Annotated in this window: 47 protein-coding genes and 1 pseudogene (2 of these 48 cut by a window edge); 32 read left to right on the forward strand and 16 right to left on the reverse strand. The window is 40.6% G+C overall.

Features of this window, described 5'->3' with window-relative positions:
* The 4 genes and pseudogenes from FJ709_RS08720 to FJ709_RS08735 all read right to left on the reverse strand — a co-directional run.
* Window positions 1–108: the start of a methionine synthase gene (locus FJ709_RS08720; protein ID WP_226415528.1), read on the reverse strand. The gene continues 945 nt to the left of window position 1, outside the view; the window shows 108 of its 1,053 coding nt (coding positions 1–108); it begins with the start codon at window positions 106–108; its stop codon lies off the left edge, out of view.
* An 81-nt stretch (window positions 109–189) separates the two neighbouring features.
* Window positions 190–1,164: a DUF1852 domain-containing protein gene (locus tag FJ709_RS08725; protein ID WP_226415530.1), complete on the reverse strand. Its 975-nt coding sequence runs from the start codon at window positions 1,162–1,164 to the stop codon at window positions 190–192.
* A gap of 520 nt (window positions 1,165–1,684) precedes the next feature.
* Window positions 1,685–1,918: pseudogene (gene aspA / locus FJ709_RS19675) on the reverse strand (aspartate ammonia-lyase); the annotation flags it as partial.
* Window positions 1,919–2,127: 209 nt separating this feature from the next.
* A complete protein-coding gene (locus FJ709_RS08735) occupies window positions 2,128–3,039 on the reverse strand; it encodes a LysR family transcriptional regulator (protein ID WP_226415532.1) in 912 nt (303 codons plus the stop codon).
* Between the two features lie 287 nt (window positions 3,040–3,326).
* On the opposite strand from FJ709_RS08735, the gene FJ709_RS08740 reads away from it, so the two are divergent.
* The 18 genes from FJ709_RS08740 (at window position 3,327) to FJ709_RS08825 (ending at window position 24,672) form a co-directional block, all read left to right on the forward strand.
* Window positions 3,327–4,061: a histidine phosphatase family protein gene (locus FJ709_RS08740; protein ID WP_226415534.1), complete on the forward strand. Its 735-nt coding sequence runs from the start codon at window positions 3,327–3,329 to the stop codon at window positions 4,059–4,061.
* 190 nt (window positions 4,062–4,251) lie between these two features.
* Window positions 4,252–5,022, forward strand: coding sequence for an SDR family oxidoreductase (locus FJ709_RS08745; protein ID WP_124014821.1), 771 nt, complete (start codon window positions 4,252–4,254; stop codon window positions 5,020–5,022).
* Between the two features lie 100 nt (window positions 5,023–5,122).
* A complete protein-coding gene (locus FJ709_RS08750) occupies window positions 5,123–6,247 on the forward strand; it encodes an NADH:flavin oxidoreductase (RefSeq protein ID WP_226415536.1) in 1,125 nt (374 codons plus the stop codon).
* Between the two features lie 74 nt (window positions 6,248–6,321).
* A complete protein-coding gene (locus FJ709_RS08755) occupies window positions 6,322–7,533 on the forward strand; it encodes an acyl-CoA dehydrogenase family protein (protein WP_226415538.1) in 1,212 nt (403 codons plus the stop codon).
* A 96-nt stretch (window positions 7,534–7,629) separates the two neighbouring features.
* A complete protein-coding gene (locus FJ709_RS08760) occupies window positions 7,630–8,670 on the forward strand; it encodes a phosphotransferase family protein (protein ID WP_226415540.1) in 1,041 nt (346 codons plus the stop codon).
* A 62-nt stretch (window positions 8,671–8,732) separates the two neighbouring features.
* Window positions 8,733–9,494, forward strand: coding sequence for an SDR family NAD(P)-dependent oxidoreductase (locus FJ709_RS08765; protein ID WP_226415543.1), 762 nt, complete (start codon window positions 8,733–8,735; stop codon window positions 9,492–9,494).
* 121 nt (window positions 9,495–9,615) lie between these two features.
* The gene (locus FJ709_RS08770) at window positions 9,616–11,421 is read left to right on the forward strand and encodes an acyl-CoA dehydrogenase (RefSeq protein WP_226415545.1); all 1,806 of its coding nucleotides are present in this window, start codon (window positions 9,616–9,618) and stop codon (window positions 11,419–11,421) included.
* A 306-nt stretch (window positions 11,422–11,727) separates the two neighbouring features.
* Window positions 11,728–12,189: a MaoC family dehydratase gene (locus FJ709_RS08775; protein WP_226415546.1), complete on the forward strand. Its 462-nt coding sequence runs from the start codon at window positions 11,728–11,730 to the stop codon at window positions 12,187–12,189.
* An 84-nt stretch (window positions 12,190–12,273) separates the two neighbouring features.
* Window positions 12,274–13,206 (forward strand): SDR family NAD(P)-dependent oxidoreductase, encoded by a 933-nt coding sequence (locus FJ709_RS08780; RefSeq protein ID WP_226415548.1) that lies wholly within the window; start codon window positions 12,274–12,276, stop codon window positions 13,204–13,206.
* Between the two features lie 29 nt (window positions 13,207–13,235).
* Window positions 13,236–14,417, forward strand: a complete 1,182-nt coding sequence (locus tag FJ709_RS08785; RefSeq protein ID WP_226415550.1) for an acetyl-CoA C-acyltransferase — start codon at window positions 13,236–13,238, stop codon at window positions 14,415–14,417.
* 217 nt (window positions 14,418–14,634) lie between these two features.
* The gene (locus tag FJ709_RS08790) at window positions 14,635–16,299 is read left to right on the forward strand and encodes an AMP-binding protein (RefSeq protein WP_226415552.1); all 1,665 of its coding nucleotides are present in this window, start codon (window positions 14,635–14,637) and stop codon (window positions 16,297–16,299) included.
* 177 nt (window positions 16,300–16,476) lie between these two features.
* Window positions 16,477–17,541: a patatin-like phospholipase family protein gene (locus tag FJ709_RS08795; RefSeq protein ID WP_226415553.1), complete on the forward strand. Its 1,065-nt coding sequence runs from the start codon at window positions 16,477–16,479 to the stop codon at window positions 17,539–17,541.
* Between the two features lie 66 nt (window positions 17,542–17,607).
* A complete protein-coding gene (locus tag FJ709_RS08800) occupies window positions 17,608–18,606 on the forward strand; it encodes an NADP-dependent oxidoreductase (protein ID WP_226415555.1) in 999 nt (332 codons plus the stop codon).
* 83 nt (window positions 18,607–18,689) lie between these two features.
* Window positions 18,690–19,310 carry a hypothetical protein gene (locus FJ709_RS08805; protein ID WP_226415557.1) on the forward strand — a complete coding sequence of 207 codons (621 nt, stop codon included), beginning with the start codon at window positions 18,690–18,692 and terminating at the stop codon, window positions 19,308–19,310.
* A 45-nt stretch (window positions 19,311–19,355) separates the two neighbouring features.
* A complete protein-coding gene (locus FJ709_RS08810) occupies window positions 19,356–21,485 on the forward strand; it encodes a molybdopterin-dependent oxidoreductase (RefSeq protein WP_226415559.1) in 2,130 nt (709 codons plus the stop codon).
* Window positions 21,486–21,607: 122 nt separating this feature from the next.
* Complete coding sequence (locus FJ709_RS08815) at window positions 21,608–22,441, forward strand: AAA family ATPase (RefSeq protein ID WP_226415561.1); 834 nt, start codon at window positions 21,608–21,610, stop codon at window positions 22,439–22,441.
* Window positions 22,442–22,448: 7 nt separating this feature from the next.
* Window positions 22,449–23,621 (forward strand): vWA domain-containing protein, encoded by a 1,173-nt coding sequence (locus FJ709_RS08820; RefSeq protein ID WP_226415562.1) that lies wholly within the window; start codon window positions 22,449–22,451, stop codon window positions 23,619–23,621.
* A 265-nt stretch (window positions 23,622–23,886) separates the two neighbouring features.
* On the forward strand, window positions 23,887–24,672 hold the full coding sequence (locus FJ709_RS08825; RefSeq protein WP_226415563.1) for an SGNH/GDSL hydrolase family protein: 786 nt from the start codon (window positions 23,887–23,889) through the stop codon (window positions 24,670–24,672).
* 128 nt (window positions 24,673–24,800) lie between these two features.
* On the opposite strand, the gene FJ709_RS08830 is transcribed toward FJ709_RS08825, so the two are convergent.
* The 8 genes from FJ709_RS08830 to FJ709_RS08865 form a co-directional block, all read right to left on the reverse strand.
* Window positions 24,801–25,586 (reverse strand): alpha/beta fold hydrolase, encoded by a 786-nt coding sequence (locus FJ709_RS08830; protein WP_226415564.1) that lies wholly within the window; start codon window positions 25,584–25,586, stop codon window positions 24,801–24,803.
* Window positions 25,587–25,673: 87 nt separating this feature from the next.
* A complete protein-coding gene (locus FJ709_RS08835; RefSeq protein WP_226415565.1) occupies window positions 25,674–26,528 on the reverse strand; it encodes a crotonase/enoyl-CoA hydratase family protein in 855 nt (284 codons plus the stop codon).
* A gap of 10 nt (window positions 26,529–26,538) precedes the next feature.
* The gene (locus FJ709_RS08840) at window positions 26,539–27,231 is read right to left on the reverse strand and encodes a crotonase/enoyl-CoA hydratase family protein (RefSeq protein ID WP_226415566.1); all 693 of its coding nucleotides are present in this window, start codon (window positions 27,229–27,231) and stop codon (window positions 26,539–26,541) included.
* A gap of 135 nt (window positions 27,232–27,366) precedes the next feature.
* A complete protein-coding gene (locus FJ709_RS08845; RefSeq protein WP_226415567.1) occupies window positions 27,367–28,278 on the reverse strand; it encodes a bile acid:sodium symporter family protein in 912 nt (303 codons plus the stop codon).
* A gap of 86 nt (window positions 28,279–28,364) precedes the next feature.
* Window positions 28,365–28,553 carry a hypothetical protein gene (locus FJ709_RS08850; RefSeq protein ID WP_226415568.1) on the reverse strand — a complete coding sequence of 63 codons (189 nt, stop codon included), beginning with the start codon at window positions 28,551–28,553 and terminating at the stop codon, window positions 28,365–28,367.
* Window positions 28,550–28,810, reverse strand: coding sequence for a hypothetical protein (locus FJ709_RS08855; protein ID WP_226415569.1), 261 nt, complete (start codon window positions 28,808–28,810; stop codon window positions 28,550–28,552). The genes FJ709_RS08850 and FJ709_RS08855 overlap by 4 nt, the downstream gene beginning before the upstream one ends.
* Before the next feature lie 79 nt (window positions 28,811–28,889).
* On the reverse strand, window positions 28,890–29,552 hold the full coding sequence (locus FJ709_RS08860) for a nitroreductase family protein (protein ID WP_226415570.1): 663 nt from the start codon (window positions 29,550–29,552) through the stop codon (window positions 28,890–28,892).
* A 141-nt stretch (window positions 29,553–29,693) separates the two neighbouring features.
* A complete protein-coding gene (locus tag FJ709_RS08865; protein WP_226415571.1) occupies window positions 29,694–32,144 on the reverse strand; it encodes a TonB-dependent receptor in 2,451 nt (816 codons plus the stop codon).
* A gap of 619 nt (window positions 32,145–32,763) precedes the next feature.
* Here FJ709_RS08865 and FJ709_RS08870 point away from each other — a divergent pair.
* The 5 genes from FJ709_RS08870 (at window position 32,764) to FJ709_RS08890 (ending at window position 42,062) form a co-directional block, all read left to right on the forward strand.
* Window positions 32,764–34,560 (forward strand): acyl-CoA dehydrogenase C-terminal domain-containing protein, encoded by a 1,797-nt coding sequence (locus tag FJ709_RS08870; RefSeq protein WP_226415572.1) that lies wholly within the window; start codon window positions 32,764–32,766, stop codon window positions 34,558–34,560.
* Between the two features lie 276 nt (window positions 34,561–34,836).
* A complete protein-coding gene (locus tag FJ709_RS08875; protein WP_319002914.1) occupies window positions 34,837–35,085 on the forward strand; it encodes a sensor histidine kinase in 249 nt (82 codons plus the stop codon).
* A gap of 596 nt (window positions 35,086–35,681) precedes the next feature.
* Complete coding sequence (locus FJ709_RS08880; protein ID WP_226415573.1) at window positions 35,682–36,569, forward strand: SPFH domain-containing protein; 888 nt, start codon at window positions 35,682–35,684, stop codon at window positions 36,567–36,569.
* A 572-nt stretch (window positions 36,570–37,141) separates the two neighbouring features.
* On the forward strand, window positions 37,142–40,564 hold the full coding sequence (locus FJ709_RS08885; protein ID WP_226415575.1) for an EAL domain-containing protein: 3,423 nt from the start codon (window positions 37,142–37,144) through the stop codon (window positions 40,562–40,564).
* A gap of 532 nt (window positions 40,565–41,096) precedes the next feature.
* Complete coding sequence (locus FJ709_RS08890) at window positions 41,097–42,062, forward strand: Gfo/Idh/MocA family protein (protein WP_226415577.1); 966 nt, start codon at window positions 41,097–41,099, stop codon at window positions 42,060–42,062.
* Window positions 42,063–42,117: 55 nt separating this feature from the next.
* Here FJ709_RS08890 and FJ709_RS08895 read toward each other — a convergent pair whose 3' ends face one another.
* Window positions 42,118–42,909 (reverse strand): hypothetical protein, encoded by a 792-nt coding sequence (locus FJ709_RS08895; RefSeq protein WP_226415578.1) that lies wholly within the window; start codon window positions 42,907–42,909, stop codon window positions 42,118–42,120.
* A 422-nt stretch (window positions 42,910–43,331) separates the two neighbouring features.
* On the opposite strand from FJ709_RS08895, the gene FJ709_RS08900 reads away from it, so the two are divergent.
* The 4 genes from FJ709_RS08900 (at window position 43,332) to FJ709_RS08915 (ending at window position 46,473) form a co-directional block, all read left to right on the forward strand.
* Window positions 43,332–44,312: a permease gene (locus FJ709_RS08900; RefSeq protein ID WP_226415579.1), complete on the forward strand. Its 981-nt coding sequence runs from the start codon at window positions 43,332–43,334 to the stop codon at window positions 44,310–44,312.
* A 10-nt stretch (window positions 44,313–44,322) separates the two neighbouring features.
* Entirely contained in the window at window positions 44,323–44,559 is a 237-nt protein-coding gene (locus tag FJ709_RS08905; RefSeq protein ID WP_226415580.1) for a thioredoxin family protein, read from the forward strand.
* Window positions 44,560–44,780: 221 nt separating this feature from the next.
* Window positions 44,781–45,707: an alpha/beta fold hydrolase gene (locus FJ709_RS08910; protein WP_226415581.1), complete on the forward strand. Its 927-nt coding sequence runs from the start codon at window positions 44,781–44,783 to the stop codon at window positions 45,705–45,707.
* Window positions 45,708–45,786: 79 nt separating this feature from the next.
* Complete coding sequence (locus FJ709_RS08915) at window positions 45,787–46,473, forward strand: pseudouridine synthase (protein ID WP_226415582.1); 687 nt, start codon at window positions 45,787–45,789, stop codon at window positions 46,471–46,473.
* 127 nt (window positions 46,474–46,600) lie between these two features.
* On the opposite strand, the gene FJ709_RS08920 is transcribed toward FJ709_RS08915, so the two are convergent.
* Together FJ709_RS08920 and FJ709_RS08925 are read right to left on the reverse strand one after the other, a co-directional pair.
* Complete coding sequence (locus FJ709_RS08920; RefSeq protein ID WP_226415583.1) at window positions 46,601–48,841, reverse strand: peptidase U32 family protein; 2,241 nt, start codon at window positions 48,839–48,841, stop codon at window positions 46,601–46,603.
* 284 nt (window positions 48,842–49,125) lie between these two features.
* A complete protein-coding gene (locus FJ709_RS08925) occupies window positions 49,126–50,715 on the reverse strand; it encodes an ABC-F family ATPase (protein WP_226415584.1) in 1,590 nt (529 codons plus the stop codon).
* Window positions 50,716–51,096: 381 nt separating this feature from the next.
* Here FJ709_RS08925 and FJ709_RS08930 point away from each other — a divergent pair, with 381 nt between their 5' ends.
* Window positions 51,097–51,678 carry a GNAT family N-acetyltransferase gene (locus tag FJ709_RS08930; RefSeq protein ID WP_226415585.1) on the forward strand — a complete coding sequence of 194 codons (582 nt, stop codon included), beginning with the start codon at window positions 51,097–51,099 and terminating at the stop codon, window positions 51,676–51,678.
* A 60-nt stretch (window positions 51,679–51,738) separates the two neighbouring features.
* On the forward strand, window positions 51,739–51,981 hold the full coding sequence (locus FJ709_RS08935; protein WP_226415586.1) for a DUF3624 domain-containing protein: 243 nt from the start codon (window positions 51,739–51,741) through the stop codon (window positions 51,979–51,981).
* Between the two features lie 155 nt (window positions 51,982–52,136).
* Here the strand turns inward: FJ709_RS08935 and FJ709_RS08940 are convergent, their stop codons facing one another.
* Window positions 52,137–52,640 (reverse strand): DUF2062 domain-containing protein, encoded by a 504-nt coding sequence (locus tag FJ709_RS08940; RefSeq protein WP_226415587.1) that lies wholly within the window; start codon window positions 52,638–52,640, stop codon window positions 52,137–52,139.
* A gap of 31 nt (window positions 52,641–52,671) precedes the next feature.
* Here FJ709_RS08940 and FJ709_RS08945 point away from each other — a divergent pair, with 31 nt between their 5' ends.
* The 3 genes in view from FJ709_RS08945 to lpxK are tightly spaced (at most 36 nt apart) and all read left to right on the forward strand, a layout consistent with a single transcriptional unit that may run on beyond the window.
* The gene (locus FJ709_RS08945; RefSeq protein ID WP_226415588.1) at window positions 52,672–55,344 is read left to right on the forward strand and encodes a DNA internalization-related competence protein ComEC/Rec2; all 2,673 of its coding nucleotides are present in this window, start codon (window positions 52,672–52,674) and stop codon (window positions 55,342–55,344) included.
* A 36-nt stretch (window positions 55,345–55,380) separates the two neighbouring features.
* A complete protein-coding gene (gene msbA / locus FJ709_RS08950) occupies window positions 55,381–57,183 on the forward strand; it encodes a lipid A export permease/ATP-binding protein MsbA (RefSeq protein ID WP_226415589.1) in 1,803 nt (600 codons plus the stop codon).
* 12 nt (window positions 57,184–57,195) lie between these two features.
* A protein-coding gene (gene lpxK / locus FJ709_RS08955) for a tetraacyldisaccharide 4'-kinase (protein ID WP_226415591.1) crosses the window boundary here: on the forward strand, window positions 57,196–57,671 show its 5' portion. 568 nt of this gene lie beyond the right edge of the window; the window shows 476 of its 1,044 coding nt (coding positions 1–476); it begins with the start codon at window positions 57,196–57,198; the stop codon falls past the right edge of the window.

The following is a 57,671-nucleotide window of genomic DNA, read 5'->3' on the forward strand; positions in this document are numbered from 1 at the left end:
TAATTTCCAAGGTGACCAAAGTGTTTCAGGCTCAGCAAGCCATAAAGGTTTAGGCAAACTGCCAGCAGTGGAAGTGGGTAACAGCATTTGTTTAAGTAATGTTTTCATAATATTGATGCCATAAATTTGGGTTGATTTTTAACGTAACGATTGTAGTTATAGATTGAACGTAATGATTAAACAGAGCGATTAAACATAATTAGCTGACCATTGCTCAAGTACCTTTTGGTATGGTTTGATGAAGTGTTCTGCAGCAAATTTTCCCTGTTGATTAGCTAGTTGGCTACGTTCGGCCCGATCATAAACAATTTGCGTCAGTGAGTGATCCAGATTTTTCAAATTAGGTTGATAGCATTTTCCTGCTACGGCATTGGCATTATAAATCTCAGGTCGATAGATTTTTTGAAAGGTGCCCATTGTGCTAATGGTGCTTATCAGCTCAAGATGAGTGTAATCATTGAGTAAATCACCGAAGAAATAGAAAGCCAGCGGCGCTACACTATTTGGCGGCATAAAATAGCGAACCTGTAAGCCCATTTTTTGGAAGTATTGTTCAGTTAATGACGATTCATTCGGCTGGTATTCAACCCCTAATACTGGGTGTTGGTTTTCAGTGCGATGATAGGTCTTGTTATCCGAAACACTGAGACAGATAACCGGTGGCTTAGTAAAATGTTGCTTATAGGTAGTTGAATTAACGAAATACTTAAATAGCTTTCCATGCAGCTCGCCAAAGTTTTCTGGGATGCTAAATTGGGCCTGATCCTTATTATGATCAGGCAGTAACACGCTAAAGTCATAGTCGCGAACATAAGAAGAAAAGTTATTGCCGACTATGCCTTCAATACGCCTATTGGTTTTGCTATCAACAATATTGGTTTTCAAAATTTCAATTGAAGGGAAGGCTTGACCACTGCCTGAAATGTCCATATTAACGGAAATAATTTCAAGTTCTACTGTATAGCGATCGCCTTTCGGATTATCCCAATGGGCTAAGGCATTAAAACTATTATCAATCATCTTCAACGCGTTGCGTAAATTGGCCTGACGATAGCTGCCTCTGGCTAAGTTAGCAAAGTTGGTAGTGATACGGGTTTTGTCTGATGGATGATAATTTTCATCGAGACAAATGCTTTTAATCGTAAAGGTAAAGTCTTTATTCATGGTGATCTAGTATCCAATTTATAATTTAAAACCTGAATTTATTTTGTACTCTTTGTGGACATTTCGAATGGGGTTTTATGATTTTTACAGTCAGCAAACAGCTCATTCTTTCTTCATTTTTTGTCTAATGACCTAATTAAGAATCAAAGTTCATATTGTCCTGAGTGAATAGAAGAGTAGGTTTTATACGTGGATCGATACATGATTAAAAGCGCATTTATTTCACACATACCATGAGTAGTATTCATGTACTTGCTGTTTAAATATTTTCGATCACAAGTTGGATGTAAGTGATATTAATTAGTTTGTTGAGAATGTAATTGCTATTAAAATTTAAACTAACAAATTGATTGTTATGATAAGTTATATTATTTATTTATGATTAGTTATTATGTAATGCCCGCTAACATACCAAGTCGCGGTTTAAGCTGGTATGGTGTGTTGTGTTTAAATTCGGTTCGCGCAAAGATGGCCTTTACTCTTGGCGCTGTTTGTCTGTTATGGCTTAGTAGGCATGGATTAGTAAAGCGATACTAGACAGAAACTTGTCAGCAATAACTGGCAGCATGACTTTTAATTGAAAATTACCCGACTGAGCTGTGATGATGATAGTTCATTACCGATCACTTCAGCGGCAATCTTGGCAAGCGCTTGAGGGATAACGTGATTAACTTTACCTGGTATTATCGATGATCCTGGCTGCAACGCCATTAAGCTAACTTTTTTGTAATTCGGCAATAGGGCTAGAATTAATCAATCATAAAGCATTGTTAATGTTAGTTTTTTATTGATGGTCAGGCTAGGGTGACAATGATAATGGTATAGCGATATCCCCGGGAATATGGCTTTTTTCTATGTTGACATGGTCATCACTTAAGCCCGCGGAACGATGCGGACTGAAGGCTTTATTTACCACAATTGGATTATCGTTGTAGTTGTTTGTTCACCCATTATTGATTTCGATTAAGGTGTGATTCTTGTATTTGTTGCCGCAATAATCATTTTGTTTCTGAGCCATTTATTCGCTGGCTCTTTGTCGACATTAACATGCCAGTATAAATGCACCCCAATATCGGGTAATTCAACTGGCATGGGGTAAATGGCGATATCAAGCATTTGACCGTACATGGCAGCGGCCGTTTTCGGTAATGTCAGTAACATGTCATTATTTAAGATCACTCTACACGCTGATAACGCATGCTGACACCGCAGAGATATTTTTCGATGTAAACCGATACGTGACAGTTCAAAATCTTCCAAACTAGGCCCGGTTGAGCGAGATGACACCAATACATGCTCTAGACATAAATAAGTATCTAAATCGAGTGCGTCTGAAATAGCAGGATGATTCTTACGCGCAATAACAACCAGTTGATCTAACTCTAATTGCGTATGCATAATATTGTTGCTGACAGGGATCAAGGTATCAATGGCTAAATCAATGTCGCCGCTGGCCAGTTTGTTTTCAAGTTCTGTGCGTCTGACTCGCTTATTACTGCTTAAATTGATTGCTGGCGACTCTAACGACAAGCTTTGTTGTAATATGGGTAAATAGTAAGGTTCTAAGGAACCATGCAAGGATAATGAAAAGCTTTTGCGTGAGGTTAATGGTTCAAACTGTCTAGATTGCACTAGGCACACTTGTAATTGATGTAAGGCTTCGCGCACATCATCTATTACATTCTTCGCCACCGGAGTCGGGCGCATTTCATTACCTTGCCTGATAAATAAAGCATCATCAAAATGAGTGCGTAATTTACCCAGCGAGTGGCTCACTGCTGGCTGGGATAGATTCAATACCGATGCCGCTTTAGTGATATTCCCTTCGCAATATATTGCATCAAACACCACAAACAAATTCAAATCAATTTTCATATTTCATCCAGTGATCCCTTACTGTGCATTAACACCACCTAAGATGGCATACTATTTAAATTATAAATAGTAGGGTATTAGAACTATTCATTTGTTCAATTTAGATGTTGGCATTAGCATAGTCAAGTAGATTCGATACAGTGCGAAATGCATACAAAATGACCGTTATGACAAGCAAATAAACGATATGACACAGCAGATTAAACGGCTGGTATTACACTCAAGTTACCAACGATTCATTGTTTACCTATTGAGTCATCAATCTTTTACTCAGTCAGAGACACTAAATGGCAGCAATTTATTTGATTCGACATGGGCAAGCCTCTTTTGGCAGCACTGATTACGATCAATTATCAAACAAAGGTAGCCAGCAGGCGAGATTGTTGGGCGAGTATTGGCGTTCAAGGAGGGTCCCGAGTCATTGCTATTGCGGCGACTTGCTGCGTCATGGCCAAACGTTAACTCACTTTGTTAATGGATACCAAGGTGAGACCACACCTATAGTTATCCACTCTGGTTTTAACGAGTTTGATCATGTCGAGATTTTGCAGCAATACAATCCCCTGTGGCATAACTTTGCCAAAATGAATGAAGCGTTAAATCAACTGGATGAGCCCAATAAGGCACTGCAGAAAGAATTCTATCAAGCACTTAAACGCTGGATTTCAGGCAATAACAATCATGAGTACAAAGAGAGTTGGCCGCAGTTTCAGGCACGCTGTATTCGCGCATTGCAAGATATTATTCAACAGCAATTAAGTCATAAACGCCAGTTACGTGCGGTGAACCATGAACCTAAACCGTCTAAAGACATTTTAGTGTTCACCTCAGGCGGTACCATTTCAGTGATCATCCAGCACATATTAAAATTAAACGATCAGCAAACATTAGCAATTAATCAACAAACCAGAAATACCAGCGTGACCAAATTGCTGTTTTCAGAAAATATGCTGAGCGTGGATTATTTTAATAACTATAGCCATCTAGAGCAGGCTGGTGATGAGTGGATCACCTACAAGTAAACTCGAGTGCCATTACACGTTTAAAAATAAGATTCAAATGGAGTAACGTAAACATTGACTGACGCTATCAACAGCCGGTGTTTACTCGCTCAGTTCAGCGAGCAAAACCAATATAACAATTTTACCCGAATACAATTAATTCGAAGCTATTAACTCGAAAATGATTAACCCAAAATAATAAGGAAATAACATGAACAAGGGCGATTTATTTGATTTAACAGGGAAAGTTGCTTTAGTCACCGGAGCCAGTCGTGGTATTGGCGAAAGTGTTGCTAAAGTATTAGCCCAGTATGGTGCTCATGTGATTGTATCAAGCCGAAAACTTGAAGCCTGCCAAACCGTGGTAGATGAAATTGTTGCCGCAGGCGGCAGTGCACAAGCCATTGCCTGTCATATTGGCGAGTTAGATCAAATTGACTCAATTTTTGCTGCAATCAAACAGCAACATGGCAAGCTGGATATTTTAGTCAATAATGCGGCGGCAAATCCTTATTTTGGTCACATTATTGATACTGATTTAATTGCCTTTCAAAAGACGGTTGATGTGAATATTCGGGGGTATTTCTTTATGTCGACTAAGGGCGCGCAATTAATGAAAGACAGTGGCGGTGGCGCTATTGTCAATGTTGCGTCAGTTAATGGCGTGATCCCGGGCGATTACCAAGGTATCTACTCTATTACTAAAGCGGCAGTGATTTCAATGACGCAAGCTTTTGCTAAAGAATGTGCCCAATTTAATATCCGCGTAAACGCATTATTACCCGGTGGTACCGACACTAAATTCGCTTCTGCTTTAGTTGATAATCCAGCCATTCTTAAGCAAATGATGCATCACGTACCGATGAAGCGCGTGGCACAACCTGATGAAATGGCCGGCACTGTATTATATTTAGTCTCTAATGCATCAAGCTATACCACAGGTACAGCGATTAATGTTGATGGTGGTTATTTGATTGGTTAACTGCTTAATACTCAAGCTGGCTCCAATAGCAAATGCTTAAGCCATCTGAATAAGATAAACAACATAAAAATAAAGCATCAATTAACGCTAGGAAGCAAACATGAATAGCGACAAAAACACCAGTGTAAATAGATTATTTGAACCCTTTGTCACAGCATCATTGTCACTTAAAAATAAGACCGTGATGGCGCCAATGACTCGAGCATTTTCGCCTAATTATATCCCTAATGATGAGGTAGCTGCATATTACCGTAGACGCGCCGAAGGCGATGTAGGCCTGATTATCACCGAAGGGACATTTATCTCCCATGAAGGGGCTAATGGGTACGAGAATGTGCCAGCTATTTATGGTGACCAAGCATTAGCTGGTTGGAAGCATGTTGTTGATGAAGTGCATGCCGCTGGCGGCAAAATTGCACCCCAACTTTGGCATGTGGGTTCGGTAAGAAAGTCAGGTATAGGTCCACAAAAAGAGTCACCAGCTTATAGTCCTTCTGGTTTGTATAAGCCTGGTGCTGCAAATGGCGTTGCCATGACCCAAGACGATATAGACGCCGTTGTTGCATCATTTGCTCAAGCCGCGCTTGATGCTAAAAACATCGGTTTTGATGCCATCGAGGTGCATGGTGCTCATGGCTACTTAGTCGATCAGTTTTTCTGGGAAGGGACCAATAAACGCACCGATAAATACGGTGGCTCATTAGAAAATCGCACCCGTTTTGGTGTTGAAATCGTTAATGCCATCCGCGCTGCTGTGGGTGATGACTTTACCATTATCTTCCGTTTTTCGCAGTGGAAACAACAAGATTATAACGCCAAGTTGTGCCAAACACCTGAAGAACTTGATACATTTTTAGGTTTATTAAGTGATGCTGGCGTTGATATTTTCCATGCCAGTACTCGTCGTTTTTGGGTTGCAGAATTTGCTGGTTCAGATCTTGGGCTTGCTGGTTGGACTAAAAAATTAACTAACAAGCCGGTGATTACTGTGGGTAATGTCGGCCTAGATGCTGATTTTATCGGTGAGGGTAATGCTGATTTGTCGGGTACTTCAAATCCAACCGGTATTGATGAGTTATTAGTGCGCTTAAACAATGATGAATTTGATTTAGTTGCCATTGGGCGGGCGCTTTTAGTTGATCCTCAGTGGGTTAAAAAAATCCAGCACAACGCTATTGATGAGATTAAACCGTTTAATAAGAAGTCATTAATGTCGTTAAGTTAATCGCTTGAGTCAGTGGGTCGACGCTCATTACCACAACGATTAACGCAGTTATTACCGGGTAAAAGGATACAGTAATGAATTTTGAATACAGCGAAAAAGTTCAAGGATTAATCAAGCGAGTCAACGACTTTATGGATTTACATGTATTTCCTGTCGAAGAAGAAATGCATAAGCAAGTTCAGCTCGAACCATGGTCAACGCCGCCGTTAATGGAACAACTTAAAGCCAAAGCCAAAGCTGAAGGTTTATGGAATTTGTTTCTACCGGTTGCCTACGGTAAATACAGTGCTGGATTAACCAATTTAGAATATGCCCCGTTGGCCGAAATTATGGGCAAAGTCATGTGGGCGTCAGAAGTATTCAACTGCGCGGCACCCGATACCGGCAACATGGAAGTACTGGCCAAATATGGTAATGATGCACAAAAGAAACAATGGTTAGAGCCCTTACTGGACGGAAAAATACGCTCCGCTTTTGCGATGACAGAACCTGAAGTCGCCTCAAGCGATGCCACTAATATTGAACTGAGCATAGTGCGTGATGGCAATGAATACGTGATTAATGGCCGCAAATTTTACATTAGCGGCGCATGTCGCAAACAGTGTGAAATCATGATCGTGATGGGTAAAACAGATGCTGAAAATAGCAACCGTTATATTCAGCAATCTCAAGTGCTTGTGCCGATGAACACCCCTGGTGTCACCATGGTAAGACCGATGAAAGTGTTCGGCTATGATGATTCACCAGAAGGCCATGCTGAGGTAACGTTTACCAATGTGCGTGTGCCGCTGGAAAATATTATAGCTGGCGAAGGCAAAGGTTTTGAAATTGCCCAAGGACGTCTTGGCCCTGGGCGCATTCATCACTGCATGCGTTCAATCGGTATTGCTCAGCGCGCGCTTGATTTAATGTGCAAACGCGTTGGCGAGCGTATTGTATTTGGTCAACCCATGATCAAACAGCAGTCGGTTCGCGAAGATATAGCCAAATCAGCCTGCCAAATTGAACAAGCTCGTTTAATGACCTTAAAAGCAGCCCAGAAAATGGATGCTGAAGGCAATAAAGCAGCTAAAGAATTGATCGCTATGATTAAAATTGTTGCCCCAAGTATGTCTCTTGATGTGATCGACCGCGCGATTCAATGCCATGGCGCAGTAGGTGTCAGTCAAGATACTTTCTTAGCGCATGCCTGGGCTGGCCAGAGAACGTTGCGTTTAGCGGATGGCCCAGATCAAGTTCATATGATGCAGCTGGGTCGTGATTTAGTAAAAAAGATAGCTGGGTAAATAAATGTTTAGGGTGAAACGCAACAAGCGTTTCAAGGCGTAATCGTACTTTTTCTCAGCCAAGCTAAATCCATCAAACAACGAGAGTATTGCTAAATGTCACAAGTATTCCCCATTGATAATGAACAACTTAGCGCTTATTTAGAGCAGCATGTCGCCGACTTTACAGGGCCAATCACCTTAGAAAAATTTTCAGGTGGTCAATCCAATCCCACTTACAAAGTGACCTCGCCAACAGGTGTGTATGTGTTGCGTCGTCAACCGCCTGGCAAATTATTAAAATCAGCCCATGCAGTCGATCGTGAATATCGGGTATTACATGCGCTAAAAGACAGTGATGTACCAGTGGCAAAAGTATTTCATCTGTGTCAAGACAGCAGCGTTATTGGTTCAATGTTTTATATTATGCAATTTTGCGATGGCACTGTGTATTGGAGTGCATCATTAGCCGAAATAGACAGTAATGATCGACGCTCAGCTATGTATGACGCGATGAATAAAGTCTTGGTAGCGCTGCACAGTGTCGATGTTGATGCCGTCGGGTTAGTTGATTATGGTAAAGCGGGCAATTACTTTGAACGTCAACTCGGTCGTTGGACATCACAATATCGTGCCACAGAATTACACAATATTGCTGCGATGGATGTATTAATTGACTGGCTTAAAGATAATCTACCCAGTGATGATGGTCGTGTTTGCTTAGTACACGGTGACTTTCGCTTAGACAACATGATGTTTGCCAAAGATTCACCAGAGATTATTGCTTTACTGGATTGGGAGTTATCGACCTTAGGCCATCCCTTTGCTGATTTAGCATACCAATGTATGCAACTGCGTATGCCAGCAGGTATGGGCAGCATTGATGGTTTAAAAGATATCGACCGCGCCAGCTTAGGGATTCCGTCTGAAGAGGAATATGTCGCGCAATATTGTCAACGCATGGGTTTTGAACAGATTGAGCACTGGGGTTTTTATCTGGCTTTCAGTTTCTTCCGCTTAGCAGCGATCGCACAAGGTGTCGCGAAGCGAGCTACGGAAGGTAATGCCTCCAATGAACACGCTAATAAAGTGGGATCGTTTGTTGAGCCTCTAGCCAAAATGGCCTTAGACGTCATTGCTTGTGAGGCTAAACAATAACATCAGATCAGCCATATGATAAAACAACATCAAAAAGACCCTCAATTACAGGAGTGACTTGCATGGATCCATTATTAGACTTTACCGGCAAGGTTGCCGTTATCACCGGCGCCGCTCAAGGCTTTGGTCAGTTACTGGCACAAGAATTAGCCAAACGCGGCGCTAAGTTAGTGATTAGCGACATTAATGAAGCAGGTGTACGTAAGGTGGCGGATGATATTGCCTCTCGCGGCGCCGAGGTTATTGCTATGCAATGTGATGTGTCCAAAGAGGCGTCATGCAAAGCCATGGTTGATAGTGCGATTGAGCATTTTGGTCGAGTCGATATTGGGGTTAATAATGCCGGTATTGCCCATGAGTTTATGCCGCTTCATCTTATAGATGAAGCGATTATGGACAGCCAATTTGCGGTTAATGTTAAAGGTGTACAATTTGGTATGCGCCATCAGATACAGCAAATGCTAAAACAAGGCGAGGGCGTCATTCTCAATGTCAGTTCGATGGCTGGTCTTGGCGGCGCAGCCAGAGGCAGCGCGTATTCAATGGCTAAACATGCGGTAATTGGCTTAACCAAAACTGGCGCGGTTGAATACGGTCGTAACAATATTCGCATCAATGCAATATGCCCATTCTTTACCCTTACGCCTATGGTGACGAATTTTGCTGATGAAGAAAAACAAAAGAAAATGGCCCTCGGCGCGCCAATGAACCGTTTAGGTGAGCCGAAAGAGATCGTTGCCGTGATGCTGATGATGTTATCTCCTGCCAATACCTATATGACAGGCCAATGTATTGCGGTCGACGGTGGCGTATCAGCCTATTAAGTTGCGCTTTGCAGTCAGTATCATTGACGCGGTTGCTCGTGCAGTTAGCGTAAACATATGCTGAGTCGTTCGCTACGTCATTTACACGTTCTAGAAGAAAACACAATAAGAAGAGAATATTATGCCTGCGACGTTAATGAATCAACGTGACCTAGAATTCATGCTGTATGAACTGTTTGATAGTGAAGCATTAACCAGCAGAGATCGCTATCAAGATCATGATCGCCAAACGTTTAATGAGGTGGTCAATACTGCCAAAACAATTGCAGAAAAATATTTTCTTCCAATTCGTCAAAAGCTCGATACCCATCAGCCTACTTTTGATGGCAAAAAAGTACACATTATCCCAGAACTTAAAACCGCCATCGACGCAGTAAACGAGTCGGGCATTGGCGCTGCAACAGCAGATTATGAGTTAGGTGGTATGCAACTGCCGCCAATAATTGCCAGTGCAGCAGGGGCGTATCTCAGTGTTGCCGGTGGTGTTGGCATGGGGTACAACATGTTGACCACGGCGAATGCCAATTTACTGCAAGCCCATGGCAATGCTGAGTTGATTGAAACCTGGGTTAAACCTATGCGTGAAGGCCGATTTATGGGCACCATGGCCATGACAGAGCCCGGTAGTGGATCTGCTTTAGGTGATTTAATTACCAAAGCGGTAAAAGCCGATGATGGTACATATCGGATTACGGGCAATAAAATCTATATTTCCGGTGGCGATCACGATTTAAGCGACAACATCGTTCATTTAGTATTGGCTCGAATTCAAGGAGCACCTAAAGGTGTTAAAGGCATTTCGTTATTTGTGGTACCTAAGTTTTTACTCAATGACGATGGCAGCATTGGTGCAGACAATGACGTAGCTCTGGCAGGTTTGTTTCATAAAATGGGTGGTCGTGCGCAAACGTCAACAGCACTGAGTTTTGGTGAAAAACAAGGCTCCATTGGCTATTTAGTCGGTGAAGAACATTGTGGCTTAAAGTATATGTTTCACATGATGAACGAAGCCCGCATTATGGTTGGCACCAGTGGCGCAGTTTTGGCGGTAGCGGGATATCAATATTCAGTCGATTACGCCAAAAACCGCCCCCAAGGTCGATTACCCTCGTGTAAAGATCCACAATCACCTATGGTGAATATTATTGAGCATGCTGATGTAAAACGCATGCTGTTAGCCCAAAAAGCCTATGCGGAAGGTGCGATGGCTTTAGTGCTATATGGCACTCAATTAAGTGATGATGAACGTACTGCTGTCACAGCCGAGCAACGCCAATATGCCCATATATTGTTGGATTTTTTAACCCCTATTATTAAAACCTGGCCGTCAGAATATGGCCCCAAAGCTAATTCACTGGCGATTCAAGTGATGGGCGGTCACGGTTATATTAACGAGCATCCGGTTGAAATGTTCTATCGTGATAATCGCTTAAACCCCATTCATGAAGGTACCACTGGGATTCAATCATTAGATTTGATCACCCGCAAAGTACCGATGAATAACTTACAAGGTTATAAGGCGACCTTAGCTGAAATGGTCATCACCATTGATGAGGCAAAACACTATCCGAGTTTACAAGAGTTTTCTAGCCAATTAACCCAAGCAGTTGATACCTTAAGTACCACAACCGAAGCAGTGTTAGCGGCAATGTCGACTAAGAATATTGATCTCGCTCTGGCCAATTCGGTTAAATATTTAGATTTGTTTGGTCATGTTATTATTGCCTGGTTGTGGCTCAAGCAAAGTATTGTCGCCACTAAAGCGATAGCTGAACAACCGCATCAAGCTGATATGGATTTTTATCAAGGTAAATTGCTAGCGTGTCAGTATTTTTATCGCTTTGAATTACCTGAAATTAACGTTTGGTCAAACCTACTCATTACCACAGATAGCACTTGCTTTGATATGAAGCCTGATTGGTTCTGATTCAATGTGAATTAAACCGGCTTAAAATGCGGTTAGGCTTATTGGTCTAATCTAGTTTTAGGTAAGCGTTATAAAATCTATTTTAATCAAAACATTACCGCCAAATGCAGTAATGTTTTTTTGTTTTTAACGCTATCAAGATATTTGTTTCTGTTAGCAGCCTACCAAACGCCAAGCTATTCATATTGTGAATAACTTAGTATCAAAACTATTCATTTGTTTAATTTACCTAGCGCAACTAGCATGAGATATCGCTTAAATTTCATTCATGGATAGTACCGCGAAAGTATCAGAGGAAAGGGAATAATGCCGACAAAAATTAATCGTAATGATATTGCCAACTATATTGGCTACCAAGCAGCCGCTACAGACTGGCACCAAATCACTCAGGATCAAATTAATCAATTTGCCGATTGCACTCTCGACCATCAATTTATTCACGTCGATGAAGAAAAAGCGAAATCCACTCCTTTTGGCGCCACCATTGCCCACGGTTTTTTATCGTTATCTATGTTGTCTCATTTTGCTGAAGAATTTAGCCTGCTTATTGATGGCTTCTATATGGGACTCAATGCCGGTTTCGATAAAGTCAGATTTTTGCAACCCGTTACCGTCAATAGCCGCATTAGGGCACATGCGAAAATCCTTTCTATTGAAGAAAAAAAGCCGGGGCAATTTCGCTTATCGACCGAAGTGACCATTGAAATTGAAGACGTTGATACACCGGCATTAGTTGCTGAGTGGATATCAGTACAAATGGTTAACTAATATTGGTTAAGTGATGATCGTTAATTCATCATGCTGGCACAGAAAAAATAATAACAAATAAAAATAAACAGTTAAGGTAATAACATGACTATCAGTTTTGCAGGAAAAGTGGCTATTGTTACTGGGGCCGGTAATGGATTAGGCCGTTCACATGCGTTGGAATTAGCCAGACGCGGCGCCAAAGTCGTTGTTAATGATTTAGGCGGCGCACGTGATGGCAGCGGTGCATCTTCTGCAGCGTCACAAGAAGTAGTGCAGTTAATTGAAGCAATGGGCGGTGAGGCGATTAGCCATGGCGCTAACGTTGCCCATTTTGATCAAGTACAAGACATGGTGCAACAAACCATGGATAAATGGGGTCGTATCGATATTTTAATTAACAATGCCGGTATTTTACGTGATAAGTCGTTTTCAAAGATGACCTTAGATGACTTTAAACTGGTTATGGACGTGCATGTGATGGGCTCGGTTAACTGCACTAAAGCCGTATGGGACATCATGAAGCAGCAAAATTACGGTCGTATCGTGATGACGACGTCATCGAGTGGTATGTACGGTAACTTTGGTCAAGCCAATTATGGCGCGGCTAAAATGGCGCTGATTGGCCTAATGAATACCTTGGTGCTGGAAGGTGCGAAAAATAATATCCATATCAATGCGCTGGCACCAACGGCTGGCACACGTATGACCGAAGATTTAATGCCTGAAGAAATCGTTAAAGCTTTTGCATCAGAAGCGGTCACCGCAGGCATGCTGACTTTGTGTGACGATGACGCGCCTAATCGATTCATTTTATGTGCTGGCGCAGGTGGTTATTCAAGCGCGAGTATCTTTGAAACTGATGGCTGCTTTATTCCTACCGCGAAACAAAGCCCTGAAACTGTGCGTGAACACTGGGATCAACTCACCGATCAACACAATCAAAAAGCCTTAGTGTCGGGTTCGCAACAAGGTGAGAAGTTTGTGATGAAAGCCATGGCGTTTATGAAATCTCAGGCTCTAGGGTTAATTGATTAGCAGCACACATCATTAAAAAAGGATTTGTCATGAGAGAAGCCGTCATTGTTTCAGCCGCCAGAACACCAATTGGTAAAGCTTATCGCGGCGCCTTTAACGATTTATCTGCACCCACTTTAGCCGCTATTGCGGTTAATGCCGCGGTAGAAAGAGCTGGAATCGATCCTAATGAAATTGAAGACTGTATTTTTGGCGCCGCCTTAACCCAAGGTAACCAAGGCATGAACTTTGGTCGTCAAGTGGCCATGGCAGCGCAATTACCGGTGTCGGTGCCGGGCATGACGGTTGATCGCCAATGTTCATCAGGACTCATGTCTATTGCAATAGCCGCCAATCATATTGTTTGTGATGGTGCCCAAGTTGTGGTTGCCGGAGGTTGTGACTCTATCAGCTTGGTACAAAACGATAAGATGAACATGCATCGCGCGGTAGATCCTAACGTAAAAGCCTATCGTCCAGCGATTTATATGCCGATGCTCGATACGGCTGAAGTGGTGGCTAAGCGATATAATATTTCACGTGAGGCACAAGATGCCTATGCATTATCATCTCAGCAACGCACCGCAATAGCACAGTCAAAAGGCCGATTTGATGCTGAAATAGTCCCGGTCAGTTGCACTATGCTGATAATGGATAAAGTCAGCGGTGAAATCAGTAAACAACAAGTGACCTTAACTCAAGATGAAGGCAATCGCCCATCGACAAATTTAAAAAGTCTAGCTGGCTTAAAAGCGGTTAAAGAAAATGGATCGATTACCGGTGGCAATGCATCACAACTATCAGACGGTGCTGCAGCCGTTGTGGTGATGGAACGTAAACTAGCCGAGCAACGAGGTTTGACGCCATTAGGCGCGTATCGAGGCATGGTGGTGAGCGGATGTGAGCCAGATGAAATGGGCATAGGTCCTATTTATGCAATTCCTAAACTGCTTGAGCGAAATGGCCTTAGCATAGACGACATTGGTTTATGGGAGATCAATGAAGCGTTTGCCGTTCAGGTCATTTATTGTGCTGAACAGCTCGGTATTCCCGCCGATCGTTTAAATGTCGACGGCGGCGCAATATCAATCGGTCATCCTTATGGTATGAGTGGCACACGTATGGTGATGCACGCCTTAATTGAAGGTAAACGCCGCGGTATTAAATATGTGGTTGTCAGTATGTGTATTGGCGGTGGTCAAGGCGCGGCTGGGTTATTTGAACTGTTATAACATTACTCTTAAAAGACCAACAACCCCTTGTTAATGGTTCGTTAAGTTTAAATTTAAGATTGGTGTGTAGATTTAAGGTAAGTGTCCAGTTTAATGACGCTAATGACATGATGCAAAATAATAATAAACATAGATAGCGGCTCGGGTATTAGGTTCTGTTGCATATTTGAAATGGACTTTGCAGCTGCTAATAACATTACATTTTGGGGACAATATTATGGAAAAGATTTGGCTTGAAAAGAGTTATCCGCCCGGGGTTGAGTTTGAAATCGATCCTGATAAATATAATTCTTTGGCAGATTTATTTTTAAAATATACCACGTTATATGCCGATAATACTGCATTTGTGAATATGGATGTCAGTATTACTTATCAGCAACTGGCAAAGCAAGCGACTGACTTTGCTGCCTATCTACAGCAAGATTTGCGGTTAGTCAAAGGTGACAAATTTGCCATCATGATCCCCAATACACTGCAATATCCTATCGCGCTATTTGGTGCGCTGATTGCTGGACTTACTATTGTAAACGTTAATCCTTTGTATACCGCCCGCGAATTAGAACATCAATTAAAAGACTCGGGTGCTAAAGGGATCCTTATCCTCGAAAATTTCGCCCATGTATTGCAAGCCGTGATCGATAAAACCGATATTAAGCATGTGGTCACTACTGGCGTTGGTGATCGATTAGGGCCCATAAAAGGCGCATTGGTTAACGGCGTGATTAAACATGTGAAAAAAATGGTTCCTGCGTTTGATTTACCTACTGCAGTTAAATTTAATGATGCGATGTCCAAAGGCAGTAAACTTAACTTTATACCTGTTGAGGTTATTGGTTCTGATTTGGCATTTTTACAATATACCGGCGGCACTACAGGCCCATCAAAAGGCGCTATGCTGACTCATCGCAACATGGTTGCTAATCTAGAACAATCAAATGCTGTGACTAAAAATATCTTTGAAGTGGGTAAAGAGATCATTGTCACCGCATTACCGCTTTATCATATTTATGCGTTGACCTCTAATTGCTTAGCCTTTTTACCATTTGGTGGCACCAATCTATTAATTACCAATCCACGTGACATGGCGGGATTTGTTAAAGAGTTAGCTAAATATCGCTTTACCATTATTACTGGCGTCAACACGCTTTTTAACGGTTTGTTACATACCCCTGGGTTTGACAAGCTTGATTTCAGCGCTTTAAAAATGGGCTTTGGCGGCGGCATGTCAGTGCAACGTCCTGTGGCTGAACATTGGGAAAAAGTCACTAAAAGTCGTCTGTTAGAAGGCTACGGGTTAACTGAATGTGCGCCTTTAGTGACTATGAGCCCTTATAATCAAAAAAGTTATAATGGATCGATTGGTTTGCCTGCATCATCAACAGATATTCGCTTGGTTGGGGCAGATGGTGAAGAAGTGGCATTAGGTGAGCCAGGGGAAATGTGGGTTAAAGGCCCTCAAGTGATGAAAGGTTACTACAATCGTCAAAAAGCGACTGATGAGGTGCTCATTGATGGCTGGTTAGCCACCGGTGATATTGCCACCATGGATGAAAATGGTTTCTTTAAAATTGTTGATCGTAAAAAAGACATGATCATTGTCTCTGGCTTCAATGTGTTTCCAAATGAGATTGAAGAAGTACTAGTAATGCATGATGGCATACTTGAAGCCGCTGCAGTAGGGACCTCATGTGATATTACCGGCGAGCGAGTTAAAGTGTACATAGTGCGCAAAGATCCCAACCTTACCGAGCAAGATGTGTTTGATCATTGTCATAAAATGCTGACCAACTATAAGCGCCCTAAGGTAATTGAATTTATGAATGAATTACCGAAAAGTAACGTCGGTAAAGTGTTACGTAAAGACCTTCGTAACAGGGCATAAGCTTGGTTGAAACGGATCTCTCGTGGCTATAGCGTTAAGCTTATAGCTTTCATCAAGCGCTAAGTATTTTAATCCAGCATTAGTGCGAAGTTATATTCATCAATAATTGGTCACTTAGTATTAGTCACTAAAATCACTGTCGGCATTGATTGCCGACAGGTTAACCATAAGAATGTTATGTTAGAAATTTATGCCGGTGAAACGGCCTTAACAAAAATCCATCAAGATGGATTTTCTCCAGCGTTATTTAGCTCTTTTCTTGGTGCAAGTGGTAGGCCTAAATGGTTTACTTTACTGGGATTAGACAAGTATATCTTTGGTGAATTTTTTAATGGCAGACAACAGCCGTTAAATGTCATTGGTTCAAGTGCTGGAGCATTTCGCGCCGCATGTTTTGCGCAAAGTGATCCCGTCGCAGCAATAGAGCGATTAGCTAAACATTACAGTGAAACTGTGTATTCAGATGACACTAAACCTCAAGCCGCCGAAATTACCGCTAAAGCGGTAGCGTTACTTGATGAGTTATTCGGCGATACGGGCGCAACTGAAATCATTAATAATAGTGTTTTTAAAGCCCATTTTATTGTGGCTAAATGTCATGGATTGGTGGCGTCTGAAAACAAACTAAAACAAGGTGTCGGGTTACTCAGTAGCTTAATGAGAAACGCGTTAAGTCGGCCATTACTCAAAAGCCAGTATGAGCGTTACATTTTTCAGCATCATCAAAGTGATTTATCCATTTTTGATCCTGACCATATCCCCACCACTTCAGTGCCATTTAGCCTACAAAATATCAAAACGGCATTGTTGGCATCTGGCTCAATTCCTATGGTGATGCAAGGCATAAAGAATATTGCAGATTGTCCTCCTGGCATGTATCGTGATGGTGGCATTATTGATTATCATTTTGATTTTAAGATTAAAAATGAAGGTCTAACTCTTTATCCTCATTTTAGTTCCACCTTAAAAGCAGGTTGGTTTGACAAAAACTTATCTAGAAAAGTTAGGCTAGATCATTACGACAACACGGTATTATTGTGTCCATCAGCAGAATTTATTGATTCATTGCCTTATCATAAAATCCCTGATCGCAAAGACTTTATCGAAATGAAACCTGCTCAACGGATCCAATATTGGCAGCAGGTTTTTGTTGAAAGTGAAAAACTTACTCAGCACTTTAAACACTTTTATCAAACGCAAAATATCAACAGTATCAAAAGCATCAAGCAACTCATCCTGTGACAAGGTTAATCCATCATTTTTAGATATCGATTATTGATATTCACTCACATATAAAGGGAATCAAATATGAGCACCTATACCGCCATTAACTTAGTCGCCCGACCTCAAGGTGGCCCAATTGGCCCAGAATTATTTGAAATTGTCGAAAAGCCAATGCCAGCAGTGGCACAAGGGCAGTTTTTAGTTAAGCAACATCATATGTCACTTGATCCGGCCATGTTTGGCTGGATGAGCCCAGATACCGAAAGTTATATACCTCCTGTCACCTTGGGCGAGGTTATGCGCAGTTCTGGCATAGGTGAAGTTGTCGAAAGTCATCATCCTGACTTTACGGTTGGCGACCGAGTGATGGGGATGATGGGTTGGCAAGAATATTTTCTAAGTAATGGTGCAGGTTTACATAAAGTGACTGCGCCATTACCTGATGAAGCTATTTTATCGGTATTTGCTTTACCAGGATTAACGGCTACACAAGGACTTTTCAACGTAGGAAAACCACAAAAAGGTGAAACCATCGTAGTGTCTGGTGCAGCGGGTTCTGTAGGGTCGATAGTGGGTCAACTGGCTAAAGCTGATGGCTTAAGAGTCATTGGTATAGTCGGCAGTGATGAAAAAGCGGATTGGATTATTAATGAGCTAGGTTTCGATGGTGCGATTAATTACAAAACCGATGATTTAGCCGCAAAGCTGGCTGAATTAACCCCTGATGGCGTTGATGTATATTTTGAAAACACTGGTGGTCCTATCCAGCATCACGTGTTTGCCAAAATGAATGCACATGGGCGTATTGTGGTGTGTGGCATGATTGCTGATTATCCCAAAGCGGTACCAGATTTAGGTCCAAGCTGGGTGCAGATAATTAAAAAACGGCTGATTATCCAAGGTTTTACTATGCCAGATCATTTTGGTGATGTACCTGCGTTACTCGAAAAATTAACACCTTATGTCATGAAAGGGCAGATTAAACATCGCGCTCATGTATTAATCGGACTTGAGTCAGCCATCACTGGCTTAAACTTGTTTTTCACTGGTCAAAACAAAGGCAAGCTAATCGTTAAATTATAAAATCATCCTTCAATCAATTTCACGGCCACTCAACATGTATGGTGGCGGAAGCCATTACCACCATGCTGTCAAAGGGATTTACTATGAACAAGCGTAATAAACGCAATGTTATTACTATCAGTTTTACACTATTAACGGCTTCAGCATTTTCAATTAACGCTGCAAACATAGCCAGTAATATTGATGAAAATAGCTTTAATTGCATCAGAGATATGACACCTGTTCGCCATTTTTATGTCGATAATCTCCTTGGTAATACACAAGGTACTTTAGCCGTTGCTAATAATCCTGAAGGAGCCGTCTATCCTGAAGGATCTGTGGTGCAGTTAGTACCCACTGAAGTGATGGTTAAACGGGAAGCTGGCACTTTTCCTGCCACTGGTGACTGGGAGTTTTTTGAATTAGAAGTCGACGAACAAGGCTCAACTATCGTTAAACGAGGATTCACTGATGTGAATAACCGTTTTGGCGGTAACTGTTTTACTTGCCATTTACCTGCACGTGAAAAGTGGGATTTTGTTTGTGAATCAGATCATGGTTGCGAGCCTATCCCGATAGATCACAGTATGACAGGTGCATTGCAGCGTTCGGACCCGCGTTGTGGTGAACCAGAACTGCAAGATGGCGATACATTTGCCTTGTTTAAACTTAACTCTATGGTTGTGCTTGGCAGTGCCAAGAAATGGTTTGAAGATTTATTTTAATCTTTAAATAACCTTGTGTTCACCCATCCAAGTCAGGCGATATATATGAGCGATATAAATACCCATTATAGAAATTGCAATATTTGTGAAGCCATGTGTGGCTTGGAAATTGTTTATCAAGACAAACAAATCATATCGATTAAAGGTGACCAACTTGATCCCTTTAGCCAAGGTTATAATTGCCCTAAATCACTTGCTTTAGAAGATTTTTATACTGATAAAGATCGCTTGAAAACGCCGATAAAACGAACGGCTTCTGGTTGGCAAGCTATTAGCTGGGATGACGCCTTTAGCGAGGTAGTCGCTAAATTTAAGAGCATTCAACAGCAATATGGGAAAAATTCGTTAGCAGTTTATCTCGGCAATCCCAATGCCCATAGTTTGGGTAATGCGCTATTCCTCAAGCCTTTTTTGAAGTCACTTGGCACAATAAATCGTTTTAGTTCAGCCTCTGCTGACCAATTGCCTCATCATGTCGCGGCTAATTTCATGTTCGGCGCTGGCATGTTAATCCCGGTCCCCGACATCGATAGAACTGACTTTATGTTGATCATAGGGGCTAATCCTGTGGTATCCAATGGCAGTATGATGACAGCGCCCAATGTTATTGGCCGTATGAAGGCTATTCAACAGCGTGGCGGAAAAATTGTGGTGGTTGACCCTCGCAGAACCCGTACCGCTAAAATTGCCGACCAACATTTGTTTATTCGCCCAGAAAAAGATGCCTTATTACTGCTCGCCTTGATCCATTGTGTGTTTGAGCGTAACAAGGTTAATTTAGGTCATTTAGAACACTTAATAGAGGGGCTTGATGATGTTGCTAAACTTGCCAAAACCTATTCACCCGATGTGGTTGCAAGCATAGTCGGCATTGATGCCAGTACCATTTGCACGCTAGCCGATGATATGTTGCTAGCAGATTCAGCTGTGTGTTACAGCCGCATGGGAGCATCTACACAAACATTTGGTGGCTTATGTTTATGGCTTACCAATGTACTCAATATAATCACAGGCAATTTTGACCGCGCCGGTGGTGCCATGTTCCCACAACCGGCTTTTGATTTACTGCGTAACCATCAAGTAGGCCATAAAAGTTCCTTTGGCCAGCATCAAACCCGAGTACGTAAACTACCATTTTTTAATGGTGAATTTCCGGTTGCATCCTTGGCAGAAGAAATACAAACACCGGGAGAAGGGCAGATTAAAAGCTTAATAACCGTTGCTGGAAATCCGGTATTGTCTGCCCCCAGTGGTCATCAATTAGCCCAAGCCTTCGCAGGCTTAGATTATATGGTTTCGGTCGATATTTACCTCAATGAAACCACTAAATATGCCGACATTATTTTACCGGGCACCACGGGCGTTGAGAATTCACACTTTGATATTTTCTTTAACTCATTCTCGGTTAGAAACACAGTTAAATACTCAGCGCCATTGTTTGAAAAACAAGTCGATCAACGTAGCGACTGGCAAATACTCAAAGAAATTTCTACGCGAATGCTTAATATTGCAGCAGACGATCCAATGCAAAAAATCACTCCTGAAATCATTTTGGATATGGAACTCAAACAAGGCCCCTATGGCGATCAAGGCATGAGTTTACAAAGGTTAATCGATAACCCTCACGGTATCGATATCGGCCCATTAATGCCGTGTTTAGCAGAACGAATTAAAACCGCAAACGGCAAAATCGATCTGTTTCCGCAAGTATTTAGTGATGATTTGCCCCGATTGAAATCTGTAATGACACAAGTTTCGCGCGATCTTGCTTATCCATTTGAGTTAATTGGGCGTCGACTCGTTAAAAGCCATAATACCTGGACCCAAAATTCAGCACGGCTCATAAAAGGTAAAAATCCTTGTACTTTAGAAATGAATCCACAAGATGCATGCCGGCTGGGTATTGAACAAGGCCAGCTAGTGAAAGTCAGTTCGGCTGTGGGCCAAATTGATATTGAAGTGGTCCTCACCGATGATATTCAACCTGGTGTGGTGACTATACCCCAAGGCTGGGGACATAATCAGCAGGGCACGAACATGTCGGTTGCAGCCACTCAGCCGGGCGTGAGCATTAATGATTTAACAGATGCCAGTCGAGTTGATATGCTCACTGGGAATGCAGCATTTAATGGTACGCCAGTTGCTATCACTCTAGTGTTAAAAGATAGTCGCTAAGTACAAAGTGTCCTAACTAAGCCAGCGGGCTTTTGTTACAATCAATAAAAACCGATATCAATTAATATTTTGCTACTGGTAAATGTTATTCGCGCCAAACGAAATCAATGAAAAGGTAGAGCATGTTTAAAAGTACACCGAATTATATTGCATCCAGCGACCTAACGATGGCGGTAAATGCGGCCATTTTATTAGAGAAGCCATTATTAATCAAAGGCGAGCCTGGAACCGGTAAAACCCAGTTAGCCGAAGAGTTAGCTAAATCACTTAATTGTAAGCTGTACCAATGGCACATCAAATCGACCACTAAAGCGCAACAAGGGCTTTACGAATACGATGCCGTATCGCGCTTACGCGACAGTCAGTTAGGTGATGTCCGCGTGCATGATATTGGCAACTATATCGTAAAAGGTAAGTTGTGGCAGGCGTTTGAAGAACAGCAAAGACCGATATTGTTGATTGATGAAATCGATAAAGCCGATATTGAGTTTCCAAATGATTTACTGCAAGAACTCGATAAAATGGAGTTCTATGTCTACGAAACTCAGCAAGTGATTAAGGCTAAACAACGCCCCATCATTATCATCACCTCAAATAATGAAAAAGAGTTACCTGATGCGTTTTTAAGGCGCTGTTTTTTCCATTACATTAAGTTTCCTACTAAAGCTGAAATGGAAAAAATTATCGATGTACATCATCCTGATGTTAAGCAAGCGTTATTAACACAAGCACTAGAGGTGTTTTTTGATTTACGTGAGGTCAATGGCATTAACAAAAAACCGTCAACATCAGAATTAATTGATTGGCTTAAGCTACTGATCTCATATGACATTTCGCAAGATATCTTACTCGATAATAAATCAGATATTATTCCCTTGTTTGGCGCGTTGTTAAAAAATGAGCAAGACGTTTCACTGATTGAAAAATTGGCCTTTATGAGTCGCAGAAACAGGTGATCTAACAGTGTTTGTTGATTTTTTTCTTACCCTAAAAAAACACAAGGTGCCATGTAGCTTACGCGAGCTATTAGATCTTATTGCCTTGCTCAAAAAAGGGCTGATTTTTGCCAACGTAGAAGATTTTTATAACCTTGCCAAAATCGTCATGGTTAAAGATGAGATACACTACGACAGATATGACAAAGCTTTTGCTGAGTACTTTAAAGGCATAGAAAGTATTGATATTTTCGATAATATCTTGCCGGAAGATTGGCTCAGAAAAGAATTCGAAAAACACCTTAGCCAAGAAGAAAAGAATCAACTCAAATCACTTGGTGGCCTTGAAGCATTAATGAAGGCGTTGAAAGAGCGTCTGGAAGAACAAAAAAAGCGTCATGCAGGTGGTAATAAATGGGTCGGTACGGGTGGTACATCACCCTTTGGGGCTTATGGTTATCATCCCGAAGGGATCAGAGTCGGCCAAGAGAAAAATCGTAATAACAGTGCCGTGAAAGTATGGGACAAGCGCGAGTTTAAGAATTTCGACCAAGATCGCGAATTAGGTACCCGTAATATCAAGTTAGCCCTTAAAAAGCTAAGAAAGTTTGCTCGTACCGGCGCCAGTGAAAAGCTCGACATCAATACTACGATTAGCTCAACCGCCAAAAATGGTGGCATGTTAGATGTGCATATGGAGCCAGAACGCCATAATGCCGTTAAAGTGCTGATGTTTTTTGATATTGGTGGCTCTATGGATGATTATATCCATACTTGCGAAGAGCTATTCTCCGCTGCCCACAGCGAATTTAAACACTTAAAGTTTTTCTATTTTCATAACTGTGTTTACGAGCAACTTTGGCAAGACAACAGCCGGCGCTTTGATAAAACCATCGATCTTGAAGAAATTATCAGAACATTTTCATCTGACTATAAAGTGATTTTTGTCGGTGATGCCACCATGGGGCCTTATGAGATTATCGCTAAAGGTGGCAGTGTTGAACACTGGAATGAAAAACCAGGTATCGAATACATGAATCGATTGTTAGGCCATTTCAATAAGGTCGCATGGTTAAATCCGCAACCTGAAAATCACTGGCAGATCCATCATTCTATTGCCATTATCCAGCAGCTTGTTGGCAATAAAATGTACCCACTCACTGTTGATGGTATTGGCCGGGCGATTAAAGATATTAGCTAACAGTGAACCGAATGTTTGATGTTATGTCGACTGTGTTGGTTCAGCGATAACGCACATGTGATCAATCTAAAAGATGCTGACTAATTTTGTTTCCTGAGTCGCTTCACATTTTATCGATGATGGCTAAAATTCAATCAAAAAATAGCGCTGTTGGTTAGAATAAAACCTCCGCTAAACGTTATATTATAAACAATTTTATTAGTAAATTGAGTGATTTAGTTTTTACTCCAGTATCAGTGGCGGCTCAGCACTGAAAGGAATAGCAATGCTACATAAGGGAATTACTATCCTGTTAACCCCTGTATTACTGATGCAAGGGCTTAACGTTCGCCGCACAACCCCAAAATTAGCAGAGCCAGTGGGTGAGCGCTTGGGGCAAACGGGCCCTGATCCTCAGCTGAGTGTGCTGATTTTAGGTGATTCAGCCGCCGCTGGTGTTGGAGTAGAAAACCAAGATCAGGCATTGTTAGGCCAGGTAATCCCTCATTTACGTCCCCGTTTTAATATTAATTACGGCTTATTTGCCAAGACCGGTGCAACAACAGCCAGCACCCTTGCATCGTTAAATGAACACACTGCCACCTTACATCCCATTCTCGGCAAAGAGCATTTTGATGTCATTATTACTTCACTTGGGGTTAATGATATAACTTCCGCACTGAGCTGTGTGAAGTGGCTAGAGCAACAAAATGAGTTATTCACACACATCACGCAGCGATATAAGCCAAAATTGGTACTGGTGACTGCCGTACCACCGCTTGGACTATTCCCAGCGTTACCCAATCCTCTTCGCTGGAGTTTGGGGCAACGCGCAAATCAATTTAATCAAAATATGCAGCAACTGTTGCTGGAGTTTGATCAACAAGCAGACAGTCAAACTCAGTTTAAGATGATTAATTTACCCTTAGATAAGCCCCTGCAAGATATCACTATGCTGGAATTTATGCGCCAAATGATGGCCGCAGACGGTTTTCACCCCGGCGCACAAATGTATACTGCATGGGCTAAATTGGTTGTAGAGCAGATCCAGTTAGATAGATTAAAGACTTAATTGCTGAGCCAAACTTATACGACAGTCACCATGAAGTTCAATAACAAGATTATCGACATTGATTCTTATCAAGAGTTCTATCTATAATCGAATCTTATCAATAGCCTAGCATTATCAATAGCCTACGCTTACCAATCCTGAATGACATTTTTGATCATCGCCGCGGTATTCTCTGGCAGCTCTAGTGGGAACATGTGACCGCCGTTAGATAGCATCATTAATTCGATGTGGTTAAGTTTGGCAAAACGAACAAAATGCTTAATCGGGAAGATGGTCGTTTTCTCACCATAAATCAGTGTTGCGGGCACCTTGAGTTTGTTTTTATATGTCACTAAGTTAGTCGGTAAGTGCCTAAAGATATCCGCTTCGACAGCCGGTGAGAAGGTTAATTCTAAACGCTTGTTACGTGAAACTGCGCCAGAATGTACATAGTCTTGCAAGCAACGAGAGTCGAAGTTTTTGAATAATGACTTATGTGAAAAATAATCAACCAAATTCGTTGTTTCTGGCCAGTGATTTTGGCGGTTTTTGGCTTTACCAGCTGGAGACAGCTTATCAATATACGGTGTGCGTTTGATAAAGCTCAGTAAATGAGACAATGCGCCGGTAACAACCGGTGGATCTAACATCACTAAGCCACGAAACAATTCAGGATGCTGGCAAGCCGCAATAAATGAAATAACTCCGCCAAAAGAATGGCCAACACAAATAACTTTTTCATCCTGTTTCTTAATAAATTCAACCAGTTCAGTGACTAGGTGTTGCCAGTTACTGTGTATCGGATACATGATATTGTGTCCAAACTGATCATGAGCCACAGTGCGATAATCGCGGTTAAATTCTGCTAACAATGTTTTATAGCTTCCCGCTGGAAAGCCATTAGCATGAACTAGGTTTATCAGTGGTTTTGTCATAGTATCTCTAAAGGGTAAACACTGTTTGCGATTAATTTAATTCATTCAACTAACGTTATCTCTCAAATAGCGCTCAAAACCCAATGCTTAGAATATTTTTAAAGGATCGATTGGAGTTAACTCTTCAAATTCAGGAGCACGGTTTTGTGCTTTGGCTTTGAAGATTTCCATCATGTCGTTTTGGGGTTGGAACATGCCGCTTTGCCATACAGACATATATTGTAAGCTGTCTTGGACACTATGATCGCGGGCATAGTTAATCATCTCTTTACAACCTGTAACGGCTAAAGGCGAGCGGGCGGCAATCTCGGCTGCTATAGCTAATACTGCGGTTATCATCGTTTCTTGGTCGTCATACACTTGATTGACCAAACCGGCTCGTTTAGCTTCTTCTGCCAGCATTCTGCGGCCCGTATAAGCAAGCTCTTTGACTAAACCGATTGAGATTAGCTTAGGTAAACGCTGTAAGGTACCCACATCAGCGGTCATGCCGAGTTTAGTTTCTTCAATACTGAAAAAAGCATCTTGAGTGCAGTAGCGGCAATCGGCGGCGGTAACCATATCAACCGCGCCGCCAATACAGCCGCCTTGAATCGCCACTAATACCGGCATCCGAGCCGTTTCTAACACGCTAAAACAGTCTTGTAGCTTTAGTACCAATCGACGTAGTTGGTCGTGTTTACGGCCTAATTCGATATTGTCATTTGTGCCATTGGCGCTGAAAACGGCCAAATCCATACCGGCACTAAAGTGTTTACCCGTTGATGAAATAACAATCGCCCGAGCTGCTGATTGGTTATTAATATCATCAATAACACTTGGGAATTCATGCCAAAAATCGACGTTCATTGAATTCAACGCTTCTGGTCTGTTTAGGACGATATGGGCCACTTTATGGCTAATATCGACAGTGAGTGTTTGGTAGGTGTTTTGCAATATCATATTTATATCCTTATAAATTCAATGTAATTTGCTTATCTTGTTCGATTGCAGCATCCAGTAACGCAAGAATGGATTGACGTTCTTTTAATTTGGTGCCCCAATGCGCAGCCATATTTAACGTTTGCATGTGATTAGCCACGGCATGAGCGGTGTTCATTAGTTGATCAGGTTCAACCACCTGGTCCAGAAACCCAGCCAGTACCGCCTGTTCTGGTGCAAACAACTCTGCGTTTATCACTGCGCGTGATAGGTAATTTTGCGGAATGCGATTACGAGCAATTTCAATACCCGCCTGATGCATAGTCATGCCAATAGCCACTTCGTTAAGGCCAATTTTAAACGGACCTGCGCTGCCAATACGGTAGTCGCAGCTGAGTAGTAAAAATGCTCCTTTGGCGATGGCATGGCCAGAACATGCACCGATAATAGGTGTTGGGAATGACAGCATTCTGCGGGCTAATGTTGAGCCTGCAGTGACCAAAGCAATTGCCGCTTCAGCGCTTTGCTTCATGGTTTTAAGATCGTAACCGCCAGATAAAATACCTGGTTGGCCAGTTATTATTACCACCGCATTTTGTTGCTCTGCATGGTCTAATGCACTGTTGATTTGGGCGATGACTTCAGGCGATATTGCGTTAACTTTGCCATTGTTAAGGGTAATAACATGCACATTATTTTCGATTACTACGGTGATCAGTTCCATTGTTTACCTTTCTTATTCTAATTAAGAGTTCTAACGAAGAGTGCTAATAAAGCGTTCTAATGACTAGTTAAGTAACAGTATTTACTCAATCGTCAATCACGACTTGGCTAATGGTGATTAACGATTGGATTGCGACTATGCTTTATCAGCTAAAGCTTCGCCATTATTTTTCGATTTAAAATACTTGGAATTTAACATACCCGCTAGAATCCCTGCGGTAAAGAGCATTGTGAGGGTGTAAATTGCAGGCGTGAAAGACATTTTGTAGTTAGCCAGCAATGTTAACGCCATAAACATAGATAAAGTACTGTTTTGTAAACCAACTTCAATAGTAATTGATGTGCGTTGCGCCAGATTTAATCCAAACCATTTACTTGAGTAATATCCCAATAACATTGTTGAAATATTAAGAATAATCGATACCGGTCCGGCGGCGATAAGTGCAGGGATAACAATATCTTGCTGAACATAGGTTAAAAATATAATTAACAACGTCAAAAACAATATGCCAAAGCGTGATACATGGACTTGAGTACTTTCAGCAATTTTTGGGGCATATTGTCTGATCAACATGCCAAGCAAAATAGGCACCATGGTCAGCTTCATTAAGCTGAACATGGTTGTCAGTATTGGTAACTGAAATTCATTGCCTTGCCCCATGAAGTGAATTAATGAGTAATTAAGCACCACGGGAATAGTAAACACGGTGATTAAACTGGCTACCGCCGTCATGGTGACCGACAGTGCTACATCACCTTTCGCTAAATGAGAAAACATATTGGATGTTGTGCCACCTGGACAAAGTACCAGCAACATGACTCCTACTGCGTATTCTGGTTCTAATGGCATGATATTGGCTAATGCAAAGCCAATAATAGGCAACAAAAGTAGCTGGTTAGTTAATCCAATTGCCACTGCTTTAGGGTATTTAAGCACGCGTTTAAAGTCGTCTGTCACTAAAGATAGGCCCATGCCCATCATAATTAAAAAGATGCACACTGGGATAACTTGCGAATTAACAAATGTCACTAATTCAATATCTTCCATAATAACCTCATTCAGATATGACCTTTATTGGGACGAAAACGTCCATTTTTATTTTTTAAACACAAGCTCGTTGATTATGGATTTGCCTATTGCATACTTGAGTGGTGTGTATCTTTAAATAACGATATGATTTGTCCAATAGATGCATCATCCGTTCCGGCTAAAACCTGTTGGTAAATGTCATTAACGTGCTCAAGATCATGGGTGTTGGAAATGGTGATAATGGATCTGCAAAAGTCGATATAGCGGAGTAACGATTGCTTCATTGGTTTCATGGTTTCACCAACACTCCATTCAAGGCTGCATTTTTCCAATTGTGTTGGCGCAAAGAAAAAATCAGTTGAGCTGACCACGTTTGCCAATATTCAGGAAATTCATGCAAAAATATCATCGTCGGTTTGCCCGCGGTGATGACTGTTGCAGTAGATATATCTTTTGCATTTATGGCATTAGTGACGTAAGTAGATTGTCCTGATTCAACGTAATGAATATTGACGTTATCCACTAAAATATTTTTATGCTCTAGCTTCATATTCAATCTCATTGAGCTTGCCTGTCTATCCTTAAGAGACTTTATCTTAAGATTACACAGGACTTTGAATTAGAGGGCGTTAATCAAAAAATGCTACAGCATTTTCAATCGATTCACGGTCGGTGCGGGTATTATTAATTGCTGCTGATTCATCGGCGTAGCCAAAAGACATCCCAAATAAAATACCGCGTTCGGCAGGTAGGTTTAATATTTCTCTAACAGGATCGGGGAATTGTCCTAACGCACCTTGCATGCAATTTGATATGCCGTGATCTGCCATAATCAAAGAAAGCGTTTGAGCGTAAATGCCTAAATCAACAGCGCCCATAATGTCTAAGTATTTATCCATAGTGAAAAATACTGCGTGAGGGGCGTCGAAAAATTGCCAGTTACGCACCATCGCCATTTGACGGGCCTTTTTATCTTCTCGCGTTACACCTATTGAGCTATATAAAGCATTTGCGGAACCAAATTGTCGATCACGATGAATACCTTGATATTGCGGGAGCCAATTAAAGTCAGGATTTGGCGAGGCACCGCTCATAAGTGTTTCCATAAATTTTTGCTTCAATGTGTCTTTTGTCTTACCTGAGACAACACAGGCTTGCCATGGCTGCACATTACAATTCGAAGGAGAGAGCTGTGCATGTGCAAAAATTAAATCTAAGGTTTCCTTGGCAACCTGTTTATCGAGAAAGGCGCGTGCTGAATAACGGTTTTTCAATATTGATTCAATAGACATATAGGACACTCTTATTATTTTATTGATAGTGATTTTATATCGTTGCCGGTGATATAAGTCATTTATGAAATTGTTATTGTTAATAAAAAGTCTGTAGTGACAGCAATTCACCATTTCCGGCACTACAAACTGTTGGGTTAATTAAAACTGGTACGAAATATTGGCTCCAAATGTACGTGGTTGATTTGGATAACCATTAAAGCTGCCCGCTTGTATTGGTGGTGGGAATGCCGACAATAGATACTCATCGTTAGTTAAGTTACGTACCCAAAGCTGTAAACTGACACCATTATCAAATGCTAATCCTGCACTCGCATTGAAGCTATTCACTTCACGCGTTAATGATTCCGGGGTGTTTTCGGCTAATTTGACATCACTTTCGTAAAGATAATCGGTACGAACATAGCCATCGGCATTGGTAAACACTTCAAAGTTATAAACAAGACCGGCAGTAATACTCACTTCATGAATACCAGCCGGTTTCTCGCCAGATAAATCAACAGGGCCGTTTAAACCAGACGCTCCTTCAAATGAATCATAAACAGGGTCAAGGAAGGTTCCCGCTAAGGTGAATGACCAGTCTTCAGTTAAGTTATAGTTAGAATCAAACTCAAGACCTTGGGTACTTTGTTGACCCGCATTGGCCAGTACATAACCGGTACCAATGAAGATAGATGATTGAAATCCTTCAATAGTTTGATCAAACAAAGTTGCGCTAAATGATCCATTTTCAAATTGGGTTTTAATACCAATTTCATACACCATAGCTTCTTCAGGTGAGGCATAGCGTCCACCATAAACCTGATTTGGCATTGCTAATCCTGCGGTTTCTATTGCTGATTGGTCCGATACGAAAGGGCTTGAATAGCGTGATAAATTCCATGAAGTTGCTTTAAAACCTGTAGCTGCCGTAGCGAATATATTGACGTTGTCATTCATTTCGTAGGCTAAGCGAAGTGACCAGGTTGTTTTGCTATCATCTGATTCATTGTTTTCTACCGCATTAGACAACTCCAGCATTGGCGGTAAAAACTGCAAGCTCTTGATAACAGGTACTGCTGGGGCAAGCTGTGGAATGCTACCAATAGGCACGCCATATAATGTGGGTACTGTGTCTAAATCAAGGGCAGAAAGCACATCAGTATGGTTTTGTGAAATGGTGATTTCTTTGTGATCCTTGGTATAACTCACACCAAAAATCGCGGTAAAATCGTCAGTGATATGATAATCAAAACTGGCAAATAATGAGTAAGCATCATTTTGTTGATCAAATTCTGAGTTTACGAATGCCTCATTTGAGAAAAAGGAACCGGAATCAAGACCATAAACACCTTCTACACCACTTAATAAACCCGGAGCACCACCTGCGGCCATCAGTACATCGAAGTAATTTCTAATATCATTTCCATAATACAAAGTATCACCTGTGGTGACTTCCTCATTGAAAACATAGGCGCCAAACATCCATTCTAAATCGCGCTCACCGGTAGACGTTAAACGAAACTCTTGGGTAATGGTTTTAATATCGGTATAACCACCTTCATTTAAAATATCTAAAGAGGTATAGTCGACATCATTCATAAAATCGGAATCATTGGTACGAAGTGCGCTGATTGATGTAAATGAATAACCATCAAAATCAACATCTAGCTGTAACGAAACCCCACCATCTTTTACGGTGTTATCAGGATTCGAATTAAGCGTAGATTGATAGGCAAATGAACCTGTTTCATCAAGGTCCATACCACCTAATGCACGCACAGCAGTAGTAGTTGGGCCATTAATTGAATTTTCCACAGTACAACATGCTTCTTCAATTTGGCTATAGTCAGCAATTAAACGCAGCTTAATGTCTTCGGTTGGTTGATATAACCCTTGACCACGAACATTCCATCGGTCACGGTCATTGATGTTATCTAATCCCACAACACTTTCGGTGTAACCATCTCGTTTGTTCAATCCACCAGAAACACTAAATGCTAAATTATCGGTTATGCCATTGGTGTAATAACCTTTTATCTCTTGTTGATTATAATTTCCAACCCCGACTTCAATCTTACCTTCTTGATCATATGAAGGCTCTCTAGTCGTGACGCTGATAACCCCTGCGGAAGCATTTTTACCGAACAAGGTACTTTGTGGACCACTTAATACTTCTATTTGTTGCAGTCTTGGTAAATCACCTATCTGAGATGCCGCGCGGGAGCGATACACACCGTCGATAAATACACCTACGGAAGGTTCAATACCAGTATTGTTGGTGCCATTACCAAAACCACGTATAGCAAAGTTAGTGTTAGTAGAACGTTGTAGTGGTGTCACACGTAAAGTAGGTACAAGAGTTTGTAAATCAGTGATATCCATTACTTTGGCTTGTTCTATCGATTTGCTACTCACCACAGTGATAGCCACAGGAGATTCCTGTAATCCTTTTGCGCGTTTAGACGCGGTGACAACGATTCTTTCAATACTGCCTTCATATTTTTCGTTAGTTGATTTTTCTTCTTCAGCGTAGGCAGTTGAACCAAGCACGCCCATAACGGCAAATGCGAGTAAAGAATGTTTAAATATTTTTGAGTTATTATTATTCATTTATTTCCCCAGATAAATACTAATTGTTATAAAATAAGCGTGCCAATACATTGGTTTACAAAAAATTTATGATGGTTAAGCATTATTATGTTTAACCTGTAAATTTACAGTTTTGTAAAATCAGCGTGATTCAATAACAGCAAGGGGGATCATCAGTATTTAATTTTCTATCTTGAAAATCTGTCCTGAAAATAAAAACGACCACTTATAGTGAACAATTAACCGCCAAATCATGCTAGGGGGTGTTTTAAAATTAAACCAATCAATTGTTTTCATAAGCAACTATTCATATAAAGAATAATGCAGTAATAATTGATCTTTTAGCGTCATCACCACATTTCTTTAATTACCTTTTTCGCATTAGGCTTGGCTAATGTAAAAGTAAGTATCAGTATCAGTATCAGTATCAGCATCAGCATCAGCATCGCGTTAGTAATGCTTCATAAATGACCATTAAAACGAGTGTATGATTCAAACGAATGTATACCTATAATTATTATGAATTTGAATAATACTTGCAGTTCAAATAGCATTGTAGCTAGTAAATATTGTGTGTTTGAACAAATACAACAAATAGACAGTTAACCTTTTAACTCTTAGAAAATTTTGGAGAGCCACAATGCCGCAATACAAAGCCCCTATTCGTGATGTTAAATTTGTTATGCAAGAGCTACTAGAATGTGAGACCCACTATCAACATTTGGGTTACCAAGATGCCAGTCTTGATATGGTTGATGCAATTATCATTGAAGCTGCAAAACTAACAGAAGAGGTTGTTGCACCATTAAATCAAATTGGCGATCAACAGGGTTGTACATGGAAAGACGGTGCTGTAACAACACCTGATGGCTTTAAAGAGGCATATGCCCAATATGTAGAAGGTGGTTGGCCGACATTATCTCAATCTGAAGAATTTGGTGGTCAAGGTTTACCACATTCGCTAAATATTAGTATCGCTGAGCTATTTTCCAGTGCCAACCATAGTTTTGCCATGTACCCAGGATTAAGTCATGGTGCATTAGCCACCATTGAAGCCCACGGCACAGAATCACAAAAGCAACAGTTTATGCCCAAACTTGTTGAAGGTAAGTGGACGGGCACCATGTGCTTAACAGAGCCGCACTGTGGCACAGATTTAGGAATGTTGCGCACCAAGGCTGAACTTCAAGATGACGGTAGCTATTCGTTAACTGGCACTAAAATCTTTATTTCAGCGGGTGAACACGATCTGTCAGACAACATAGTTCATATTGTTATAGCCCGTATTCCTGGCGCGCCAGAAGGCAACAAAGGGATATCTTTATTCATTGTGCCTAAATTTAATGTCAATGTTGACGGCACCATTTCAGATAGAAATGGCGTGAATTGTGGCTCAATAGAACACAAAATGGGCATTAATGGTAACGCAACTTGTGTGATTAACTTTGATAGCGCCACAGGTCATTTAATTGGTGAACCTAACCGTGGCCTTAAATGCATGTTTACCTTTATGAATGCTGCCCGTATCGGTGTTGCTAGTGAAGGTGTTGCCGCTGCGGAAGCTTCTTTCCAAGGTGCATTAGCTTACGCCAAAGAACGATTACAGATGCGGTCTATCAGCGGGGTTAAGAATCCTAATGGCCCGGCGGATCCGATTATTGTTCATCCAGATGTACGTAGGATGTTGTTAACTCAAAAGTCTATTGCCGAAGGTGGCCGTGCATTAATTTCATATTTGGCTCAGTTAGTTGATATCGGTCATGCTGAAACAGATGAGGCAATCAAAGCGGATGCTGAAACAAAATTGGCATTATTAACCCCAATAGCAAAAGCCTTTATGACTGAACTTGGTTTTGAATGCACCAGCCTTGGCGTTCAGGTGCTTGGTGGCCATGGCTTTATCAAAGAGTGGGGCATGGAACAGTTAATGCGTGATACCAAAATCAGTTGTATATATGAAGGTACTACTGGTATTCAAGCCTTAGATTTACTTGCACGTAAAATTATTGGCAGCCAAGGCGAAGTGCTAAAACCATTTTCTAAAGATGTGACCGCATTCTGTCAACAAAACATGGACAACCCTTTGATGGCTGAGTTTATTAAACCGATTATGGTTTATGCAAAAGAGTGGCATGAACTTACTGCTTTGATTGGTGCTAAAGCGATGAAGAATCCTGATGAAATCGGTGGTGCTTCAGTTGATTACCTCATGTATGCAGGCTATGTAACCTTAGCGTTTTTCTGGGCAAAAATGGCAAAAGTCGCTCAAGATAAACTGGCTACAGATACAAGTGAAACGGCATTCTATGAAGCTAAAATCAAAACTGCTCAGTTTTATATGCAACGTATGTTACCAAAAGCAAAAGGCCATGCAGCATGCATTCAAAATGGTGTCGACTCAATGATGTCACTAAGCAGCGATGATTTTTCTTTTTAATAAAGTGTAAACGCTGATAACGGCGCCGTGTGTCCTACATCCGGCGCCAAAGAAGCCACCATTGCGCCATATGCCAACAGCGAATACATTTACGAGCACTTAAAATTCTCTCAAGCAGCGAGGTAAATTCGTATTGTTAGCCGAACAGAGTGTGTTGCTGTTTCTCGGCACTCACGGATTACCGACACCGCCGATTTCTAACTCTTCAACCTGAGTTTGGCGGGATTTTGCTGCCCATGACCCCATAGTGTATTTACCAATACGGCCTATCAGCGCATGATTCAGAGAATTGTTGATTCGGTGCCAGTCGGGGTATTGTTTGAAGACAATGGTAAGGGCATTCCCGAGGCGATACTCGATAATATATTTGATCCTTTTTTCACCACCAAGGAGGTGGGTAATGGAGCTGGATTGGGTCTGTCGGTGTCCTACGGTATAGTCAGTGAGATGGGTGGGGAGATCAAGGTGGCCAACACAGGTACTGGCGCCAGAGCCGGATTCGAAATCATTCTGCCCGAAGCATAATAGAGTTAATTTCAGCCCTGATGGTGAAAATCAATTGTGAGGTTTAAAGATAATACTCATGAAAATTGTTGGCAATATTGAGAGTTAAGCCATAGCTCAATGGTCGCTAAGATCCATCATTGAGGTATATTGGCCGCAGACGTAGCGGCCTAAAACAAGGCGCTTTGCGAAGTGATTTCATAGCACCTTATGGAAAATACAGCCCTATTTTGCAGCAACCCGGAGTAAAAATAATTGTTTGACCACTGAAGTGATTCATTTTATTTAACTAGTACCCTTACTGAGACTTGTATAGTGCTCAAGGCCGCTTTACCGCACTGACTTTTATCAAGAGGCGGGATTAAAAATCTAAGCTATGCGCAAATTAAATTCCTATCACTTCGCTACATTCTAACAAAAAGGCGCCATCCAAAGATAAAGCCTTGTTGTTTAGGTAATATACGTTTGCTAAACAAGGATATATTGATAATAAGGATAAGCTTCGGCTATTTTTTATTGCTTACTGCTACAGGGATAGATAACCTATTTCTTTCAAGCTGTTAAGCTTACCCTCTTCTATATCAACTAATATTTAAAATAAACGCAAAGGATGCCAAATGATAAATAACGAAGTAAAACTTTCCTCAATATTAAGTGCTGCTAAAGTGATCCCCCTCGTAGTGCTAATAACGGCTTTAACAGCCTTATTCGGTAGTTGGTATACGATAGATCAAGGAGAGCGCGGAGTCATATTACGTAATGGTAAAATTATAGGCACTGCAGAGCCTGGGTTAGGTTTTAAGATGCCGATGATAGACAGTGTGGTAAAAATATCTACTCAGACTCACACCACAAGCTATCAAGCTTTGCAGGCTTACAGCCGTGATCAGCAGCCAGCAACTCTGCGCGCTTCAGTGACATTCAGTATCCCCCCTGATCAGGTTGAAGCTGTATACGCTAACTTTAAAGGTATTGATTCCTTGGTTGCCCGCCTGCTAGATCGCCAAGTACCAACGCAAGTCGAAAATATTTTCGGTAAATACACTGCCATTTCTGTGGTGCAAGAGCGTATTAAGTTCGGTATTGATGTCACTGAAGCCATTAAAAAGTCAATCAAGGGGCCGGTAGAAATCACCTCAGTTCAGATTGAAAATATCGACTTTTCTAATGCTTACGAAAAATCAGTTGAAGACAGAATGCGCGCCGAAGTTGAAGTACAAACTCAGCTACAAAATTTGGAAAAAGAGCGTGTAAGTGCTCAAATTGCTGTGACACAGGCGCAAGCAGAGGCTGACTCACAATTGGCTCGTGCGAAAGCCGAAGCAGAAAGTATTCGTATTAAAGGTATTGCAGAAGCGACAGCAATTAAGAGCCGTGCTGAAGCATTAGCTCAAAACCAAAACTTAGTTGAATTGACCAAAGCTGAACGCTGGGATGGTAAATTGCCAACAACAATGTTGCCAATGGGCACATTACCGTTTATTGATGCAGTAAAAGCCAAGTAATAATTTGGGATAAAGTGTTGGGCATTTTAGCGACTAATTTGTCCACACTTTATTTGATTTAAGATTGCATATCACTTTACCGTTTGCCAACCAATCGTGATAGAATGCTAGATTATTATTCTGAATGACAAAGCCTCAAAGTATCCCTTTGAAAGAGTAAAACCCAGTCCAACTATCCAAAACACAAAAAACATTTAATAATATTTTTATTCCTTAATAACTTTCTTGTGAGTATTCATGAGGGTAAATGTAATCAAAGATAACTTTGCTTTGGCGATAGTGTTAAGTCTATTAAAGCCAATCACTAATCACATTTAATGCAAGCCAATTACAGTTAATATGAGCAAAAACCATATTTTATGAGGTTTAGTTTTTGTTATGAGCATGTTAGCCTCATTAATGGTGATGATTATATTAACTGTTTGTTAACACCTTGTTGGCTCTGCTAAGATAAAAACAGCAAGTATTATCGATGTTGTATAAGCTAAATAGAAACCTTCAACTCATTTTTGCAGCATTTTTTGCAGCACTTTTTACAGTATTCATTAGTGCACTTATTTCAGGGAATGTGAATGATAAAGCTATTAACACGTTTGAATCAATCTATTGTCAGTCATACTTTGATGGCTGTAGGTGTTCGAATATTATTAGTGATCAGCATGTTAACCACCATTAGCTATTTCCATATCTTCTCCGAAATAGAGTCAACTAAGTTAGCTGAATTTCAATCTTTTACCCAAGAAAGGGTGGCAAGAGAAAGCCAAATTTTTACTCTGGCAGAAGACAACCATAAACTGTTGAAGCAAGATATTCTGAATTCTTATCAACCCTCAAATAAAGCCGCGATGTTGGCCATTTTCGAGCAAGACTTCATTCGTCAAGATGATCATGCTGTGCGTTTTAATCCACAATTATTCGATGCGGATGAACGAGCGGGGGTGTGGATTGCAAAAGATGTCCAATTAACCGAAGAGCTTAAATACCGCGCTAGTTTACTCAATACATTAGTGAGCGATTATGGCAAAAGCTGGCGCAATCGCTTCATTAATACTTATGCTTATGGTACTGAAAACTTTGCCGCTATTTATTGGCCTGAAATTCCTGATTTTACCTATCGATTAGCTGCTGATTTTGATATTCGTTTGGAAGAGTATTTTACCATTTCGATTGAAAAAAATAATCCAGATAAAAAGACAGTTTGGACCGGTGTTTACCTTGATAAGCAATCTGATATTTGGATGGTTTCAATAGAAACGCCTATTTATTATCAGCAGCAACATATCGCTACCATAGGTAACGATATGTCATTGGACGAGTTATTTGTAAGAACGATGAACCAGGCACCTCAAGGAGGATACAACCTGATTTTTCGTCAAGATGGTCGCTTGATTGCTCATGAGAATTACGTTGACCAGTTGAAGGCAGCTGATGGTAACTTTATCATTAACCAAGATGGAGATAGCTCGCTTAAATCCATTTATCAAGCCGTTATCGATGCTGAACCTGAGCAGAAATTGATAGAACTAACTCAGATAGATTCTTATTTACTGGTGAGTAAACTTTCAGGCCCTGGTTGGTATTATGTCAGTGTCATCCCTAAATCGGTTGTCAGTAATGTAGCCTCAAGTACCGCTATTATTGTCTTCATCTCAGGTTTTATTGCACTTGCCATTGAACTGTTAGTGTTGTTCTTTGTAATGAAAAGAAAGATTACTCAACCACTGTCTAAACTTAATCATGCCACTTTAGCCTTATCGCGAGGTGATCAAGCTAAAAAACTGGATCACCTTCGCCCCGATGAGCTTGGCCGTTTAGCCAGTGCATTTAATATAATGAATGAGAATTTAATTAAACGGGATAATCAGCTTGCCAGTGCTAATAATGTGCTTGAAGCGCAGTTGCATCAGATAAAATTAAGCCAACACAGACTGGCCAATGCACAGGCTGCGGCAAGATTGGGCAGTTGGGAGTACGACACGGTAAATAAGCAATTAAGTTTGTCTAATGAGCTGATAAAATTACTTAAGCTAACACCATCCCAAGTGGATACCTTTAATATTGCAGCTTTGCTTGGTCGTGTAGATCAAAGTCTCAACGGTGAAATAGCAGAAGCATTTCAAGCTCTTATCAATCAAGGTGTCGCTTTTAGTTTAAATCATGAATTAGTTAACATTGATAATAAGGATGATCGTTGCTTTGTTCATTTAACAGGACAAGTAGAGCAGGATGGTCAGCGCCTGATAGGAACGGTTCAAGATCTCAGTGAGCAATATAAAGCGGAACAAGCTAAAAAAGAAAGTGAGCAACTCTTTCGTAATGTGTTTCATAACTCCACTATTAGTATGGCCGTAGTGGGGCTTGATGGCGGGATACTAAAAGCCAATAAGACACTCTGCAACACATTTGGCTACTCACATGATGAACTTTGCCAACTCAGTTATATTGATTTACTTCACCCTGACGAGCGTGAATATGGCCTCAAACAATTAGCACTTATTAGCTTAGCGGAGACTAAGTCTTATGATGCAGAGGTCATTTTAATCGCCAAGAATGGCACTGAACTTTGCTGTTACATTAATGCTTTTGTTCAAAAAAATACCGATGGATTAGCTGATTATATTTTTATTCAGTGCATTGATATTAGTTTAAGAAAGCAAGCTGAAGTGAAATTAAATCAATTAGCCTTCCATGATCCTTTGACTAATTTGGCCAACAGAACATTATTTATTGAGTTTCTGACCAAGGCAGTAAAGCAGTATAATCGTAATGAACAATACAAATTTGCTTTGTTGTTTCTTGATTTAGACGGCTTTAAATTAGTCAATGATAGTTTGGGACACCTAGAAGGAGATAAGCTATTAATTGCTATTTCCGAAAGATTGAGACAAGTCATTCGCGACTCCGATATGTTATCAAGGTTTGGCGGCGATGAGTTTTGCATATTGATGGAGTGCTACACTGATGAAGTTCAAGTGATTGAACTTGCTAATCGTATTAACAGGGCGCTCGCAAAGCCTTTTATGTTAAATAATGAATCTGTGATTACCAATGCGAGCATCGGGATTGTGTTAGCAAGTAAAGAACTGATTGATGCGCAAGAATATCTGCGTGATGCAGACAGTGCGATGTACCATGCTAAGCGTGAGGGGCGAGGATGTTATGCAATCTTTAATGAAGACATGCATAGAATGGCTAAAAATCAGCTAAGACTGCGCAATGAGTTGAGTCAGGCACTTGATGAGAAGCAATTTGTTGCTTATTTTCAGCCCACTATTAATACCAAAACCGGAAACATTGCAGGTTTTGAAGCTTTAGTTCGATGGTTGCATCCAACAAACGGATTGATTGAGCCGATAAAGTTTCTTGCTATAGCAGAAGATATGCGAAGGATTGCTGAAATTGATTACTTAGTAATTGACCAAGCATTAGATCAAATAGTCAAATGGCGTAAACAGTTAAATCGAAAAGATTTAACTATTAGCTGTAATGCTTCCAGTGACTTAATTTCAACTTATCACGTAGTGGATAAGTTGAAAGCGCTATTAGACAAACATGGTTTACCTGCTGGTTGTCTTAATATAGAAGTGACTGAAAATGTGTTAATTAATGATCCAGAAACGACCATGAAAATATTGTATCAATTACAAAAGCTAGGCATTAACGTCCATTTAGATGACTTTGGTACTGGTTTCTCATCACTGAGTTATCTACATCGTTTTCCTATTCATAATATAAAAATTGACCGAAGTTTTGTGAGTAGGTTAATGGATAGTGAAAAAGATCATGCCATTGTTGAAAGTATTGTGCTTTTGGCTAATCGTCTTGGGATTGCAGTCACTGCAGAAGGAGTTGAAACTCTGACACAATATCAGACACTACAAAAAATTGGTGCAACCAGAACCCAAGGTTATTACCACAGTAAACCTGTTGATCACGAGTCAGCAACAAAGCTATTGCTTGCTGAACAGGATATTAGCCATTCTTCTAATGGCTAAATTAATAACGAATACTGTGATTAGCTAGATTGATATCTCATAAAGAGGTTATGTAAAGTGTCACTTTAAGTCATTATTTTTTGCAGCGATTTAATCGGTTTACCAGATGATGTTATTTGCATTGGTAATGCTAACGGTTACTTTGTGATTAAATGCAGTCATTAGATTAAGAATATTGCCTGTTTAATGACTTACTTGCTAGCCGATAAAGCCATGTATAAATGCAAAAAAGCATATCAACAATGTAACTATTAGCCGGTTATTTTAGCGATTGAATTATTGACCATTTAACAGCCAGCTTATTTTAGCCTTTGCTACAATATATGGGTTTAAATGAAAATACTTATATTTCGTCCAAGTGTATAAATTAAGCCTTTTTAAAAATATCGTTATTCAATTCCTTTCATAGAATTAAGCAATAATAGCTAACAAGCTTTTTTAGCAGATTTCTCCGCTATTGCTCCAGTTTATAAAGATTACTAAATGCGCTTATACTAACCACTTCATCACTAGATCAGTTTTAAGGACATAAATGACTAAATTAAATTGGGGCATAGTCAGCACAGGCAGAATAGCTGCGTCGTTTTGTCAGGATTTAGCTTTTTCTGCAAACAGTCATTTATATGCAGTAGCGGCAAGACAACAACAAGATGCTGATATTTTTGCAAAACAACATAAGATTATCAAAGCCTATCAGGGATACCAAACGCTATTTGATGATCCCCAGGTTGATATTGTCTATATTGCCACGCCGCATAATTTTCATTTTCAGCAAACCTATGATGCCTTAATGGCAGGAAAGCATGTGTTGTGTGAAAAGCCAATTACAGTTTCGGTTGCAGAATGTCAAATTTTGGTTGAGTTAGCTAAAACGAAGAACCTGTTGTTAATGGAGGCGTTATGGACTTACTTTTTACCCGCCTTACAACATGCTAAACAGTGGATAGATGATGGCCAAATTGGCCAGTTAAAGCATATCAAAGTAGATTTTGGTTATCCCATTCCATTTAATCCCGACGATCGAGCCTATAATCCGCAGTTGGCTGGCGGTTGTTTATTGGATATGGGGATTTACCCTTTAGCAATCGCTAATTACTTTCTTGAAGCAGATATAGACAATCTTTATGTTCAAGCACATTGCTGTGAAACGGGCGTGGAAGATGATGTCATTATCATAGCGAAAAGCGAGCAGGTGATGGTAAGTTTAGCCGCATCATTTCAGTGCCGTTTGTCGAACAATGCGTATTTAATAGGAGATAAAGGTTACATCATTATTCCAGATGCCTTTAGGGCGAGTAAATGTCACTTGTTCCATCTTGATGATCAAGTCGATACCTTTTCTGACAACAGACAATCGCTAGGTTATCATTTTGAAGCAGAAGAGGCTTACAGGCTAATTGAGCAAGGCATATTTGAAAGTAAGGTGGTGTCACATCGACACAGTTTGCTGTTGCAATCACAAATGGCAAGAGTAAAAGTACTGATTAATAATGGTTGATTTTCAAGCTGTTCCCCGGGACATTCAATGACAACTTTCATTGATTTAGTTGTTGTCAGTAAACCTTTGTTAGATCAACAGGTAATAGAAAGGTTTTATACTTTTGCATTTTGTCTTGCCAATCAGGGTTGTTGTTAAGTAATACAATAAGAGGGTTAATTGCCTTAAATTGAGTACTGAGTGCTTTGGGAGCCAGAATATGCCGAGTATATTTGTCGTGAGGCTTGGAAGAGAAGTAAAGTTGTTGATTTTGTTCGAGTAAGCTTTGGTAATAAAGGGATGTTGCTCTCGACACAATAGCAAAATCAAAACGTTTTTTGATAAGCATGTTAATCAGTTGTGATTCGTTAGCAGTATCGACACGAGTCATTAAGCCGTCAGCGACGAGTTTGTCTATAGTGTGATAACGAAAACCCAAGATGCCCCCGACGACTTTACCGTACAAAGCTTGCTTACTGTCAAATTCGACAGGATTAATTAGATGAGAAATTATATCATCTTGATCGCGCATTAGCGGCTCTGACCATAAATAAATTGTTTTATCTTTGTCTTTAAACCAAAAAGGGTTTACGCCGATAACCATACCGTCAAATTTCTGTGTCTCGAGCAAATGATTAAGACGTTTTCGAGGAATGTAAGACACGCTGAAATGGTAATCTTGTTGCTGTTGGTTAAAAAAATGTGCCACATCATAAAGCAGGCCTATTTCATTTTTACTATCAATTACGTAAGGCGGCATATAGTGATAGGTATACAGTGATATATCCTGGCGTGTGTGTTTGCTTGTGGATGTTTCTCCCCACGCACTAAAACAGCTTAATAGTGTTACTAGTAATATAAGTTTCAATCTGCACTCCTTTCCAGCTTGAGTTATTTACATCAATTTATCATCACATCACATAAATCAAGCTCAAAACCAAGCAATCCTATGCCTTGTTTTATACTCGCCTATGGTAACCAAGTTAGCACATTCTAATGTTGTAATTAAACCAAGATATTTTCATAAACAACACTGTTAATCACTAAACTGCGATCCCTAATACATAATCTATCTAGTATTGTTGTTATAACTTAATTTGCAAACCATTTTAAGCAACTAAGCAACTAAGCAACTAACCGCTAGGCTTCTAAGTAATTGACTAATAATAAAATAAGTATTTTTGATATATTAGGATGTCAGTTTATTTTGCAAATAAATGTTTTATCCATAAGAAATTTGGTTAAGCGTTTTACGACTGAATTGACCTTAAATGTCTATTGAGAGGTTTTATGTTATCCCTTTTTACAACATTTGCGGATTGGTTAGCATTCTCACTATTGGGTTTGGTGCCCGGTTCTAAACTCGGTGGTGCGGTTCAGTTTTTTATTGAAGATACCACCAAGATATTCTTTCTGCTTGTGTTGATGATTTATGTCATAGCATTGATCCGTGCCTCACTCAATATTAACCGGGTACGTGATTATTTAGCCTCAAAAAATAAATTTATCGGTTATTTAATGGGGTCAACATTCGGCGCTATTACCCCTTTTTGTTCCTGCTCCAGCATACCTATTTTTCTGGGATTCACATCCGCAGGAATACCTGTCGGTATTACCATGTCGTTTCTCATCACGTCACCGCTTATAAACGAAGTGGCAGTTCTGTTGTTGTTAAGTTTAGTTGGATGGCAAATAACTGTTATTTATATCCTAGTAGGTGTGGCAATAGGCATTGCAGCGGGGATGTTTCTTGATCTCATTCGGGCTGAAAAAATGTTACAGCCATTTGCTCTTAAGGCATATCAAACCGCAAGTCAGCCAGATAGCCCGCAGAAAACTCATGCTAAGTTGACGTTTAAAGCACGGCACGATTTTGCCAAAGCGGAGTTGTTAGATATTTTAACTCGGGTATGGAAATGGGTTTTTATTGGGGTAGGATTAGGCGCTGCTTTACATGGTTTTGTCCCCGACTTGTGGTTTGCTGCCAATTTAGGTAGCGGCCAATGGTGGTCTGTGCCCATGGCGGTGTTAGCTGGCATTCCTCTGTATTCAAATGCAACTGGGATTATTCCAGTTATGGAAAGTTTAATCATTAAAGGGCTTCCACTTGGTACAACATTGGCATTTTGTATGAGTACCGTTGCTGCAAGCTTTCCTGAATTTATCTTGTTAAAGCAAGTCATGACCTGGAAGTTACTGACTATCATTTTTATGCTTTTACTCGTTTCATTCACTCTTGTTGGGTGGATAATTAATGTTATTTATATCTAATGGGAGTCTTATGAAAAAAATTGAAGTGCTTGGCAGCGGATGTGCAAAATGTGTCAAAACGGCAGCATTAATTCAGGCAGTTGCAGATGATTGTGGCGTGACAGTTAGCGTGGTTAAAGAGCCCAGTCTTGAGATATTACTTAAACATAATGTAATGAGTACGCCCGCGGTTGTAATAGATAATCAATTAGTGCACTCAGGGTCTGTACCGGATAAAGACGCGGTTCAGAAATGGTTGCTGAAATAGACTCGCGGTAATGGTCGCCTTAAATAGATTTACAAAGCCATATGCAGGTTTAATAATTAGGGGTGGTGAGTTTACAAGCGTAAAAGCCTTAATGATTTATTTATCTTATACTTGTTTCTTTAATGGTTCCATCAGTAGAATGTCAAATCTATAACGGGTTCATTATTAAGTCGGAGTTTTCATTGAGGTTTATATTCATATTAGTCTGCAGCCTTTTACTGTTGTTTATCATTATTGCGATTATTTTTTTCTCAATTAATCGTGTTCCTGACCGTTCTGTTGAGCAACTTAAGCCACAATGGGCACAACATCCGTCACAGTTTATTGATATCTCGGGTATGCAGCTTCACTTAAGGGATGAAGGGCCACGTGATGATGCGATCCCCATAGTGCTGTTACATGGTACAAGCTCATCGCTTCATACCTGGGATGGCTGGGTTAATGCGTTAAAAGATGATCGTCGTGTTATTCGTTTTGACTTACCCGCCTTTGGGTTAACAGGTCCAACACTTGACAATAACTACAGTATTGAAAATTATTCCCGTATTGTTATCGAGGTGCTTGATAAGCTCAAGGTCGACCGTGCTATTTTGGTTGGTAATTCTTTAGGAGGGTATGTGTCGTGGGCCACAGCTGTCTTTTATCCTGATCGCGTTGCGCAGTTGGTGTTGATTGATTCCAGTGGATATCCATTTCAAGCAGAGTCTATTCCAATAGGCTTTAGAATTGCGAGTACGCCGATTTTAAATAAACTCATGCAACAAGTGCTACCAAGGGGACTTGTCGAAAGCAGTGTTAAAAATGTTTATGGTAATCCAGATCTGGTTTCCCCTGAACTAGTGGACCGATATTTCGATCTTACTACCCGAGCTGGCAACAGGCAGGCTTTAGCCGACCTGTTGCCAAAACTCCGTTCTGGTCAGCTAGTATCGCGATTATCTGAGCTTAAGCTGCCCACACTGATTATTTGGGGTGAGCAAGATAGGCTTATTCCGCCTGAAATTGCAGACCAATTTCACCACGACATTATTGGTAGCCAACTAGTGCGCTATAACGAACTTGGTCATGTTCCTCAAGAAGAAGATCCGCTTAAAACAGTTAAAGCTTTCAAAGCGTTTTTAGCGCAACAACCAAAAGTGAATCGTTGAATATAAGTCGTTTTTTGAATTGTTGTTTGTCATGACTATGAATTAAATAATGCATTAATGTTAACAGAGTAGATGTTTTATGCGGCTAGATAAATTTGTACTTAAAAGTACATTGTTAACTAAAGCTCAGGTCATTGAGCAGATTAGTCTGGGCAATGTCTTGGTTAATGACCAGGTTAATACTGACATAACGAGCCAGGTTCATGAGAATAACCTGATTCAATTAAATGGGCTCACACTTACCACAAGGCCATTTCGTTATATGCTGATGCATAAACAGGCTGACACGATTTGTTCTAATGCCGATGGCCATTATCCGTCGTTACTCAATAGCATCGATGTTGCCCATAAAGACGAGCTGCATATAGCAGGGCGCCTAGATGCAGATACCACAGGCTTAGTGTTGATAACCGATGATGGTCGTTGGTCATACAATATTACTCGACCAGAGTGTGTTTGCCGTAAAGTGTATCGAGTGCAATTAGTTAAACCTATTAACCATGATGTAATAGCCTTGTTTAAAAAAGGCTTGTTGTTACAAGGTGAAAGTAAACCAACGTTACCTGCCGAACTGGTTATTATGAGTGATACGGAGGTGCTGTTATCGATTACAGAAGGGCGATATCATCAAGTTAAAAGGATGTTTTTTACCATAGGCAATCGCGTTAACGCCTTACATCGTCAACAAGTAGGTAATGTGCTGCTTGATATGCCCGTTGGCAAGTGGCGAGACTTAACAGCAGACGAAGTGAGATCGTTTCAATAAGTAAATCAAACTGAAATGCAGCTAAATAAAATGTTAAAAAGGCTTTACCTGCGAAGGTAAAGCCTTTTTGCTGAGCGGTATACTTGTTATCAAAATTCAGGTTAACGCGAACAAAATTAACCTGCGGTTATAACCCTTGTTGGTATTGGGCATTGGTTGAAATACTGACCAACTGCTTAAGGCTAGTTTTCGATTCAGTAATACCTTTTAGCACGTTTTCAAAATGACTAACTAATTCCACTTTATCTATCTTAGCTTTAGAACCTGAACCTATGTCGGTTAAGTCGATAAAGAACTCATCAAACAAATGCGATAAGTCTTCAACCGCGTCAATGTTTAAAAATTGTTCGTGGTTATAAATACTTGGGTAACCACCTTTTTGTTTATCAACCGCAAATGATATGCCTTTAACATTGGTGATCGTAGTGGCCTTTTCACATTTAAGCATGCAGCCATCTTCAATACTGGGCTTGTTACAGCCAACCGTTTGCTGGAAAAAGCACTGTCTGCTGGTCATCATCAAAATAGGGTGGTAAATGCTGTAAAGCATTTTAAAGTTTTTTGGTCTGGCTATATTCTTAATTTGGTTGCGGTTTATTTCATTTGAAATAAATGCGCCAGCGCAATTCAGTCTCTCTTGCAATGTTAACAAAGCATAAGAGTTGGTGGTATTTAAAAACGGCCCAGCAATCCACTCAATCCCCATATTGGTTGCAATAAATGCCACGCCGGTATTGTTACTGACTATGCGTTTAGGTTTTACGGTTTCTAACAATCTAACGGATTCAAGATAATCTTTACCAATTAACACTGCCGGAAACCACGGAATTAACCTTGGGTTACGTAAAAATATATCAATGTACTTATTGTCATTAACTTTAAAGCTTTCAGGCAATTTAAAGTAAATGTCAGCATCGGTGACGTCACATAAATCAACATCTTTTTCATCACAAATAAGCAATGACAATGTTGGCTGGCTACTTAATTTGGGGTGATGGGTCAATGGCGGTAAGGTTACCGCGCCTATGTATTCTCTTTGTGTCAGCTTGAACAGCAGTTGGTTTTTCATCTGCGTTAGTTGGCTAAAAGGAATGCTTAAGTCATTCTCTAACCCATCAAAATTAAACGGTAATAACTCAAATTCACTTTGCTTAAGGCTTTTAAAGCGTTTTACTATTGCCGCTTCGTCAATACGTGAATCTGTTGCTAATGTTAGTGTTACTGCCGATTGAATTTCAACTGTGGTGTCTTTTGTGACAGCAGTAATGGTTAAGGGCTCGTTTAGCTTACCTGAGAAACGCAGTGACAAGCTGACTTTTTCAATGCTCAGTTGGCTGACCTTGTCGGCTACCAGTGACACGATGGCATCTTTGTCTGATGACAGTGTTTGCTGCGCCTCTTGAATTTGCACCACTGAAATGGCATTACTTTTATCGTTGGCATGTTTAAAGCTGTTATCGCGTGGATTGTCGATAAACATGTCTTTAGTCAGGTTGCCCTTCAAAAAAGAATTAGTAAAATCACGGTTAAACACTTTATAAAGATTTGAGTCATCTGACAGTAATTTGCCTGATTCAACAAATTGATCAATCTGCTTACGCCAGCTATCGACAACAGTATGAACATATTGTGCGCCTTTAATACGGCCCTCAATTTTTAATGAATCAACTCCGGCGTCCACTAACTCAGGCAAGTCAAAATAAGCAGAATTATCTTTAAGGTTTAGTGGGAACTTATTGCCCGCTGCAGTTATGTCGTATTCATCTCGACACGCTTGACTACAACGGCCACGGTTACCCGAATTCCCTACACTGACAGAGCTTGAATAGCACTGGCCAGAGAAGGCGATACACAGCGCCCCATGCACGAAGACTTCGGTTAGTACATCTAAATCATGTGCATAACGGGTCAGGCTTTTTATTTCAGCTAGGTTCATTTCGCGCGACAAATTAACACGGGTTGCGCCCACTTTGGCTAAAAAGCCAATTTGGCCTTCATTGTGGGTGGTTAACTGTGTTGACGCGTGTACCAGTAAGCTGGGGAAGTGTTTATTGACTAGGTGAAACAAAGCCAAATCTTGAACAATAATGCCATCTATTCCGGTATTGACCAGTTGATTAAGCAGTTTAACCAAGGTCGGAATTTCGTTTTCAAGAATGACGATATTCATGGTCAAAAACACTTCGCACTGATATCGATGGGCTAGCGAAATAACACCAATGAGATCATTAAAGGAAAGGTTGGCGGCGCGGTTACGCGCATTAAAGGTTTCTAAACCACAATATACCGCGTTTGCGCCAGCAATAATGGCTGCTTTAATTGCATCTACATCCCCGCCTGGTGCGAGTAATTCGATTTTTCTATTCATGATACTTTCGCTATTTGGGTTGATGTTGCTTAAAAGAAACAGGCGTTAAAGCCAATTAAATGCCAACTATTGTTATTCTGTGACTATTTTGTGGGTCTTGTTCACGCTTAGCAAAACGGTTAATCAATATGAATTATCAATACGAGTCAGTGTTATGTGTTAACGGATAAACACTCATGTGCTAAACGAGTGGATAAATAAAAAGGCCCTCATCAAAGCTGTGATTTAGTCTCCCATAGTTGGGTATCACAATGAAGGCCTTAATTTATCGCGTCAATTTGTGTTTACAAAGGCGGTTGACTTGCAAGGTACTCATCAAATGTACCGTGGAAGTTAACCAATTTTTTATCTTTTACATCAATAATACGTGTCGCTAGTGATGATACAAACTCACGGTCATGGCTGACAAATATCAATGTGCCTTCAAATAATTTCAATGCTTGATTCAGCGCTTCAATTGCTTCCATATCCATGTGGTTAGTTGGCTCATCCATTACCAATACGTTAACGTCCATCATCATTAACTTACCGAATAACAGGCGATTTTTTTCACCACCAGAACAGTTACGCACTTTTTTATTCGCGTCATCTTCAGTAAATAATAAACGACCTAACATACCACGTACCATAAGGTCATTGTGTTTAGGTGTGCGCCATAATGACATCCAGTCAAATAAAGTCATGTCATTATCAAAGTCTGCACTACTGTCTTGCGGACAATAACCAATCGCAGCATTTTCAGACCATTTCATGCGGCCATGGTTATGTTTAATTTCTTCAACTAAACAACGAAGTAAGGTTGTTTTGCCTACGCCGTTTTCACCAATAATAGCCAGTTTTGAACCTGCGTCTAAAATAAGATCGCCATGTTCAAATAATACTTCATCAAAACCATGGCCGAGCTCTTCTAACACTAACGCCTGGCGATGTAGCTTTTTACATTCAGTAAAGCGAATAGATGGGGTGATACGGCTTGATGATTTAACATCATCTAACTTAATTTTGTCCATCTTCTTGGCACGAGAACTAGCTTGTTTGGCTTTTGAAGCGTTAGCACCAAAGCGGTTAACGAAGTCTTGTAACTCGTCTATCTCAGCACTCTTTTTTGCATTCCCGGCCAGAAGCTGTTCACGCAATAAACTTGACTGTGCTAAGAAATATTCGTAGTTACCTGGGTAAATACGCAGTTCGCCATAATCAATATCTGCCATATGAGTACAAACAGAGTTTAAAAAATGTCTGTCGTGGGAAATAATGATCATGGTGCATTTGCGTTTGTTTAATTCGTTAGCAAGCCAACTAATGGTGTGAATGTCTAAATTGTTGGTTGGTTCATCAAGTAACAATATGTCTGGGTTGGCAAACAGTGCCTGTGCCAATAACACACGTAGTTTCCAACCTGGAGCAACCTGTGCCATCAAACCATAATGAAACGATTCTTCAATGCCTGCTTCTAATAGGATTTCACCAGCACGACTTTCTGCACTGTAACCGTCCATTTCAGCAAATTGGCTTTCTAAGTCGCCGACGCGCATGCCGTCTTCGTCACTCATTTCTGCTTGAGCATAAATGCTGTCGCGTTCTTGTTTCACTTTCCATAATGCCACGTCACCCATGATCACCGCGTCAACAACGCTATAATTCTCAAAAGCGAATTGGTTTTGGTTCAATGTACCCACTTTTAAACCTGGCGAAATAGAAACATTGCCAGATGTAGGAGTCAGTTCACCACTGAGAATTTTCATGAATGTGGATTTGCCACAACCATTAGCACCAATCAAGCCATAACGATTGCCGTGGCCAAATTGCGCCGAAATGTTTTCAAACAACGGCTCTGGGCCAAACTGCATAGTAATATTTGCGGTAGAAATCAAAACATGTATCCAATTGAGTAATTACAGAATATTGATCGACAAAAAAGCGATAATCGGCTTTAGTGAGAATAAGACTGACTTGAGTGTATTAGTAGGCGCCGAATTATACAGGGAAGTAGTCAATTGTCGATTTATAATGCGATCTAGTTTGCATTATGTGGATGTGTTTAGCGGTTTATTTGGTTTATGGGATGATATATTTGCGATAAATTAGCAATGTGTTAACTTTCAGCTGAATACTTGGAGTTAACCTAGTTAAACAAAGCCGGATGTTACTGATTAATAATGCCGTGTGATTCAATATTTATAGTGAGATTAACCCATTTCTGTTAGCGTTTAATCTTGTACCACTTTAACTCAGTTAAGCCTAAGTAGAACGTTATGTCTAAAAATACCTTGCCTAAATCTGTCATTGCTAAGATTAGTGCTCCGACTCTTTTATCTGAACACTTAGTTATCCGTCGCTTTATAACGTCTGATTTAGTGGTTTTTGCTGAATATCGAAATGTTGCCGACATCGCCAAATATCAAAGCTGGACTGCATACAGTTTAGATGATGCTAAGCAGCTGCTGGCAAAAACGGATTATACTGATTTTGCTGTGCCAGGTCATTGGTATCAACTGGCGATTGCTGATCTATTAACGGATCAAATACTGGGTGACTTAGCGGTAAATTTTATTGATGAACAACAGGTTGAAGTGGGCTTTACCGTAGCGCCACAACACCATAATCAAGGCTTGGCAACACAAGCATTACAGCGTTTATTAGAGTATTTATTTACTGAGTTGAGGCTACATCGTGTTATTGCAATTACTGATTGTTTAAATAAAGCCAGTATAGCAGTGTTAGAAAAAGCCAATTTTCGACAAGAAGGCCATTTTAAGCAAAATGTGATGTTTAAAGGGAAGTGGGGCGATGAATACCTGTATGCCATGCTAGCCAGTGAATTTAGTCATAGTTAAGCCAATTGGGTTATTATCTTCTTTTGGGCTCATTAACAGAATCACGCAATAAGTAATAACATGGCTTGTAATCAATGTGATGAATCAATTTTTATACAAAAACTGGGCCGGTGTTTCATGTGCATGGCACAGTTAACTGTGCTATCTGTTATTGGTTGGACATTATGGTGGGGGTTTTATGCAGAACAGCCAACTAAGGTAGATTCGATAGCCTTGCTTTTTTTCTGTTCAGCTTTCAGTGCGCTATTGTTACTGCACCTGCTTTTTTTAGCTTATTATGAAATTAAAAAACGCTTCAAGTGAATTGCTGATACATAGGCTTAAAGGCTGTAAGTTTGCACGTTATCTTGTGTCGTCATATCAGCTTGATATCTGTTTTGAACTCAGCTTATTGCAATAGAAAATGTAAATAACTCAATATTAAAAGTAAACTCAAAAATACACTGGCAATACAAAGCTTATTTGCGTTTTTGCCATTTAAATAGTATTGAATATTTCCATAAACTATTAATAATCAAATAACCAATTGCAGCAAACACAACGCCTAATACAAAGCAGCCAAGTAAAAAGGGTGGGCCAATAGTCGATATCGATGTTTCTACCCATTGCCAACTTGCTTCAAATTCAAAGGGCAACTTTTCAACCCCGAGTAATTTCACACCTAATAAATAGGCCATGTAAAACATAAATGGCATAGTGATCGGGTTGGTTATCCACACTAAAGCGACCGCAATTGGAATGTTAACGTTAAATAAAATTGCCAAGCCAGCAGCCGCGACCATTTGAAATGGCATAGGCATCCAGCCAATAAATAATCCAACCGCAAAAGCCCCAGGGGCTGATTTACGATTCAATACCCACAAATTGGGTTTATCCAATAATTTACCAAACACCCGCAAATATTTATGCTTTTTCAGTGTTTTTGGATCTGGCATAAATTTTTGTATGAATTTTTTTGGCATCTTAAGTGATTACTGTCTTTACTAGTACCCTATGAATCGATTTATTTTCGGCTTCTGTATCAGTAGCCTCATTGGATTACTTTGGCCTGTAATCCCATCGCTATGGTGTTTACCTATTTGGTTACTCTTGGCTTTGGTCTGCCTTTTCAAAACACCTAGATTAAGCGGTGCATTTTTTGCTGTTTTTTGGATAAGTATCTATTTCTATTCGTTAGACTTTCAGCCAGAAGTTACACCAAAAACTAACAAAACCTTTACAGCGGAGATAGTATCACTAGTAAATCATAACCGCGACTGGATAAGCCTTGATGTGCGTGTAATTGAACCAAAATTAACCAATATTAATATATTTGGTTTATTTAAAACCATAACAGGCGATCAAATTTACCGTTTAACCTGGCAACAAGCACCAAAAGTAGAACTAGGCCAAATATGGCAGTTTGATTCAAAATTAAAGCCTATTACCAGTATAGCTAATCAAGGCGGCTTTAATCAGCAAAGGTATTATATTAATCGCCATATTGTTGCAAAAGGGCGAGTCAAACAGGCTGATTTGTTATCGTATCAACCGTCTTTACGCCAGCGTTGGTTAACTGAATTTGCTGCCATTACCCCAAAGATAACTAATGGTGATCTGCTACTGGCATTACTGTTTGGTGATAAAAGCCAAATATCTGATCAGCGCTGGCAACAATTACGTCAAACCGGTACAGGTCATTTAATTGCCATTTCTGGATTACACCTGTCAGTGGTGTTTGGTTTAGTATTCGGCTTATTCTTTGTCATACTAACCCGGGTTAAGCTGGCGCAAATCGTTATGGGCAAAGTCAACTTGCAGTATGGCATGTTTGCGGTTTATTTAGCATTAACCGTAGCAGCATTGTCAGCATTGGGTTACGCCTATCTTGCTGGCTTCGCCGTTGCAACTCAGCGCGCCCTGTTTATGCTGATATTTTTGGTACTGTTTAGCGTGTTAAAACAGCACTACAGTGTTTGGCAACGACTAATGTATGCCTTGGCAGGGGTGTTGTTTATTGACCCTTTATCAATGCTTAGCGCAGGTTTTTGGCTATCTTTTATTGCACTGGCCATTATCTTGCGCTTTGTTGATACCTCAGTAAGTCATGCTAAAAAAGTATCCACAGATCATCATTGGCGACAAAAAGTGACAGGCTACATCGGGTCCTTGTGGTCAATTCAGTGGCGATTAGCCTTAGGCCTAGGCTTATTGCAAGCACTGTTGTTTGGCACCTTATCCATTCACAGTATCTGGATAAACCTTATCGTTGTGCCCTGGTTTAGTTTATTGGTGATCCCCATTGTATTGGGAAGTTTTTTAGTCTGGATGATGTTAAGCCCCTTGATACACTCCAGTGCCCTAGTGAGTCTATTCCAGTTTTCAAGTGCCAATGAACTTAGCTTTGATAGTGTCTTATTTATTGTGGCAGACAAACTACTCGTCCCTTTTAGTCAGCTATTAACTTGGTCTAGTGACTTTAGCCACAATGTTGTTTACGTGAGTGAATCATGGGTTGTGGCCGGTATATTTAGTTTGCTGGGATGGACATTATTGTTGACATTTCGTTGGTCATTTAGCCGTTTACTTACACATTCATTTAATGGCATGAAATCAATATTCAATAAACACAGTCAATCAACTCAGATGGCTAAAATTGATCATCATGCAATCATATTACTCGTCGCTTTAGTGATGAACTTGCCGTTAATGCAATTGGCTATTAGCAAAATGTTGCAGATGGGCAATACAGGCGATCAACGTCTGGCCTTTAACTTAAGTGGGCCAATTTATCTTCATGTATTAGATGTGGCACAAGGTTCAGCCATCGTACTTCAACAACAACACCGAGCCATCATTTATGATACAGGCGCCGCCTTTGGTGATTTTAGCTATGCTGAAAGGGCAATATTGCCTTTTCTTCAGGCAAGGGGTATCACCCAGTTAGATTATATTGTCATAAGCCACCATGATAATGATCACAGCGGTGGGGTAATGCCGATTTTAACGGCATTTCCAAATGCTCAGTTAATTGCCGATAATAGTAAGGCATTAATTAATCAAGCAGCTGACTTAGCAGACATTAATGTTAGTGACTGTAATCCTGTATCATGGCATTGGGGAAGTGTGCAAATATCCATCTTGGCAGATCATTTAGGCTCAGATAAAGATAACAATCAATCCTGCGTAATGATGCTGCATATCGAATTTGAGAATGATCACCTTCAAACTGTTGAACAAGGTGCAGACCATCCCGGTAAAGGTGATCGAAAGTCTATACTTCCACACGAGTCAACCACGAAGGCTTTTGCCGTATTGCTGACGGGTGATATTGAGGCACAAAGAGAGCAAAGTTTAATATCAAACAAGCAGCAGATAGATGCTGATATTGTGTTTGTCCCGCACCATGGGAGTCGCACTTCATCAACAGATCAATTTATTGATGCCGTGTCACCACAATTAGCCATAGTAAATGCAGGTTTTAATAATCAATACGGATTTCCTAAATCAGAGGTGATGGCGCGGTATCAACAGCGTGACATCAATACTCTGATCACGGGCGAGCAAGGTCAAATTAGTATTAAATTTCAACACGCTGGTTATAAAGCAAGCACTTATCGCAACGATTTAGCGCCATTTTGGTATAACCGTTTGTTTAGATTTGGCCAGATAGTTAAAGCAGAGTAGAATGTCATCCATGTTTGTCAGTCAAGAATTATATAAATGTCGTCATACTCTGATAATGAAATGTGGAGCGTTTTTAAACGCTTAATGATTTATGTTTTACCGATGAAAGCCATGTTTATTATGGCGGTATTGGCCTTGCTTACCTATGGCGCTGTCGATGCCGGTTTTATTGCGTTTATTAAACCTTTTATTGACCAAGGCTTTGCCTCAACGGCCACTACAGTCGCTGGAGTAGAAATTCCTTCGCACGGTGGCTTTAACACCGACAATGACATCATGCGTATGGCTCCGTTTGTGGTGATCGGCATGTTTACTTTGCGCGGTTTGGCTAACTTTGTCTCAACCTATTGTGTTTCGTACATGAGTGCACAACTCATCATGGACATGCGTCAGCAGGTTTTTGAGCACTACCTACATTTACCTGTCAGTTACATTGACCGTGAAAACAGTGGCAACCTTATTTCTCGTGTCACCTTTGATACCGAGCAAATTGCCCGAGCATCAGGCAGTGCGCTTATTTCTATTGTCCGAGACTCAATGACAGTTATCGGCATGTTAGCCATCATGTTTTATTTCTCATGGAAATTATCACTGTGTATTTTGGTAATAGGCCCATTAATGGGCGTAGTCATCAGTGTGGTTAGCAAGCGTTTTCGTAAAGTGTCTAAACAAATTCAATCCGCAATGGGCGGAGTAACAGCCACAACCGAGCAAATGATCAAAGGCCATAAAAATGTGCTGTCATTTGGTGGTCAAAAAACTGAAATGGCGCGTTTTTTTAAAGTGAATGACAGTAATCGTCATCAAAATATGAAGCTAGCAGTAGCGCAGTCAGTTAGCCAACCGTTAATTATGATCATTGGCTCATTCGCATTAGCATTTGTGCTGTATGCTGCCAGTTGGGACAGCATGAAGGCAGAGCTAACGGCCGGTACCTTCACCGCCATTTTAGGCGCAATGATGGCCATGTTACAGCCAATTAAAAACTTAACCCGAGTCAATGCTGAATTTCAGCGTGGTATTGCAGCCTGTACCACCATTTTTGAATTATTAGATACCCCAGTAGAACCCGATACCGGCACCCATAGCGTTGATCGTGTTAAAGGACATTTACAATTTAATAGCGTCAGCTTTAGCTACCCAGAACAAGATAGAAAAGCCCTAGATCAAATTGAGTTTGATGTTAAACCGGGCAAAACAGTCGCCCTAGTCGGTCGTTCTGGTTCTGGTAAGTCGACTATCGCCAATTTAATCACCCGTTTTTATGGTGGTTTATCAAATGGTGATATTTTACTCGATGGCACCAGCATTTATGATTACCAATTAAAAAGCCTTCGTAATCAAGTGGCATTAGTGTCTCAGCAAGTCACTTTATTCAATGACACCATCGCTAACAATATAGCCTATGCTTATCCCGGTGAAGCAACCCGTGAACAAATAGAACAAGCTGCAGAGCTTGCATACGCCATGGAGTTTATCAACACCTTGCCTGATGGGTTAGACACCCAAGTCGGGGAGAATGGGGTATTGTTATCTGGCGGCCAGCGTCAGCGTATCGCTATTGCCCGTGCCATGTTACGTGATGCACCGGTATTGATTTTAGATGAAGCAACCTCGGCATTGGACACAGAGTCTGAAAAAGCGATTCAAAAAGGTTTAGACAACTTACGCCATAACCGAACCTCAGTGGTTATCGCGCATCGTTTATCAACCATTGAATCGGCCGATGAAATTTTGGTCATCGATCAAGGTAAAGTTATCGAGCGCGGCGTACATAAAGATTTGATTACCCAAAACGGGGTGTATGCCAACTTGTATCAAATGCAATTTAGCAGCTAGGTTTATATCCGAATGCAAAAATGGATAAATCAAATTTGGTATCAAGGCCACTGGGCAAGGTGGCTTTTACTGCCTTTGTCGGTACTGTTTGCGTTAATTAGCAGTATCAGGCGCTTATTGTTCAAATTGGGCTTCAAAAACATCACCAAATTACCTGTGCCTGTGGTTGTAGTAGGTAATATTACCGCCGGGGGTAGCGGTAAAACCCCAACGGTGATTTATTTAATCAACTTATTACGAGCCAATGGTTTAAAACCTGGCGTTGTAAGCCGTGGTTACGGGGCGAATATTGATGGTGTAATCAGTGTCACTCAGTCAAGCAAAGCGGTTGATGTGGGTGATGAGCCATTAATGATTGTCAATCGCACCCATGTACCTATGGTGGTTGGTAGTCAACGCGTATTAGCCGCGCAAAAATTACTAGCAGATTTCGATGTTGATGTGATCATTTGTGATGATGGTTTACAGCACTATGCCTTAGGGCGTGA

Source organism: Shewanella glacialimarina (genome assembly GCF_020511155.1).
Taxonomy (GTDB): Bacteria; Pseudomonadota; Gammaproteobacteria; order Enterobacterales; family Shewanellaceae; genus Shewanella; species Shewanella glacialimarina.

What these genes read in the sequence shown, in the direction of transcription:
- FJ709_RS08920 (WP_226415583.1), bottom strand. Translation starts at nt 48,841, where the DNA reads ATGAATAGAAAAATCGAATTACTCGCACCAGGCGGGGATGTAGATGCA.
- FJ709_RS08735 (WP_226415532.1), bottom strand. Translation starts at nt 3,039, where the DNA reads ATGAAAATTGATTTGAATTTGTTTGTGGTGTTTGATGCAATATATTGC.
- FJ709_RS08870 (WP_226415572.1), top strand. Translation starts at nt 32,764, where the DNA reads ATGCCGCAATACAAAGCCCCTATTCGTGATGTTAAATTTGTTATGCAA.
- FJ709_RS08900 (WP_226415579.1), top strand. Translation starts at nt 43,332, where the DNA reads ATGTTATCCCTTTTTACAACATTTGCGGATTGGTTAGCATTCTCACTA.
- FJ709_RS08830 (WP_226415564.1), bottom strand. Translation starts at nt 25,586, where the DNA reads ATGACAAAACCACTGATAAACCTAGTTCATGCTAATGGCTTTCCAGCG.
- FJ709_RS08725 (WP_226415530.1), bottom strand. Translation starts at nt 1,164, where the DNA reads ATGAATAAAGACTTTACCTTTACGATTAAAAGCATTTGTCTCGATGAA.
- FJ709_RS08815 (WP_226415561.1), top strand. Translation starts at nt 21,608, where the DNA reads ATGTTTAAAAGTACACCGAATTATATTGCATCCAGCGACCTAACGATG.
- FJ709_RS08845 (WP_226415567.1), bottom strand. Translation starts at nt 28,278, where the DNA reads ATGGAAGATATTGAATTAGTGACATTTGTTAATTCGCAAGTTATCCCA.
- FJ709_RS08855 (WP_226415569.1), bottom strand. Translation starts at nt 28,810, where the DNA reads ATGAAGCTAGAGCATAAAAATATTTTAGTGGATAACGTCAATATTCAT.
- FJ709_RS08800 (WP_226415555.1), top strand. Translation starts at nt 17,608, where the DNA reads ATGAGCACCTATACCGCCATTAACTTAGTCGCCCGACCTCAAGGTGGC.
- FJ709_RS08760 (WP_226415540.1), top strand. Translation starts at nt 7,630, where the DNA reads ATGTCACAAGTATTCCCCATTGATAATGAACAACTTAGCGCTTATTTA.
- FJ709_RS08875 (WP_319002914.1), top strand. Translation starts at nt 34,837, where the DNA reads ATGATTCAGAGAATTGTTGATTCGGTGCCAGTCGGGGTATTGTTTGAA.
- FJ709_RS08885 (WP_226415575.1), top strand. Translation starts at nt 37,142, where the DNA reads ATGATAAAGCTATTAACACGTTTGAATCAATCTATTGTCAGTCATACT.
- FJ709_RS08795 (WP_226415553.1), top strand. Translation starts at nt 16,477, where the DNA reads ATGTTAGAAATTTATGCCGGTGAAACGGCCTTAACAAAAATCCATCAA.
- FJ709_RS08935 (WP_226415586.1), top strand. Translation starts at nt 51,739, where the DNA reads ATGGCTTGTAATCAATGTGATGAATCAATTTTTATACAAAAACTGGGC.
- FJ709_RS08755 (WP_226415538.1), top strand. Translation starts at nt 6,322, where the DNA reads ATGAATTTTGAATACAGCGAAAAAGTTCAAGGATTAATCAAGCGAGTC.
- FJ709_RS08785 (WP_226415550.1), top strand. Translation starts at nt 13,236, where the DNA reads ATGAGAGAAGCCGTCATTGTTTCAGCCGCCAGAACACCAATTGGTAAA.
- FJ709_RS08805 (WP_226415557.1), top strand. Translation starts at nt 18,690, where the DNA reads ATGAACAAGCGTAATAAACGCAATGTTATTACTATCAGTTTTACACTA.
- FJ709_RS08745 (WP_124014821.1), top strand. Translation starts at nt 4,252, where the DNA reads ATGAACAAGGGCGATTTATTTGATTTAACAGGGAAAGTTGCTTTAGTC.
- FJ709_RS08740 (WP_226415534.1), top strand. Translation starts at nt 3,327, where the DNA reads ATGGCAGCAATTTATTTGATTCGACATGGGCAAGCCTCTTTTGGCAGC.
- FJ709_RS08840 (WP_226415566.1), bottom strand. Translation starts at nt 27,231, where the DNA reads ATGGAACTGATCACCGTAGTAATCGAAAATAATGTGCATGTTATTACC.
- FJ709_RS08860 (WP_226415570.1), bottom strand. Translation starts at nt 29,552, where the DNA reads ATGTCTATTGAATCAATATTGAAAAACCGTTATTCAGCACGCGCCTTT.
- FJ709_RS08770 (WP_226415545.1), top strand. Translation starts at nt 9,616, where the DNA reads ATGCCTGCGACGTTAATGAATCAACGTGACCTAGAATTCATGCTGTAT.
- FJ709_RS08750 (WP_226415536.1), top strand. Translation starts at nt 5,123, where the DNA reads ATGAATAGCGACAAAAACACCAGTGTAAATAGATTATTTGAACCCTTT.
- FJ709_RS08890 (WP_226415577.1), top strand. Translation starts at nt 41,097, where the DNA reads ATGACTAAATTAAATTGGGGCATAGTCAGCACAGGCAGAATAGCTGCG.
- FJ709_RS08790 (WP_226415552.1), top strand. Translation starts at nt 14,635, where the DNA reads ATGGAAAAGATTTGGCTTGAAAAGAGTTATCCGCCCGGGGTTGAGTTT.
- FJ709_RS08945 (WP_226415588.1), top strand. Translation starts at nt 52,672, where the DNA reads ATGAATCGATTTATTTTCGGCTTCTGTATCAGTAGCCTCATTGGATTA.
- msbA (WP_226415589.1), top strand. Translation starts at nt 55,381, where the DNA reads ATGTCGTCATACTCTGATAATGAAATGTGGAGCGTTTTTAAACGCTTA.
- FJ709_RS08905 (WP_226415580.1), top strand. Translation starts at nt 44,323, where the DNA reads ATGAAAAAAATTGAAGTGCTTGGCAGCGGATGTGCAAAATGTGTCAAA.
- FJ709_RS08835 (WP_226415565.1), bottom strand. Translation starts at nt 26,528, where the DNA reads ATGATATTGCAAAACACCTACCAAACACTCACTGTCGATATTAGCCAT.
- FJ709_RS08880 (WP_226415573.1), top strand. Translation starts at nt 35,682, where the DNA reads ATGATAAATAACGAAGTAAAACTTTCCTCAATATTAAGTGCTGCTAAA.
- FJ709_RS08915 (WP_226415582.1), top strand. Translation starts at nt 45,787, where the DNA reads ATGCGGCTAGATAAATTTGTACTTAAAAGTACATTGTTAACTAAAGCT.
- FJ709_RS08765 (WP_226415543.1), top strand. Translation starts at nt 8,733, where the DNA reads ATGGATCCATTATTAGACTTTACCGGCAAGGTTGCCGTTATCACCGGC.
- FJ709_RS08865 (WP_226415571.1), bottom strand. Translation starts at nt 32,144, where the DNA reads ATGAATAATAATAACTCAAAAATATTTAAACATTCTTTACTCGCATTT.
- FJ709_RS08930 (WP_226415585.1), top strand. Translation starts at nt 51,097, where the DNA reads ATGTCTAAAAATACCTTGCCTAAATCTGTCATTGCTAAGATTAGTGCT.
- FJ709_RS08940 (WP_226415587.1), bottom strand. Translation starts at nt 52,640, where the DNA reads ATGCCAAAAAAATTCATACAAAAATTTATGCCAGATCCAAAAACACTG.
- FJ709_RS08825 (WP_226415563.1), top strand. Translation starts at nt 23,887, where the DNA reads ATGCTACATAAGGGAATTACTATCCTGTTAACCCCTGTATTACTGATG.
- FJ709_RS08850 (WP_226415568.1), bottom strand. Translation starts at nt 28,553, where the DNA reads ATGAAACCAATGAAGCAATCGTTACTCCGCTATATCGACTTTTGCAGA.
- FJ709_RS08780 (WP_226415548.1), top strand. Translation starts at nt 12,274, where the DNA reads ATGACTATCAGTTTTGCAGGAAAAGTGGCTATTGTTACTGGGGCCGGT.
- FJ709_RS08775 (WP_226415546.1), top strand. Translation starts at nt 11,728, where the DNA reads ATGCCGACAAAAATTAATCGTAATGATATTGCCAACTATATTGGCTAC.
- FJ709_RS08810 (WP_226415559.1), top strand. Translation starts at nt 19,356, where the DNA reads ATGAGCGATATAAATACCCATTATAGAAATTGCAATATTTGTGAAGCC.